This window comes from Streptodolium elevatio (assembly GCF_053592165.1).
In genome coordinates this window covers 115,343-173,013 of record NZ_JBSFVE010000018.1, presented here as the reverse complement: position 1 = coordinate 173,013, position 57,671 = coordinate 115,343, and the positions used below count along the sequence as shown (strand labels likewise).

Sequence of the window (57,671 nt, the reverse complement as noted above, 5' to 3'; positions counted from 1 at the left end):
CCGTCCGAGGGCAGGTCGGGCGTGTACGTCCACGCGTGCCCCACCCACGGGTCCGCGATGTGGTCCTCGGGAATCGGCGTCAGCCGCAGCATCGCCCGCCACAGCGGGTCGAGCAGCGGGCCGAAGGACTGCGCGTCCGCACGGCTCCCGACCACCATCACGTGCACGCCCACCCGCGGCCCCTCCTCGACGAGGTGCCGCAGCTGCGTCATCGTGCGGTCGTCGAAGGCGTACGGGAAGCCGTGCACGACCAGCAGTTGGCGGCTGAAGTCGATGTGCTCCGGCAGCGAGTCGGTCGCGCCGCTCTCCAGTGCCATGCGCGCCAGCTCGACCCGGTCCATCAGCCGCGACATCATCGCCGACACCTCGGGCGCGGTGGTCGCCGCGGGACCGACGAGCAGCCCGCTGGCGGCCAGCGGCGCGAACGGGCCCGCCGCCGCGCCCTTGCCCTCCGGATCCACGACATGCAGCTTCAGGTCGCCGACCGGGAACGCCGCGAGCATGCGCGCGGACAGCGTCACCGCGAGCTCGGTCGCCCGCGCCCGCACCGCCTCGTCCGCGACACCGGCCACGTCGCCGTCGACACCGGACGCGCCGCTGTCGATCCACAGGCCGCGCTCCATCGGCAGCCGCAGCACCATGGGGATCCGCAGCTGCGGGTTCTCCGGCAGGTGCAGGTCGCCGAGGCGCATCGCCAGCGCGGTGTCCTCGGGAGCCCGCCACCCGGCCCACACCGGGGAGTCCCAGCGCGCCATCTCCGGCGGCAGCTTCGGCTCCAACTGCGCGACCTCGGCCGCGAGTTGGGCGGAGTCCTTGTCGAGCCCGGCACGCGCGCGCTCGATCAGCTCGCGGTGCTTGGCACGCGCCGCGTCCTGCTGCGCGAGCCCGGCGGGCGAGGTACGCGCCGCCGGGTCGTTCAGCACGTCCTCCAGGTCCTTGTCGAGCCTGTTGTCCGCGTAGCCGACCGACGAGCGGTACGACGCGGCGGAGCGCGCGGCGTCCTCGAAGATGCCCCACACCTGCTCGTAGAGCCGCTCGACCTGGCGGCGCGCCTCCAGCGCGGCCGCCTCCCGCTGCGCGTCGCTCATGCCCGCGGTGGAGGGCGCCGGCGACGGGGCTGACGGGAATCCGGCGATTGGCGGTACCGGCTGCGCGTCCGGACGCCCGGACGACTGCGGGGCCGCCGGACCGGGGGTGCTCGCGGCGCTGTGCGCGGGCGCGGCCGGACCGGCCAGCAGCATGCGCACACGGTCCACGATCGGGGCGCGCAGTTCGACGCCCACGTCGCGCAGCAGCGCGTCGAGGCCGCCGTCGTACCCCTGCCCCACGGCGCGGACCTTCCACGCGCCCTGGCGGCGGTACAGCTCGACGGTCTGGATCGCGCGCTCGCTGCCCAGGTCGGTAATGGTGAACACGGCGATCGGCGCACCACCGGAGGTGACACTTGCGACCGGGGCGTCCACCGCACCGAAGCGGTCCACACCGCCGCCCTCGACGGTCGCCGCGACGATCACCCGGTCGACGTCCGCGGGGAGCGCCGACAGGTCCACGTCGACACCCTGTGCGCGCAGCGACAATCCGGCCACGGTACGGCCGTCGCGCTGCAGCACGTCGCCGTCGTCGCGGACCTTCAGGCTCGCGTCGAGCAGCACGGCGACGAGTTCGACCGGGCACTGGACGGTGAGGTCGACCGCGACGTGCGGCTCGGGCAGCGGCAGGTTCTGGCCCCGCACGAGTTCGGCGCTCATGCCGCACCCCGCCGACCGCCGGCGCCGCACGCGCGAAACGCCCGCCCCGTTTTGATTCGCCGGCTTCGCTCGCTTCGCTCACTCATGCCGCACCTCGCCGGCGCTCGGCGCCGCATTCGCGAAACGCACCCCCGTCTTGGATTCGCTCGCTTCGCTCACTCATCGGTGGCGCGTTCCCCTCCCCGCCCCCGAGGGACGGAACCGCACGAGCCGGAGCCACTGTCTCGACCGTGGCCCCGGCCCGTTCCGGACTACCAGTTCTCGCTTACAGGTGCGCGGCCAGAGCCGGCATCAGCTCGGTGAAGGTACGGCCGTTGGCCGGCTCACCGATGGCGGTCATCTTCCACCCGTCACCGTGGCGGTAGAGCTTCGCCATGATCTGGGCGTTGTTCGGGCCACCGCCGGAGAGCGTGTAACGGGCCAGCTCCTGCCCGTTGGTCTCGTCGACGATGCGGCAGAACGCGTTCTCGACCTCCTGGAAGGTCTGACCCTGGAACGAGTTCACCGTGAAGATGATCTGCGTCACGTGCACCGGGACGCGGGTCAGGTCGACGATGATCGACTCGTCGTCGCCGTCACCGGCGCCGGTCAGGTTGTCGCCGGTGTGGCGAATCGAGCCGTCGTCGCTGACCAGGTGGCCGAAGTAGACGGCGTCGACCGGCTGCTGGTCCGCGAACAGGACGCACGAGGCGTCCAGGTCGATGTCGCGCTCCCGGCTGCCGAACAGACCCTTCTTCTTGATCGCGTCCCAGCCCAGGCCCATCCGGACCAGGGTCAGCTGGCCGCCACCCTGCTTTTCGAGCGACAGGCGCTGACCCTTGACCATGTTGACGGACACTGTGATGTCTCCCCTCACAAAGCTTGTCCCGCGGCACGCGGCCTCGCGCCCGCAGCGTAGTCCCCTGCCGAACCTCCCGTCAGGGAAGTCGACCAGGGGGCCCATCCGTGACGAACCTATCGTTCATGACGTTTCGATTCGACGGGTCGTTCCCTCTGTTGTGGACCAGTTCGCCTGGTAGACGGTTCCCGGCCCCCGGAAACGGGCAATCTTACGGACTCGGCACGTACACACGGGCGGCGCCCCGCAACGCGCCACCGTCTGCCGTCCCGTGCCGCTTCACGCCATTCCGGCGGCCTTCATGCCGCGCAGTTCCTTCTTCAGCTCGCCGACCTCGTCGCGGAGCCGGGCCGCCAGCTCGAACTGCAACTCGGACGCGGCCGCGTGCATCTGCTCGGTCAGCTGGCCGATCAGGTCCGTGAGGTCCGCGGCCGGCATGTCCTTGGCGTCCGGCAGCTTGCGCCCGGCGGTGGGCACAGGTGCCTTGGTACGCCCCTTGCCGCCCGCCATCAGCTCGTGGGTGTCCGCGTCCTCGCGCGCGATCATGTCGAGGATGTCGACGATCTTCTTGCGCAGCGGCTGCGGGTCGATGCCGCGCTCCTCGTTGTAGGCGATCTGCTTGTCGCGGCGGCGGTTCGTCTCGTCGATCGCCTTTTCCATCGACGGAGTGATGCGGTCCGCGTACATGTGCACCTGTCCGGACACGTTGCGGGCCGCGCGGCCGATGGTCTGGATCAGCGACGTGCCGGAGCGCAGGAAGCCCTCCTTGTCGGCGTCCAGGATGGCCACGAGCGACACCTCTGGCAGGTCCAGGCCCTCACGCAGCAGGTTGATGCCGACCAGCACGTCGAACTCGCCGAGCCGCAGCTCGCGCAGCAGCTCGATGCGGCGCAGCGTGTCGATGTCGCTGTGCAGGTAGCGCACCCGGATGCCCAGTTCGAGGAGGTAGTCGGTCAGGTCCTCGGACATCTTCTTGGTGAGCGTGGTCACCAGCACGCGCTCGTCGCGCTCGGCGCGCTTGCGGATCTCCTCGACGAGGTCGTCGATCTGGCCCTCGGTCGGCTTGACCACGACCTCAGGGTCGATCAGCCCGGTCGGGCGGATGACCTGCTCGACGACGCCGTTGCCGCGCGACAGCTCGTACGGCCCGGGCGTCGCGGACAGGTACACCGTCTGCCCGATGCGCTCGAGGAACTCCTCCCACTTCAGCGGGCGGTTGTCGATCGCGGACGGCAGCCGGAAGCCGTGGTCGACCAGGTTCCGCTTGCGCGACGCGTCGCCCTCGTACATCGCGCCGATCTGCGGCACCGTCTGGTGCGACTCGTCGATGACCAGCAGGAAGTCCTCGGGGAAGTAGTCGAGCAGCGTGTTGGGCGCGCTGCCGGCCTCGCGGCCGTCGATGTGCCGCGAGTAGTTCTCGATGCCCGAGCAGGTGCCGATCTGCCGCATCATCTCGATGTCGTACGTCGTGCGCATGCGCAGCCGCTGGGCCTCCAGCAGCTTGCCCTGCTTCTCGAACAGCGCCAGCTGGTCGGCGAGCTCCTTCTCGATGCCGGTGATCGCGCGCTCCATGCGCTCGGCGCCGGCCACGTAGTGGGTGGCCGGGAAGACGTACAGCTGCTCGTCGTTGGTGACGACCTCGCCGGTCAGCGGGTGCAGCGTCATCAGCGACTCGATCTCGTCGCCGAACATCTCGATGCGGACCGCGAGCTCCTCGTAGACCGGGAAGATCTCGATCGTGTCGCCGCGGACCCGGAAGGTGCCACGCGTGAACGCGACGTCGTTCCGCGCGTACTGGATGTCCACGAAGCGGCGCAGCAGCGCGTCGCGGTCGATCTCCTGGCCGACCTTGAGCGACACCATGCGGTCGACGTACTCCTGCGGCGTGCCGAGACCGTAGATGCAGGACACGGACGCGACCACGATGACGTCGCGGCGGGTCAGCAGCGAGTTGGTGGTCGAGTGCCGCAGCCGCTCGACCTCCTCGTTGATCGAGGAGTCCTTCTCGATGTAGGTGTCCGTCTGCGCGATGTACGCCTCGGGCTGGTAGTAGTCGTAGTACGAGACGAAGTACTCGACCGCGTTGTTCGGCAGGAGCTCGCGGAACTCGTTGGCGAGCTGCGCGGCCAGCGTCTTGTTGGGCGCCATGACCAGGGTCGGCCGCTGGAGCCGCTCGATCATCCAGGCGGTCGTCGCCGACTTGCCCGTGCCGGTGGCGCCGAGCAGCACGACGTCCTTCTCCGCGGCGCGGACGCGTCGCTCGAGGTCGTCGATGGCCGCCGGCTGGTCGCCGCTTGGCTGGTAGGGGCTGACGACCTGGAAGGGCGCCACTTTGCGTTCGAGGTCCGTGATGGGTCGCACTCGTCAACCGTACGGCCTGGGTCCGACAAGCGGGGCGGCTACTTCTTGGGCGGCGCCCAGACCGCCACGAAGGAGCCGCACGAGAACACCTCGCCCTTCAGCTCCCGCTTGACCTTGGCCTCGATGTTGCGGTCGGTCCAGTGCACGATGGGCTGGTTCGGCGGCACGTACTTGGGCACGTAGCCGGGCACCGCCACGAACCGCACGTCGATGGTCTGGAACAGCACGAGGTAGTCCCCCGAGGCGTTCAGCTCCTTGGCCCGCTTGAGCATGAGCTTCTCGGCCTCGCGGTTCTTGACCTCCATGTAGTACAGCCAGTCCATCGGGAACGGGTTGTCGAGCCCGAACACCGGATACGCCACCGAGGTGTCGGGCAGCACCGCGACCCACTTGGCCGGCCGCGCCTTGACGCAGTCGCGGACCTGGGTCATGTAGCGGCGGTCGCCGGGGCTGGTCCGGATGCCACGCATCTCGGGCGACACCGTGCCCATGTCCTGGGTCAGGACGGGGCGGCCTCCGTCGATGTAGCCGTAGCCGTCGCGTACGTCGAGCAGCTTGACCGCCCCGGCGCCGAGCACCAGCGCACCCGCCGCGGCGAGCGCCAGCGCGCGTACCGCCGTCGCCCGGCGGGCCGGCGACGCGGCGGCGACCACCAGCGGGGCCGGGGTGGCCGCACCGCGCCACAGCACGACCATGGTGGTCAGCGCGATGGAGCCGCCGATCAGCGCCGGCACGTCGTAGCCGTACGAGAGGCTGACCATCCAGCCCAGCGCGAGCACCGGCAGCGCTCCGGTCAGCAGGCGTCGGCGCACTATGGCGTCGACGACGACCGCGCCGGCCAGCATCCACCACAGGATGCAGGAGTACGCGACCTCCGCGAAGATCATCTTCGCCTGGGTCAGCTCCGCGACGATCGCCGCGGTGGCCACCAGGCACGCCGCCGGGTCGGCCCAGCTCGCGACCCGGCGCGCCGCCCCGTCGCCGGGACGGCGGGCCACCAGGCGGGCCACCACGATCGCGGCGAGCGCGACCGCGAACAGCAGCAGCCAGCGCCGCTCCTGCGGGGCTCCGCGCAGCATCTCCGGCATCAGGGTCAGCACGCGCCTGCCCCACACGCCGTCGGTGCCCAGGAGCTGGTCGGGCAGCTCGGCCGTGCCGCCGCCCAGGACCACCCACACGACGTACCCGAAGCCCGCGCCGCCCAGCGCCGCGAGGTCCCCCGCGACACGGCGCGGCGTCAGGCTGCCGCGCCTGCGCGGATGGAGGAACAGCATCGCGAGGGCGACCAGCAGGACGGGCGCGAAGCTCTGCTTGCAGATGACCGCGTACCCGGCCAGGAAGAGGCCCCAGCGGCGCAGTGCGGCGCTGTCGCGGCGCAGCCCCCGGTCCAGGAGGCACCAGCCCAGCGACGCGAAGAAGATGCCGTCGGTGGTGTGCCACGTCATCGCGGCCCACATGTGCAGGTTGACCATCGCGGCGGCGGCGGTCAGGCCGACCAGCAGCGGGCCGAAGCGCGTCCACGGGCGGCCGGTCACCAGCACGGTGAGCGCGATCGCCGAGACGACGAACTGGAGTGTCGCGACCCACGCCTGCACCAGCATCAGAGGGCCGGGGATCACGAAGTCGACGATGTGGAACACCGCCGAACCGGCCGGCCGCGGCGAGAAGAAGTCCGCGTGGGGCACCTGGCCGTCGAGGATCCGCCACGTGAGCGCCTGGGTGAAGCCCTGGTCCATGGGGGCGAAGCCGTAGCGGCCGACGGAGTACGTGAGCCACGTGGCCAGCATCAGCGGCCACGCCACGTGCACGCCGATCCGGGCCGCCCTGCGGCGGTCCCACGTGTGGGGCGCGGTCGGCAGAAGCCTGCGGAGCCGGGTGCGCGTACCGGTCGCCGCGGCGGCGGGCCCGGCGTCTCCGACGGTCCTGGCGGCCGCGGGGGCCGCGGGGGCCGCGCCGACGTGCGCGTCCGCGTCAGACCCGGGCTCGGCGCCCGGGGCGCTGCGGGTGCTCCGGTCCGTCATCGTGCGGGCGTCCTCGTCCCGAGGGTGGCCATCGTGTCCTCACTGGTGGCGCCCGCCGCGTGTGCGGGGACGGAAGGGCCGGGCAGGGCGGCGCCGGGGCTCCCGGCGGTCAGTGCGGCGTGCTTTCGATCATGCGATGCCGGCGGGCGGCTCGCCCGTCAGGCGCTCCCACAGCGCGCGAAGCTGGGGCTCCAGGGCCTCGATCGGCCCGTCGTTGTCGACGACGACGTCGGCGATGGCGATGCGGTCCGCGCGGGTGGCCTGGGCGGCCATGCGGTTGCGGGCGTCCTGCTCGGTCATGCCGCGCAGGCGTACGAGGCGGTCGAGTTGCGTCTCGGGGGACGCGTCGACGACCACGACCAGGTCGTACAGCTTCTCCAGCCGGTTCTCCGCGAGCAGCGGCACGTCGTTGACCAGCACCGCGTCCTCGGCCGCCGCGGCCCGCAACTCGTCGGCGCGGGCGCCCACGAGCGGGTGCACGATCGCGTTGAGCGCCGCGAGGCGGTCCTTGTCGGCGAAGACCAGCGAGCCGAGCTTCGGCCGGTCGAGGGTGCCGTCGGCGGCGAGGATGTCCGCCCCGAACTCGGCGACCAACGCGGCCAGCCCCGGGGTGCCGGGCTCGACGACCTCGCGCGCGATCAGGTCGGAGTCGACGACCACGGCGCCGTACGCCGCGAGCCGACGCGACACCTCGCTCTTGCCCGAACCGATGCCGCCGGTAAGCCCCACGTTGACCATGACAGGTCAGCGTAATGCGCCCCTGGCGCGCGCTTCCCCCGGGTCACCGGTATCGAGGATTCCGGTCCGGGCGAATTCGGCGGCCATTCCGCAACCGTTCGGCCACCGCACGCGTATCCATGGCGACATGCCGGAGTTGTACCGACAACCCGAATCCGGGTTTTGCGGTTGTAGATTCGTGGATCATCCGATCCCCAGGGTCTGTCAATCCTTGCCGGATACCACCGGATTCCGCCCGGTGGTCCCGGCGAGTTCCGCCCGCACCCTTCCGGAACCCTGCCGATCGAGGAGTCCATGCCCCGCATCCGCGCCGCGACGCTGACGATCGCCCTGCTCCTCGGCGCCCTGGCGGCATGCGACACCGGCGGCGATCCGCCAGGGGCCCGGCCGCACACGGCGGGCAAGGCCTCCACCGACCCGAACACCGCCGAACGCGTCATCCCGCCGGGGACCATGCCGGAGGACCGCACCACGGCGGTGTCGACGCCCTGCGCCCGCGTGGCGCGGCCAGCCGGCTGGGTCGCCGAGGAGAACAAGCAGGCGGGGACCGGCGATTGGCGGGTCCCCGAGCGCTGGGGCGCGGAACTCATGGGCTTCCTCGACACCGACAGCGTCGCGTGCGGCGAGAGCGTGGAGCTGCGGCTCACCGGGCCCGGGCCGGCCCGCCTGACGGCGTACCGCATGGGCTGGTACGGCGGGACGGGCGGCCGCGAGGTGTGGTCGTCGGCGGAGGTCCCCAGCGTGCCGCGCCCGAAGCCGGCCGCCGCCGCACCGACCTACACCGTCGAGACGAACTGGCCGATGTCCCTGGAGTTCACGGTCGACGAACGCTGGCCGCCCGGCTACTACATGCTCGTGCTGCGGAACCGGTCCGGCAGCTCCTACGGGATGCAGCTGACCGTGCGGGACGAGGCCGGCGACGCACCGCTGCTGTTCCAGGCGGCCAACCTGACCGCCCAGGCGTACAACACCTACGGCGGATACGGGCTCTACAGCGGCCCCCGCGACACCTCCGGCGCCCGCTCCGACCGCGCCCGCGTGGCCAGCTTCGAACGCCCCTACACCGGCAGCGGATACCTCGTGCCCTACTGGTACGACGTGCCGATGGTGCAGGCCCTCGAACGCACCGGGATCGACGTCGACTACGTCACCGACATCGACGTCGACCGCCGCCCCTCGCAACTGCTGCGCCACAAGGGCCTGATCATCGGCGGACACAACGAGTACTGGACGCGCCGCATGTACGACGGCGTCGAGGCCGCGCGCGACCGCGGCGTCAACATTGCCTTCTTCGGCGCCAACACCGTCTACTGGCACTCGCGCCTGGAGCCCTCCCCCGCGGGCGCCGACCGCCGGGTGGCGGTCTACCGCAAGGCGGCCGAGGACCCGCTCGCGGCCGACGACCCCCGCCAGGCCACCGTCACGTGGCGCGAGGCGCCGCTCAACCGCGGCGAGCACAGCCTCGTCGGCGCCACGTGGGGCGGGCTGGGCGTGGTCGGGTCGTTCCGGGTGCTGGACGCCGGTTCGTGGATCTACGCGGGCACCGGCGTACGCGACGGCCAGGTGCTCGCGAACTCACTCGGCGGCGAGTACGACACGGCCCTCCCGAACGACCCCGCGACGCCCCCGACCCTCTCGGTCATCGCCGCGGCCCCGCTCCGCGTCGGACCGCGCGCCACGATGGGCACGATCACGTACTACACGACCCCCTCCGGAGCGGGCGTCTTCTCCGCAGGCACCACCTACTGGCCCTGCCAACTGCGCGGCGCGTGCCACGAGATGCCCGTGGACGCCACCAGCCGCGCGGTCCTGGAGCGCATGACCGACAACATCGTGCGGGCCTTCGCCGAGGGCCCCGCGGGCACCCGCCACCCGTCCGCTCCGCTGCCGCCGCCGTCCCCGGAGAACCTGGTGGCCACCGCCGCGCGGCCGGAGGACGTGGGCGTACGCCCCTGACACCGCGCCGTGTGAACGCCGTGTGGCGGCCACCCCCGGTCGGGGCGGCCGCCACACGGCGTTCGGCTCGGTGCGTCAGATGGGGAGCTTGCGGAAGATCGGGCGCGGAACGTGCCGCAGCACCGAGAACACGTACCGCAGCTGACCCGGCACCCACACCGTCGTGGAGCCCTTGCGCAGCCCCTTGATGATGCCGTCGGCGACGACGTCCGGCGTGGTGGCCATGGGGCCGTCGGGCATGCCCTCGGTCATGCGCGTCTTCACGAAGCCCGGGCGGACCACCATGACGTGGATGCCCGTGCCGTGCACCTTGTCGGCCAGGCCCTGCGCGAACGCGTCCAGGCCGGCCTTCGAGGAGCCGTAGATGAAGTTGGCCTTGCGGGCGCGCTCGGCGGCGACCGACGAGATCACCGCGAGCGAGCCGTGGCCCTGGCGGCGCAGCGCCTTCACCGACGCGAGCCCCGCCGACACCCCGCCGACGTAGTTGACCTGCGCGACCTTCGCCGCCGCGACCGGGTCCTGCTCGTCGGACTCCTGGTCGCCCAGGACCCCGAACGCGAGCAGCACGACGTCGATGTCGCCGTCCGCGAACACCCCGTCGATGGTCTTCTCGTGGGTGTCCGGCTCGGCCGCGTCGAACGCGACGACCTCGACGGCCGCGCCGCGGCCGCGCAGGTCGGTCGCCGCCGCGTCGAGGGCGTCGGAGGGACGCCCGGCCAGCACCACGCGGCGTACGCGCTCGGCGACCATCTTGCGGGCGGTGTGGAGCGCGATCTCGGACGTGCCGCCGAGGATGAGGAGAGACTGCGGTGCGCCCAAAGCGTCTTTCACCGTGTTTCCTTCTGAGTGGATGGCTTGCCGGTCCCGCCTTCGCAGCGCCCCGGCCGGTCGCCGGGGCCGCCGGTCAGGCGAGGCCGAGACGGCGGGCCTGGTCGGAGACGAAGACGCCGTCCGGGTCCACCTTGGCACGGACCGTGCGGAACTCTTCCAGGCGCGGGTACATCCGGGCCATGTCCGCGGGGTCCATCCGCGAGTCCTTCGCCAGGTACATGCGGCCGTCGTTGGACAGCACCAGCTCGTCGAGCTCGTGCAGCAGACGGGACAGCCCGGGCGTGTTGGTCGGGAAGTCCAGCGTCAGCGTCCAGCCCGGCTTGGGGAACGACAGGTATCCGCGGTTGCCCGGGCCGAAGCGCTTGAGCACCGTCAGCGAGGACGGCGCGCCCGCCGCGCTGATCTTCTCGACCACCTGGCGCAGCGCGGCCTCGCGCTCGAACGGCACCACGAACTGGTACTGCAGGAACCCGGTCTTGCCGTACGCCCGGTTCCACTCCTGGACCGCGTCCAGCGGGTGGAAGAACGCCGAGATGCTCTGCAGCTGCCCGACCTTGTGCTGCGGCGCCTTGCGGTACCACATCTCGTTGAACAGGCCCATGGTGAACTTGTTCGGCAGCCGGCCCGGCACGATGTCCGGCACCGTCACCAGCGTCCCGCTCTTGAACTTCAGCGGATTGGCGCGCTTCTTGGCCGGCAGGTCCTCCAGCCGGGCGAACTCGCCGCAGGTGAGCACCGACCGGCCGAGGTTGCGGCCCTTGGCGAGGCAGTCGAGCCACGCGACGGTGTACGCGTACTTCTCGTCGGTCTCGGCCATCAGCGCCATGATCTCGTCGAGGTCGCGCGTGCGGTCGGTGTCGACCGACACCAGCGACGTCTCGATCGGCGTCATGCGGACGACCGCCGACAGCACGATGCCGGTCAGGCCCATGCCGCCCGCGGTGGCCCAGAACAGCTCCGGGTCGCCCTCGGGCGTCACGGTGCGCACGGTGCCGTCGGCCAGCAGCAGGTCCATCGACAGCACGTGGTCGCAGAAGCTGCCGTGCGCGTGGTGGTTCTTGCCGTGCACGTCCGCGCCGATGGCGCCGCCCACGGTCACTTGCCGCGTGCCGGGGGTCACCGGCACGAAGAAGCCGAACGGCACGAACAGTTCGATGAGCCGGTCCAGGCTCACGCCGGCCTCGACGGTGACGACGCCGTTCTCGAGGTCGGCGTCCAGCACGCGGTTCATCGACGTCATGTCGAGGACGAGCCCGCCGCCGTTCTGCGCGGGGTCGCCGTAACTGCGCCCGAGGCCGCGGGCGATGACGCCGCGGTCGGTGCGCCTGCGTAGTGCGTCCGCGACCTGCTCGCGCGTCATCGGGGTGACGACGTCGGCGGTGGTCGGGGCGGTGCGGCCCCACCCGTTCAGCGACTTGCGCTGCGCGGCGGGGAAGAAGTCGGCCACGGGGCCGTCAGACATGGAAAACTCCCAGGACGAACATGAGCAGCCACGCGAACCCGAGTCCGACGATGACCTTGTCCTTGAGGACAACGTCCTCCGGCGCACCCGCGGTTCCCGCGTCGACGTAGACGGCGTACCGCAGCAGCACGAAGCCGAACGGCACCAGGGACAACTGCTGCCAGGCCAGCGTGGCGTCGCCCTGCGGAATGTCGAACGCCCACAGGCTGTACGTCAGAACGGTGACGGCCACCGACATCTGCCACACGAAGCGCAGGTAGGTGATCGAGTAGTTGGCCAGCGAGGCACGGGTCTTGGCCGCCTCCTCGCCCATCAGGACCATCTCCGAGTACCGCTTGCCCGCGACCATGAACAGCGAGCCGAAGCCCGCGGTCAGCAGGAACCAGCGGGACAGCGGGATGTCCGCCGCGACACCGCCGACCATCGCCCGGAAGAGGAAGCCGGAGGCGACCATCATCAGGTCGAGGACCTGCACGTGCTTGAACGCGAAGCTGTAGAGCATGTGCATGGCGATGTACAGGCCGACGATCAGTGCGGTGCCCCGGTTGCACAGGATCACCGACAGCACGATCGACGCCACGGCCAGGACCGGCCCGAGCACCCACGCCAGCTTGACCGGCACCACGCCCGAGGCGATGGGCCGGTACCGCTTCTTCGGGTGCTGGCGGTCCGACTCGACGTCGAACGCGTCGTTGACGTAGTAGATCGACGACGCCGCGATGCAGAAGATCGCGAAGATGTAGAGGCACTGGCGCATCACGTCCCACTCGTCGATGCGGCCGGCCGCCAGCGGCGCCGCGAAGACGAGGACGTTCTTGACCCACTGCTTGGGTCGCGCGAGCTTGATGAGCCCGCCCAGGAGTCCACCCCTGGGAGGCCGCGGCGGCTCGGCCGTGTCGGCCTGGGCCTGCGGCGACGCTTCGATCTCGGACGTGCTCACGTCTTCAGATCCCCTTCGGTACGGAACTGGCGCGCTTGGACCAGGACCGACCCAGATGCGCGGCGGCGGCCCCCATGGCCGCGCCGCCGATCACGTCGGTCGGGTAGTGGACGCCTACGACGAGCCGCGAGAAGCCCATCGCGACCGCGGCCGGCACGGTGACCCGGGCGGGCACCAGGCCGCGGAACGCGACCACGGACGCGGCGGCGGACACGGAATGAGAGGACGGGAAGCTGTGCCGTCCCGCGGTGCGGACGATCGGCAGCATGTCCTCGAACGCGGGACGCGGCCGCCGCACGACGCGCTTGAGCGCCATGCTGGCCGCATGCGCGGTGGCGATGGTGGCGGTGGCACGCAGCCACTGCGCCCGCCGGCCCTTGTCGACGGCAGCGCCGACCAGGCCGGTCGCCAGGAACACGCCGCCGTGCTCACCGGCGAAGGAAAGGGCCTTGCTCGCCCGCTGGATCACCGGATGACCGGTCCGCCCGCGTACACCTCGGTACAGGGCCACGTCGGTTCCCGTGACGATGCTGAATACCTGCCCGGTGGCCGGAAACCCACCAGAGGCCATACGAACCCTCATTCCCACACGTCGCGTCGGCACCGGAATCCACGTCCCCGAACGCGTCATCCGTCGGTTGTCGGTCCCGGCCCGGTCACCGCATGCGCGCTCTCGTTCCCGGTACGGGAGGGGAACGCGGCAGCAGGCGCCAAAGGCCCTAGCGTACGCGAAGGGCCGCCGTCGGCTCCTCCCGAGGACGTGCCGCACCCCCGCACGGCCCCTGCCGCCGCAGCCCCCGGCCGGGTGCTGTCCTCGCAGGTCAGAGCCTGTCCGAACAGATTCAGAACGACTGATCACTCTGTGCTTTCGTGACAGAACTGTGGCATTACCCGGCCGAAAGACGATCCACTGTTCACCCTTCCTTTTACCTTCGCGTCCGCCCGTGCGCTCAGCCCAGCGGCACGGGCGAAAACGCGCCCGCGACCAGCCGCACCGGAGCGCCGCCGCCGTCGGCCGGCACCGACCACACGTCCGACGCCGAACCCGTCCCGGCCGGCAGGTCGTAGGCCACCGTGCGGTCGTCCAGCCAGACCGCCTGGTCGTCCACGCTGCGGGCCTCGGCGAGCGCGGTCTCGGCACCGGTGGCCAGGTCCAGGACGTACAGCCGCCACGGCTTGCGGGCGTCGTCGGACACCTTCTTCTTGAACACCAGCCGTGTGCCGTCCGGGGACAACGACGGGCACTCCACGTTCTCCCGCACCACCGTCATCGTGCGCGCCCGGAAGTCGCCGCGGACCAGGTACGTGCGGTTGGGACTGAACGTCGACATCGTCGCGTAGAAGACGTTGTCGTCGGCGGTGAACGTGACGCCCCAGAAGTTGCGGTCGGGGGTGCGCACGTCCTTGCCGTCGCGCGTGACCGCGAAGTCCTCCAGGGACTCGACGACGGCGCCGGTGTGCGTGTCGAGGACCGAGGTGCGGGTCGAGAAGGACGAGCCGGCGTACGAGTCGCCGTACACGAACACCGTCCACGACGCCATCCGCCCCGACGCCGACAGGCGCGCCCGGTTCGGCGTACCCGACAACTCCACGCGACGCGTCTCCCGCAGTTGGTCGTCCAGGACGAGCGCGTAGTTGCGGGAGATGACCCCGCGGTCGACGACCAGGCACAGCGCGGTGCCGGCCGCGGCGTAGACGCGCTCGCACGTACGGTCGCCCACCAGGCGCGGGCCACCGGGGTCGGCGGCGGAGACGGTCGCCAGGTGGCCGTACCCCGGGCCGGACTCGGTGCTGCGGAACAGCAGGCGCGGCGGGCCGGCGAGGGTTATCGGCGTGGCACCGGGGGCGGTGCCGGAGCCGCCGTACTTCTTGTCGTCCTCGCGCTCGACGGCGTGCAGCGTGTACGCGACCCCCACCCCGGCGAGCACCACCAGCGCGAGCACGAAGGCGAGCACTCTGCGGCGCGTGAAGACGGCGGCCACCGGCCCGTCGTGCTCACGACCCGCCTCCCGGTCCGATACGTCGGCCTGCCCGCGGTCCTGTCCCCGGTCCTGTTCGCGATCTTGCTCGCGGTCCCGGTCCTGTTCAACGTCCACGTACGCGCGCCCCTCCCAGCACCACCGCGCTGACCCCCAGCGCGACGACCAGCACCGCACCCGACCACACCACCGCCCGCTCGGGCCCCCACTGCGTCCACGCCCACCCGAACGCCACGGACGACACGAAGCGCCCCGCCGCCTGCCCGGTCTGCAGCACCGCGAGCCCGCTCGTGCGCAGCTCGGCCGGCAGCCCCGCGCCGGCGGCCGCCATCAGGATGCCGTCGGTCATCGCGTAGAACACCCCGTGCAGGGCCAGCGTGCCGACCAGCAGCGCCACGCCGCCGAACGGCCCGGCCAGCAGCACGTACACCGCGCCCAGCGCGAGGTGCCCGGCGAGGAACACCCGGCGCCGCCCCACCCGGTCGGCGAGCCGCCCGACGGGGATCGCCAGCAGCAGGTACACCCCGGCGGTACCGAGCGGCAGCAGTGGGAACCAGTGGGCCTTGATGTCCAGTTCGCGCTGCAGCACGAGGTAGATGAACGCGTCGCTCACCGTCGCCACGCCGAGCAGCGCCGCGCACAGGCACAGCCGCCGGAACGGCACGTCGCGCAGCAGCCCCACCCCCGCCCGCCACGACGCCGCGCGCGGCTTGCCGGTTCCGGCGGGCGGCCCGGGGCGGTCCCGGACGAACAGCAGCAGCATCAGCAGGCCGACCATGCCGATGCAGAAGCTCACGACGAACACCGCGTCGTACGCGGTCGCCACCGCGGACAGGATCATGAACGCGAGTAGCGGGCCGAGGAACGCCCCCGCGGTGTCCAGCGCCCGGTGCACCCCGAACGCCCGGCCCTGCGCCTCGGGTGTGCTGGACAGCGAGATCAACGCGTCGCGCGGAGCGGTACGCAGGCCCTTGCCCGCCCGGTCCACCGCCAGCAGCGTCCCGATGCCGGACACCGAGGCACCGACCGCCGGGAAGCCGAGCTTGCTGACCGCGGACAGCCCGTAGCCCGCCGCGGCGACCTTCTTGCGCGCCGAGAAGCGGTCGGCGATGTGCCCGCCCGCCAGCCGCAGGAAGACCGTCACGCCGGAGTAGAGGCCGTCCAGGAATCCGAACTGCAGTATGGACAGCCCGAGTCCGGCCACCAGGTAGACGGGCATGACCGCCGTGACCATCTCCGACGATATGTCGGTGACAAGGCTGACCATGCCGAGTGCCACGACATTCGCCGTGACCGCGCCGCGTGCCACCCGGGAGCGACCGCCCCCCACCCCGGTGACGGTGTCCTGGCTGCGGCTGGAAGACAGGTACACGCCGCAGGGCCCCTCTCACCCGGCCGTGTTCCGGCCCGAAGCCCGAACCTCAGCAAACCCTAGCCGTGGCAGGCCCCTTCCCGAGCAAAACCGTCCGTTCCCCACCCGAGCGGACCACCGACCCGCCGACCGGCCTGCCGATTTGCCGACCGACCCCGCGACCGACCCCGCGACCGACCCCGCGACCGACCCCGCGACCGACCCCGCCGCGCTGCCTCGGCAACTGCCCTGCCGCCCTTGATAGCTCGAAAGGGTGGCATCCGCGCGCATTTGGTGTAGCGGCCGTGTCCCACGGGGCACAACCCCTGCGGGGAACAGCAGAAGGCCCCGCCTCGGGGGCGGGGCCTTCTGGTTGCCGCTGGTGTTACAGCGTCAGGTACTGCGCTGCGTCAGAGCCTCAGCTCTGGCCGCCCGCCAGCTTCTCGCGGAGCGCGGCGAGCGCCTCGTCCGAAGCGAGCGCGCCGCCGCCGGCCGGGGCCTCGGCCGGCGCCGAGGAGTACGAGCCGCCGCCGCCACCACTGGCGCCGCCGGTCTCGACAGCCGCCTCGGCCTCGGCCTCGCGGGCCTTGACGACCTGCTGCTGGTGCGACTCGAAGCGCGTCTGGGCCTCGGCGTACTGCCGCTCCCACTCCTCGCGCTGCTTGTCGTAGCCCTCGAGCCAGTCGTTGGTCTCCGGGTCGAAGCCCTCGGGGTAGATGTAGTTGCCCGCGTCGTCGTAGGTCGCGGCCATGCCGTAGAGGGTCGGGTCGAACTCGGCCTCGGCCGGGTCCGCACCGAAGGCCTCGTTGGCCTGCTTCAGCGAGAGGCTGATGCGACGGCGCTCCAGGTCGATGTCGATGACCTTGACGAAGATCTCGTCGCCGACCTGGACGACCTGCTCCGGGATCTCCACGTGGCGCTCGGCCAGCTCGGAGATGTGCACCAGGCCCTCGATGCCCTCGTCGACGCGCACGAACGCGCCGAACGGAACGAGCTTGGTGACCTTGCCCGGAACGACCTGGCCGATCTGGTGGGTGCGGGCGAACTGCTGCCACGGGTCTTCCTGGGTCGCCTTCAGCGACAGGGAGACGCGCTCGCGGTCCATGTCGACGTCCAGGACCTCGACCGTGACCTCCTGGCCGACCTCGACGACCTCGGAGGGGTGGTCGATGTGCTTCCAGGACAGTTCGGAGACGTGCACCAGGCCGTCGACGCCGCCCAGGTCCACGAACGCACCGAAGTTGACGATCGAGGAGACGACGCCGGTGCGGACCTGGCCCTTCTGCAGGGTCGTGAGGAACGTCTGGCGGACCTCGGACTGGGTCTGCTCCAGCCACGCGCGGCGGGACAGGACCACGTTGTTGCGGTTCTTGTCCAGCTCGATGATCTTCGCCTCGAGCTCCTTGCCGACGTACGGCTGGAGGTCGCGGACCCGGCGCATCTCGACGAGCGAAGCGGGGAGGAAGCCGCGGAGGCCGATGTCGAGGATGAGACCACCCTTGACGACCTCGATGACGGTACCGGTGACGATGCCGTCCTCTTCCTTGATCTTCTCGATCGTGCCCCAAGCGCGCTCGTACTGCGCGCGCTTCTTCGAGAGGATCAGGCGGCCTTCCTTGTCCTCCTTCTGGAGAACCAGGGCCTCGATGTTGTCGCCGACCGCGACGACCTCGTGCGGGTCCACGTCGTGCTTGATGGACAGCTCGCGGGAGGGGATGACGCCTTCGGTCTTGTAACCGATGTCGAGCAGGACCTCGTCCCGGTCGACCTTGACGATCACGCCATCCACGATGTCGCCGTCGTTGAAGTACTTGATCGTCTCATCGATCGCGGCGAGGAATTCTTCCTCGGAACCGATGTCGTTGACCGCCACCTGCGGGGTGGTTCGAGTGGCCTCGGTGCTGCTCGTCATGTGGGAAAGGGCTCCGGTACGGACAGAAGTCGTCGGTAAAACCACGCTCCAGGACCCGGTTTCGCCCCGTCGGACTCTGACAGCCAAGGAAAATGACCGAAATGGAACGACAAAGGTGAGCGCGACCTGCTCCGTCTGAGTTCACGCAGGCCCGCGGCGCAACTTGCAGCATACGGGGCCGTTCAGGCGCGGTCAACGCGCAGGGGTCACGGGCGGGCAGGCGCCACCACGCGCCCGTACGGCGGCCCGGTGTCCACCGTGACTCATTCCCGCACGCGCGCACGATAACGTACGCCGATCCCGAACAACAGCGCGTGAGGCAAGTCATATGAACGTTGCCGGGAAGCACCCCACGGCGCAACAAGCAGGCGAGTCCGCCGAGTCGCACCCGGCGGATGTCGGACGACGCGACGTCGGCTCCGCGGAGAGTGTGCGCGCGGGCCGCTCGTGGTGGGACGCCAACGCCGACGAGTACCAGGCGGAGCACGGCGACTTCCTCGGCGACGCCCGCTTCGTCTGGGGGCCCGAGGGGCTCGACGAGGAACAGGCGGGCCTGCTCGGCGAGGTCGCCGGGAAGAGCGTCCTGGAGATCGGCTCGGGGGCGGGGCAGTGCGCGCGCAGCCTCCTCGCGCGCGGGGCACGCCCGGTCGCGCTGGACCTGTCGTACCGCCAACTCCAGCACTCGCGGCGGATCGACGCGGCACACGGCGTGCACGTGCCGGTCGTGCAGGCGGACGCCGCCGCCCTGCCGTTCGCGGACGGCGCGTTCGACCTGGCGTTCACGGCGTACGGCGCGCTCGCCTTCAGCCCCGACGGCGGCGCCATCATGCGCGAGGTCCACCGCGTCCTGAAGCCGGGCGGGCGCTGGGTGTTCTCGCTCCCGCATCCGATCCGCTGGGCCTTCCCCGACGACCCCGGCGAGGAGGGCCTGACGGCCACGCACTCCTACTTCGACACCACGCCATACGTCGAGCAGGACGAGGACGGCCGGGCCACGTACGTCGAACACCACCGGACCCTCGGCATGCGCGTACGCGAAGTCGCCGCCGCCGGGTTCCGCATCGTCGACCTGGTCGAGCCCGAGTGGCCGGAAGACCTCGCGCAGGTGTGGGGCGGCTGGAGTCCGACCCGCGGACGCCGCATCCCCGGGACCGCTATCTTCGTCTGCGACCGCGACTGACACCCGCCGAACTCTCACCCGGGCCGGCTGCCACCCTCGGTCGGCTTCCGCCCGGACCGCACGACGAGGGCCCGCCTCCGGTCGACCGGAGGCGGGCCCTCACGCTGCGTCTGTGCGGACCGGGTCAGCCCGTCGGCGGCGGCGCCGACGGGCGCTCCGGGTAGGCGGTCGCCGGCGTCTTGCCGTTGCTCGCCGGCACCGGCGCCTCGGCCACGATCTCGGCCGATCCGGACACCGGGATCCGCGGCAGGACGGCCGTCTCCGTGGCCGCCGGCACCGGAGCCGCGGCGACCGGCACAGGCGGTGCGGGCTGCGCTGCTGCCGCCGGAGACCCGGCCGCGCCCGCCGCGGCCGCGGGTTCACCCGGACCGCCGGCCGCATCGGGACCGCGGCGCCGCTTACCGGACGGCGTCTTCGGCTCGCGGTTGCCCAGGTACTGCAACAGCAGCGAGGCGAGCAGCAGCAGGACGCCGACGACCACCAGGCCGAGCGGGATGCGGTCGTGGATCAGCAGCATCTGCGAACGCTGCTCCTTGGCGTCCGCGATCAGCTTGTTCGACCACTCGGCCTTCATCTTCACGTGGCCGTCGAAGACGACGATCTTGCCCGGGTTGGCCGGGTCGTCGGGGTTGGGCGTGCGCATCTCCTCTTTGTGGATCTCCTCCGCGTACACCGGCGCCCCGGTGACCGGTTCGACCCAGAACTTGCGCACGGTGGTGTACCACCGCTCCATCCCGGTTGCCTCGACGTCCTTCGGGTTCAGGCCGCCGGGCAACTGGCTGGGGATCGGCACCTTGCTCCACGGCACCGTCTGCTCGAAGAGGTAGACCTCAAGACCGTTGAAGTTCTCGGTGCGCTTGTAGTCGATCGTCGCGGCCGTCTGCGCCTGCGCGTCGTAGTAGTTGTAGCCGCGCTTCTCGGTGAAGAAGGGCCACTTGTACGCGATGCCGGTGTGCGCGACCGGCTTGCTGTCGATGTGCTCGCCGCAGCAGTTCTGGGGCGTCTGGCTGACCGCGTCGAAGGCGTAGCGCTCCGGGATCTGGGTGACGACCTTGCCCTCGCTGTCGACCATGGCGAGGTTCATGTCCCAGACGACCGTCTGTCCGTCGGACTCGTCCGGGTTCGGCCGGACCGTCTGGATGATCGTGGCGGTGGCCTTGCCCTCGCCCTTCGGATCGCCGAAGAGCGTCGCGTTCTGGGCTTCGAGGACCATCACCTTGTACGCCTTGTCGCTCTTCAGCGCCTTCGCGACCAGGCGCGGGAAGGCGTACTCGCGGAGCAGCGGGGCGAGTGCCACGCAAAACACCGCCAGTGCCAGAAGGACCAGGCTGGACCTACGACGCATCGAGAATGTCCCCTTGCCGATGGAGCGAGTTACAGATTGCGTTCATGCGGGTTGTGCGGGACGTACGGGTTCTTCGGAATGTTCGGGAGGTACCGGCCCTGCGGGTGAAGCCGTGCGTCCGGCAACTCCGCGTCCGGCAGTCCTCAGGGCTTCGCGGGGACCTGGGTCACCTCGAGCGGCTTGTCGATGGCCTTGGGCTCCGGGACCGCGAAGGCGGCCAGCGAGTAGGCCGCTCCCACGGCGAGCAGCAGGCCGATGACGACCGCGGCGAAGGCACGCATCAAAAACTCTCCTTTGCGCTCACGGAGACCGCACGCTAGCAAGGAAGCCCCGGAATGAGAACACGTTTCAGATTTCTCGCGCACATTCACTGTTGCGACCGCACGTTTGGCACAACATGCCGTCACCATCTGCGCATTCGCCGATACCGAAACTCCCCCTCCGCGGTACGCGCGAAGGGGGAGTAACGAGAACACGTTTCTGTTATTGCGATCCGGGGTGCTCAGGAGCTCGGTGCGCGCGACGTCTTCGGCGCCGACTTCGTGGTCGTGGCGGGCGCCTTCGAGGTGGACTTGGACGACGAGGGCGACGTCGGGGCCTGCTGCGTCGGCGGCTTCGAACTGGTCGCGGGCGGCGCGGGCGGCACGACGACGGGCCGCACCCCCTGCCGGTAGAAGACCGTCCACGCCTTGACCGAACGCACGTACTCGGGCGACTGGTTGTAGCTGAAGATCGCCTTGTCCAGCCCCGCTTCCGTCGACAGGTCCCGGTCCCCCGCACACAGGTAGCGCGCGGCGGTCAGGGTCGCGTCGTAGACGTTCTGCGGGTCCTTCTTACCGTCCTTGTTGCCGTCCATCGCGTACGCCTTCCACGACGTCGGGATGAACTGCATCGGCCCGACCGCGCGGTCGAACTCGGTGTCGAAGTCCAACGTGCCCTTGTCGGTGTCGCGGATCGCCTTCGTCGACCGCGTACCGTCCAGGCGCGGCCCCAGGATCGGCGTCAGCGCGGTCCCGGTGGTGCTCACCTGCCCGCCGTTCGCATGCCCGGACTCCACGCGCCCGACGGCCGCCAGGAGTTCCCACGGGAGCCGGCACTTGGGGTCGGCCTTCGCGGTGTACTCGGCGGCCTGCTTGTACGCCGACAACACCAGCTGCGGGATGCCGTTCGAGCCGGTGACCGTCGACGCGGGCGTCTGGGACTGCACCGGCGGCAGCGTGAAGGGCTGCCCCGACGTCGCCGGTCCGGACGGTGACGCGGACGGCGCCACGCTCGCCCCCGGCGCGGCCGCCGGGAGCACCGGCGGCAGTTCGAGGTTCACCGGCAGCCCGCCGTTGACCGGCCCGTTGTCCTGGTCCGGCTCGGGGTCGGACATCCGGGGCACGTCCGAGACCGGTACGCGTTCCGCGGTGGCCATCGTGAACGGGTTCTCCACGGCCGCCGCTCCGGCGAGCAGGAGCGCGACCACCGCGGCGCCGCCCAGCCACGGGTTGATGAACCGGCGGCGCGCGGGGACGGTCTCCTTGGCCTCGTTGCCGGCGTCCCCGGCCTCGGACTTGGCCTCGGCCGGGGTGTCCGCGGAGGCCGCGCCGGGCTTGTCCGCCAACTCCTTGGGCCGGGCGCCGAGCGAGGCCACCCACGAGTCGAGGTCCGCGCCCTTGGCGCCGGACTGCCCGACGGGGCTGAGAAGGGCCGTGTCGGGCCCTCCTGCGGGCTCGACGGGACTGAGGAGGGCGGTGTCGGGGTCCTCGGCCGCCGGGCCGTCCCCGGCTCCGTCGGCGCCTTCGCCCGACTCCGGGTCGGCCGTACCGTCAACGTCCGCTTCGGGGATGTCAGTTGGCGATGCCGTAGCAGCCTCGACCGCGGCGGGCGCCGCAACGGCCTCGGCCTCGGTTTCGGTCTCGCTCTCGCTCTCGCTCTCGCTCTCGCTCTCGGCCAGGCTTGCGACCGAGGTGTCGTGCGGAGTCTCGTCCCGGGTCTCGTCCGGGGCCTCGTCCGTAGGCTGCGCGGAAGTCCCGTCGGGGGTCTCGGTGTCCGAGACCGCCACCCATGCCGCCACCAACGACTTCAGGCGCGTGTCCGCCGCATCCTCGACCGGCGGCTCGGGTGCGGGCGTCGGACCGGGCACGAAAGGCTTCTCGGCGGCGGGTACGGCGCCCTCCGTCGGCGCGGCGTCGTCACCGCGGCGCCGAGGCAACACGAGCGGCACCTCGTCGCCGGCGGAGTCCGCATCGGAGGACTCCGCATCAGCCGCGGTTCCCGCGGCGTCGGCATCCGTGGAGTCGGCATCCGCGGCGCCGGCATCGGCAGAGTCGGCCGCTGGTCCGCCGCCCGGCCGCGGCTTGGGCGCCACGACCGCGATCGTCGTCAGATTGCGGGTCCAGTCCCCGTCGGAGGCCGCCGGGGCCGACCGGTCCTCGGTGTCCGCGGACGGCGCCGTCGTCGGCGCCTCACTCATGACCTCTGGCTCTTGCGGTATCTCCGGATCCCGCGGACCGGGCCCCCGTTCGGCCTCGTCCACGAACCGCCCCCTTCGCCTGGCTGCATGTCGGCGCGCCGGCCCATGTGCACCGGATCGGGCCGAACCGGCGGGGCGACGAGCGGACATGAACCTACGTCAGGTTCCGCCGCCGCTCTACCCCCTCGGCGGCATATGTCATGGTTCCATGCGTTTATCAGTGCACCGCGACGAGGCCGACACGTGTCACCACGCCGGTACGCCGAAGGGCGGGAACCGCACCCGGTTCCCGCCCCCACATCACGGCACCTCGCCCCGCACCATCCCCCACCCCGGCACACAAAGCGACGAGTCAAGACGGCACGAGACGGGCCTAGTGCCCCGCGTCCTCCCATGTCGCGCCGAAGCCCACCGACACGTCGAGCGGCGCACGCAGCGGGTAAGCGTCCGCCATCTCCCGCCGGACCAGCTCCTCGACCGCGGCCCGCTCCCCCGGCGCGATCTCCATCACCAGTTCGTCGTGCACCTGCAGCAGTATCCGCGACACGAAATCGCCGTCCCGCAGCGCCTTGTCGACGCCCAGCATCGCCACCTTGACGATGTCCGCCGCCGACCCCTGGATCGGCGCGTTCAACGCCATGCGCTCCGCCATCTCGCGGCGCTGCCGGTTGTCGCTCGTCAGGTCCGGCAGGTAGCGGCGGCGTCCGAACACCGTCTCGGTGTAGCCGGTCTGCCGCGCCTCGTCGACGACCGCGCGCAGGTAGTCCCGTACGCCGCCGAAGCGCTCGAAGTACGTCGCCATCAGCTTGCGGGCCTCCTCCGGCGTGATGTCGAGCTGCTGCGACAGCCCGAACGCCGAGAGCCCGTAGGCCAGTCCGTACGACATCGCCTTGATCTTGCGGCGCATCTCCGCGTCGACCCCGCTGGTCGGCACCCCGAACACCGCCGACGCCACGGTGTTGTGCAGGTCCTCGCCGGACGTGAACGCCTCGATCAGCGCCTCGTCACCCGACAGGTGCGCCATGATGCGCAGCTCGATCTGGCTGTAGTCGGCGGTCAGCAGCCCCTCGAAGCCCTCGCCGACCACGAACGAGCGCCGGATCAGCCGCCCTTCGTCGGTGCGGATCGGGATGTTCTGCAGGTTCGGGTCCGACGACGACAGCCGCCCGGTCGCCGCGACCGTCTGGTGGAACGTCGTGTGGATGCGCCCGTCGTCGGTGACCGTCTTGACCAGTCCCTCGACGGTCACCTTCAGCTTGGTCTGGTCGCGGTGCCGCAACAGCGCGGTCAGCAGATCCTGCGCGGGCGCCGGGATGCCCGGCTGGGTGGCGAGCCACACCAGCGCGTCCGCGTCCGTCGTGTAACCCGTCTTGATCTTCTTGGTCTTCGGGAGGTTCATCTCCCCGAACAGGATCTCCTGGAGCTGCTTGGGCGACCCGAGGTTGAACTCGCGGCCCACCGCCTCGTGGGCGAGCTCGGTGGCCTGCTTGACCGCCGCCCCGAACTGCGCCTCCAGCTTGTCCAGGTAGTCCCGGTCCGCCGCGATCCCCACGCGCTCCATGCGCGCCAGCACCGTCATCAGCGGCAACTCCATGTCGCGCAGCAGCTTCAGCGCGCCCCGGCTCTCCAACTGCTCGTCGAGCGCGTCCGCGACCTCGACCACCGCGTGCGCGGCGAGCATCAGCGCCTCGCCCTTCGCGGTGTCCTCCTCGTCCTCACCCGACATGTCGAGCGCCAACTGCCCGCTGTCGGTGGCCTCGTCGACCTTCAGCTCCCGGCCGAGGAACCGGTGCGTCAGCGTCTCCAGCGCGAACGACCGCTGCCCGGGCAGCACGAGGTACGCGCCGAGTGCGGTGTCCGAGGTGACCCCCGCCAGCTCCCAGCCCTGCGCCTTCAGCGCCAGCATCGGCCCCTTGGCGTCGTGCACCGCCTTCGTCCGGTCCGGGTCCGCGAGCCACGCCGCGAGCGCCGCGTCGTCCGCCTCGTCCAACACCAGCGGGTCGAGGTACGCCGCCGCGCCGTCCGCGCCGGCGAGCGCCAGCCCGGTCACCGAGCCGGTCCCGCGGCCCCACGTACCCTCCACGGCGAGACCCGTGCGGCCGGCCCCCGAGGCGTGCTCCGCAAGCCAGTCCGCGACCGCGCCGGTCTCCAGGACCGAGGTCTCCAGCGTGAAGCCGTCCTCGACGGGCACCTCCTCGCCGCCCTGCGCGGCCGCCGCGCCCGGGTCGACCGCCCACAGCCGGTCGCGGAAGTTGTCGTTGCGGAACTCCAGGGAGTCCAGCACCCGTTCCACCGCCGACCGGTCGAACGCCTTGCGCTCCAGATCGTCCGGCACGACCTCGAGCGGCACGTCGCGCACCAGCTCGGTCAGTTCGCGGTTGAGCCGCACCGCCTCCAGGTGGTCGCGCAGGTTCTGCCCGGCCTTGCCCTTGACCTCGTCGGCCCGCTCGACCAGCTCCTGGAAGGAGCCGAACTCGCGGATCCACTTGGCCGCCGTCTTCTCGCCGACCCCGGGGATGCCCGGCAGGTTGTCGGACGGGTCGCCGCGCAGGGCCGCGAAGTCCGGGTACTGCTGCGGCGTCAGCTGGTACTTCTCCGCCACCGCGTCCGGCGTGAACCGGTGCAGCTTGCTGACGCCCATCATCGGATAGAGCACCGTGATGTCCGGCGTCACCAACTGCAGCGAATCGCGGTCCCCGGTGAGGATCAGCACCTCGTAGCCCTCGTCGGCGGCGCGCGTGGACACCGTCGCGATGACGTCGTCCGCCTCGAAGCCCTCCACCCGCATGGTGCGGATGCCCATGGCCTCCAGCACCTCGACGATCAGCTCGACCTGCCCCTTGAACTCGTCGGGCGTCGCGGAACGGTTCGCCTTGTAGTCCGGGAACCGCTCGGTCCTGAAGGACTGCCGCGACACGTCGAACGCCACACCGAGATGCGTGGGCGCCTCGTCGCGCAGCACGTTCGCCAGCATCGACGTGAACCCGTACACCGCCTGGGTCGGCTGCCCGGTGGCCGTCGACATCGCGGCCTCCTTGAGCGCATAGAACGCGCGGTAGGCCAACGAGTGCCCGTCGAGGAGCAGCAGCCGCGGCCGGGAGGCGGAGGCGGAACGGACAGGAGCCTGGGGTGTGTCGGTGGAAGCCACGAACAGATCCTAGGCTGGGACGCCGACACATCCGGTCATGTCACTCCACCCGAGTGGCCGAACCGTGGCCGCACGACCGCCCCACCCGCCCCACCAGGAGCAGCACATGACCGCCACCCCCGACCCCACGCACGCCACCGGCTCCGAGCCCGGCCCCGACGCCCCCGACCTCGCCTTCCCGATGCCCGTCGACGACCTCACCAAGGTCTTCGGGAACCCGCGGGCGACCGAGACGCTCGGCGGCCGCATGGGCATCGTCATCCACGAGGCGTCCGCGCAACGGCTGGTCGGAACCATGCCCGTCGAGGGCAACATGCAGCCGTACGGCCTGCTGCACGGCGGCGCCTCCTGCGTGCTCGCCGAGACACTCGGCTCCATCGGCGCCGCGATCCACGCCGGTCCCGACGCGATCACCGTCGGTATCGAGATCAACGCCACGCACCACCGCTCCGCGACGTCCGGCCTCGTGACCGGCGTCGCCACACCGCTGCACCTCGGCCGCACCCTCGCGACGTACGAGATCGCCATCACCGACGAGAACGGCAAGCGCATCTGCACCGCCCGGCTGAGCTGCATGATCCGCCGCGAGCGCTGACCCCGCGAACGCGCTGACACCGGCACGCGCGGCCCGTAGCGTACTGCCGACGCAGCCGGCCGACGGCGTGCGCACGGGGAGGTGTCGCATGGGCGAGGAGACCGACGACATAGCGGCCGAGGCCGCGCAGGCACCGGACACACCGGCAGCACAGGCCGCGCAGGCCCCACCGGACGTACCTGCCGCACAAGCCCCACCACGCCGCCCGCGCCGACGGCTCCTCGCCGCCGCGGCCGCGCTCGGCCTCCTCGCCGGCGCCGGCACCGCCGCCGGCGTCGCGGCCGCGACCTGGCCGGACGACAAACCCGAGGTCCCCTATGTCTACGAGGGCGACGTCGTCGTCGACTCCGCGCCCGTGCGCAGCGACCGCCTCGAAGTGCGCGTCACCGCCTTCCACTGCGGCATGGCGTTCACCACCGGCACCCACGCGGAGTACTACGCGCGCGGCCAGATCTGCCGGGTCGGCGTACGCCTCGACAACCAGCAGCTCGTCACCGCGAACATCGACAGCCGCATCCAGAAGATCGTGCTCGACGACGGCTCCGAGCTCATACCCGACGACATCGTCATGCAGATCAAGCGACAGCAGCAGGTGCAGCAGATGGGCGCCCGCAACATCGTGGTGCTGAGCTACTGGTTCGACATCCCGGCCGACCGCCGGCCGGTCGCGATCCGGGTGCGCGCGACAGACGAGTCCCTCCCCGCCGAGGTCGCGCTGCCCGCGCACACCTGGGAACGGCAGTAACGGGACCGCCCACGGCAAAGGGTGCCCCGGAAACGAACTCCGAGGCACCCCAAGCCGTTTCGGTCAGCGCATCCGATCAGCCGGCGCCCTCGCCGAGGTACGCCTCGCGCACCCGCGGGTCCGCGAGCAGATCCTGCGCCGAACCGCTCAGCTGGACGTTGCCGGTCTCCAGGACGTACGCCCGGTCCGACAGCGCCAGCGCCTGCGCCGCGTTCTGCTCCACCAGCAGCACCGTCGTGCCCTGCGCGTTGATCTCCTGGATGATCGCGAAGATCTGCGCGACGATCAGCGGCGCGAGACCCATCGACGGCTCGTCCAGCAGCAGCAACCGCGGACGGCCCATCAGCGCGCGGCCGATCGCGAGCATCTGCTGCTCACCGCCCGACAGCGTGCCCGCGTACTGCGAACGCCGCTCACGCAGACGCGGAAACAGGTCGAAGACCCGCTCCATGTCCTCCTGGGGCACGGACTTGAAGCGGTACGCGCCCATCTCCAGGTTCTCCACGACCGTCATGGTCGGGAACACCCGGCGCCCCTCCGGCGACTGCCCGATGCCCAGGCCCACCACATGGTGCGCCGGGACGCCGTCGATGCGCTCACCCTCGAAGAGGATCTCGCCGGCCTTCGGCCTGAGCAGCCCCGAAATCGTGCGCAGCGTCGTCGTCTTGCCCGCGCCGTTGGCACCCAGCAGCGTGACGATCTCGCCCTCGCGCACCATCACGTCGATGCCCTTGATCGCCTCGATGGCGCCGTAGGACACCTTCAGATGGCGCAGTTCGAGAAGCGCCGCGGTCTCCTGGCCCTTCGCCAGGGTCGGTTTCCCGGTCACGTCGGGAGCCTCTGTCGTGCTCATCGCTCCTCCTCGCCGCCGACCGCGCCGGCCGCCTTGCCCTCGTCCGCGCCGCCCGCGACCCCCGCGCCGGCCGCGACGCCGGTGTCGGACGGGCCCGCGTCCAGCACCTCGGCGGCCATCTCGGCACCGAGGTACGCCTCCACCACAGCCCGGTTCCGCTGCACCTCGGAAGGCGTACCGGAAGCGATGACCTTGCCGAAGTTGAGCACCGTGACACGGTCCGCCACGGACATCACCAGGCGCATGTCGTGCTCGATCAGCAGGACGCTGATGCCCAGCTCGCGGTTGATGTGCTTGATCAGGTCGGCGAGTTCGAGCTTCTCGGTCGGGTTGGTGCCGGCCGCCGGCTCGTCCAGCAGCAGCACCTGCGGGTCGGTCGCCAGCGCCCGGGCGATCTCCAGCCTGCGCTGGTCGCCGTAACTCAGCGACGAGGCCAGCTCGTTGATCTTGCCCCCGAGGCCCACGAACTCCATGAGCTCGTGTGCGCGCCGATCGCTCTCGCGCTCGTTGCGGCGGGCGTGCGGCAGGCCCAGCATGATGCCGACCGGACCCGACTTCTGCCGCGTCTCCGCCGCGATCTTGACGTTCTCCAGCGCGGTGAGCGCGGCGAACAGCCGGATGTTCTGGAACGTCCGGGCCAGGCCGAGCCGGTTGACCACGTGCGTCTTCCGGCCCAGCAGCGAATGCGTGTTCCCGTCGACCGAGTTCAGCGTGATCGAACCCTCCTGCGGGACGTACACGCCGGTCAGCGAGTTGAACAGCGACGTCTTGCCGGCCCCGTTCGGGCCGATCACCGCGAGGATCTCCCCGCGGCGCAGCGTCAGTTCGACCTCGGAGAGGCAGACCAGGCCGCCGAAACGCAGCGTCAGCCCGCTGACCGCGATCACCGCGTCGGACACCGCCCCGCCGACACCCGCCGTCTTCGTCACGGTCGTGCTCATCCCATCCTCCCGCCGACCGGTTCGGTCATCGCGTCCGCGTCCCCGATGCCCTGCTTGGCCAGTGTCAGCTCACGCTTGCGCCGCCGGGAAGGGATGAGGCCCTGCGGCCGGTAGATCATCATGACCACCAGCAGCGCGCCCAGGTACATGTAGCGGTCCTTGGGGTCCACGAACTCCTTGAGGCGCTGCGGCAGCCAGGCCAGGAACGCGGTGCCGACGATGACACCCCACAGCGAGCCCATGCCGCCGAAGATCACGTACGCGATCACCAGCACCGAGCTGAGCAGGATGAACGACTCCGGCGAGATGAACTGCTGCTTCGACGCGTAGATCACGCCCGCGATACCGGACGTCGACGCACCGATCGCGAAGGCCATCAGCTTGAACTTGACCGTGTCGACGCCGTTCGCGGCCGCCGCGACCTCGTCCTCGCGGATCGCCGTCCACGCGCGGCCGACCCGCGAGTGCTCCAGCCGCCGGAAGACGAAGACCAGCACCGCCGCGAACGCCAGGATCAGCCACCAGTACTGCTTGGGGTCCAGCCCCCACTTGTAGTCCCAGAAACCCAGGTCCAGTTCGAAACCCGGAATTCCGGTGGCGCCGCGAGGACCGTTGGTGAAGTCCTCCTTGTTCTTCGCGATCAGGTAGATGATCTCGTGGAAGCCGAGCGTCACGATCGCCAGGTAGTCGCCGCGCAGCCGCAGCGTCGGCGCGCCGAGCAGCAGGCCCGCGATCAGACACGTGAGCACCGCGACCGGGATCACCAGGAACGGCGTGAGCTCGACCGGCGGTTCGACCGGCAGCGCGCCGGTCCAGTACGCCGCGCTGTACGCGCCGATCGCGAAGAACGCGATGAAGCCCAGGTCCAGCAGACCGGCCCAGCCGACCACCACGTTGAGGCCGATCGCGAGCAGGACGTAGACCGCCACCTCGCCGACCAGCACCTGGTTCCAGTACGTGCTGAGCATCTCCGGCAGCGCGATAAGCAGCACCGCGACACCGATGCCGAGCGGCCACTTCACCCGCCGGTCGGCCGTCACCTGCCGTACGCTCGAACCCGCTTCGGTGGCCTTGGCCTTGGTCCAGTCGAAGTACGGCTTGACGTACCCCCAGCCGAACTCGGCGAACGCCCACACACCCACCATGACCGCGATCCACACGATCAGCGACGTGGGCTCCTTGTAGACCGCCTCCAGCGCGAAGAACACATCGCTGGAACTGCCCTGCGGGCCGGCCATCACGTCGAGCACCACGGCGGCGAACACCAGGCCCATCAGCCTGGCCCAGCGCTGCTGCTGGTACCACTTGCCCTTGCGCAGCGCCGCGATCCGGCGTGCGGTCTCGGTGACCGGCTGCCGGTCGAGAGTCTTGACGGCACTCATGCCGACCTCCCCAGACGTTCACCCATGATGCCCGTCGGGCGGAACATGAGCACCAGGATCAGCACCGCGAACGCGCTGACGTAGCGCCATTCCTCTCCGAACCACCAGCCGGAGAAGTTCTCCACGATGCCCAGCAGCATGCCGCCGAGCATGGCGCCGCGGATGTTGCCGACGCCGCCCACGACCGCCGCGGCGAACGCCGTGATGCCGGGCAGGAAGCCCATCGTGAACGACACCTGCGAGTTGAGCCCGAACAGGAAGCCCGCCGCGCCGCCCATGAGGCCGCCGACGAGGAAGGTGCGCGAGATGACCTTGTCGATGTCGACGCCCATCAGGCTGGCCGTCTCCGCGTCCTGGGCGACCGCGCGGATGCCGGCCCCCATCTTGGTGCGGTTCACCAGCAGGTCGAGGCCGACCATCATGGCGATCGCGGAACCCACGATCAGCAGCTGGAGCACGGTGACCTGGGTGCCGAAGACCGAGAAGACCTTCTTGTTCGTGAAGATCTCGGGGATCGCCTTCGGGTCGCGCCCGAAGAGCTTCCCGGCGAGGTTCTGCAGGAAGAACGACGCACCGATCGCACTGATGAGGAACGCGAGACGAGGTGCGTTTCGCTTTCTCAACGGCCGGTAGGCCGCTTTCTCGAGGGCGAACGCGGTTCCCGCGCCGGCAAGTCCTGCGGCGAGCAGGCCGACGGCGACGAGGAGGACGGACATGAGGCCCGTCGGGTTGGACGCTTCGATGCCGGTGAGCACCAACAGCGCCGCGAACCCGCCCATCATGAAGACTTCGCTGTGCGCGAAGTTGATGAGCTGGAGCACGCCGTACACCAGCGTGTATCCGATCGCGATCACGGCGTACAGCGCGCCGAGCGCGATCCCCGGGATGAGGTAGTCCCAGAACTCGTTGAGGTTCATTGGCAAGGCTTCCTGAGGCGAGTGAGAGCGCAGGCAGGGGGCGTTGGCGCACGGCTCACCGCACGGGCGCGGGGTCCGGGTCGAAGGAGCGGACCCGGACCCCGCGGACCGTCACGGTGCGTCGGCGATGCCGCGCCTCGTCAGCTCTTGGCCAGCTCTTCGATGTTGCCGAGGTAGCCGATCTTTCCGGCCTTGACCTCGTACAGGTAGATGCCCTTGCCCGCGAACTCGCCCTTCTCGTCGAAGCTGAAGGTCTTCGTCAGGCCCTTGTACGACGCCTTCTTCAGGGTGGTCAGCATCAGCTCACGGGTGATCTTGGTACCCGCCTCGTCGAGCTTCTTGATCTCCTGGATGACCATGTTCGTCAGGTCGAAGGACTCGGCCGAGTACGTGCTCGGCGCCTCCTTGAACTGCGCGGTGTACGCGGTGGTGAAGTCCTTGGTGGCCGGCTCGACCTTGGCGTCGGTGCACGGGCACGTCAGGTACCAGTTGTCGGCCGCGTCGCCGGCCAGCTCGATGAACTTCGGGTCGTTGGTGCCGTCACCGGAGATCATCGGGATCTTGACGCCCTGCTCCTTCAGCTTCTTCGCGAAGGGCGCGGCGTCCTGGTAGTAGCCGGCGTAGATCATGCCGTCCGCACCGGAGTTCTTCACCGTGGTCGCGGCCGAGGTGTAGTCCGGGGTGCCCTTCGGCACCGACTCGCTGACGACCTGGACGCCGGCCTTGGTCAGCTCGGCCTTCGCCACGTCCGACAGGCCCACGCCGTACTCGGACTTGTCGTCGACTATGAGGACCTTCTTCAGCTTCAGCTTCTGCGCGTAGTACGTCGCCATGCCGCTGCCCTGCGCGAAGTCGTTGGGCACGCCGCGGAGCAGCGAAGTGAAACCGTTGCTCGGGTCGGTCAGCGTCGGGTTGGTCGCCGACGGCGAGACCGTCGCCAGCTTGGCCTGCGCGTACAGCGCGCCGGAGGCCTTGGTCGGACCCGAGAACGCGGGGCCGATGACGGCGATGACCTTGCTGTCGTCGATCAGCTTCTGGGCCGCGGAGGCGGCCTTCGTCTCGGAGGCCTCGTCGTCCGACTTGGTGAGCTTGATCTTGAACGGCACGTTCGGCTGGTTGTTCCACTGCACGACCGCGAGTTCGGCGCCGTTGGCCTCGTTGATGCCCAGCTGCGCGTTCTCGCCGGAGAGTCCGGCCTGGAACCCGATGGTGTAGGTCTTGCCGCCGTCACCCGAGTCGTCGTCACTGCCGCAGGCGCTCAGCACCAGTGCCGATGCCGCCACTGGCAGCGCGATTTTGATCATGCTTCGCTTCAGCACAGCCCAACCCCTTGAGTGTTCTGACGGGAACCGAAATAACCCGAAACGATCGGGCGACCGCGGCGTTTGTGCGCGGTGCGCCGAAATGTAGCTCTCGGAAAGCCGGGCGCGGGAGTCCACGGGATGAGATGTGATGCGGCCGTAATCAAACGTCACCGCAGGGAAACCGGAACCTCAGAGGAAGCTCAGATGCTCGCCAAACCGGTGCCGCTTCTGCTAAAGAAGAACAAAGTCGCCCCAATCAGGACAGATCGGGGCGACTTTTAGGGTCTACGCGCGAAAAACGGGGCCTACTCCCCCACTTCGCCTCCGGACACCACGACCTCCGCGACGGCCCGCATCGAGAGCCGCCGGTCCATCGAGGTTTTCTGGATCCAGCGGAAGGCCTCAGGTTCGGACAGCCCGTACCGCTCCTGGAGCACCGACTTCGCCCGATCGACGAGTTTGCGGGTCTCCAGGCGCTGCGTCAGGTCCTCGACCTCGCGTTCCAGGGCAGAGAGTTCGGTAAACCTCGAAACCGCCATCTCGATTGCCGGAACAAGGTCGCCCTTGGTGAACGGCTTCACCAGGTACGCCATGGCACCCGCGTCGCGGGCCCGTTCCACCAGCTCGCGCTGCGAGAACGCGGTCAGCATCAGCACCGGCGCCATGCGCGCCGCGGCGATCTGCTCGGCCGCGGAGATGCCGTCCAGGATCGGCATCTTGACGTCCAGGATCACCAGGTCCGGCCGGTGCTCCTCGACCAGCCGCACCGCCGCGGCCCCGTCCCCGGCCTCGCCGACGACGCGGTACCCCTCCTCCTCCAACATCTCCTTGAGATCCAGGCGGATGAGTGCCTCGTCCTCGGCGATGACCACACGGATGACGGAGTCGCCGGTCTTCGGTTCCTGCTGGCTGGCGGCTGACGTCACGGCACTCCTCGGTTGGGGCGATACCTGCAGGCAGAAGGGTACCGAGACGCGGTACGCTGGGCACCGCGGAGGGTACTTCCGCTCACAACAAAAAGGATGAACCGGACATATCCTAAAATAAGCCCCGATATCCCAATTGGCAGAGGACGATGGCTCAAACCCGTCGTGTTGTCGGTTCGAGTCCGACTCGGGGTACCTGACAAAGAGGGTCACTCGGCCATTCGGGTGACCCTCTCGCATTTCCCGGACGCGCGTTCGATGGCAATTCAGGCTTGAACGCATGTACGACACCGCCACGCGAGAACTCGCGTTCAAGCTCCTCGCCCAGGGCCGCACCATGGCCTCCGTCAGCCGCGAACTCGGCGTCGCCCATGCGACGATCCGCTACTGGCGCGCCCACCCCCAGCCCAAGAAGCCCAGCAGCTGCATCCGTTGCTGCGGCGTGCCCCGGCCGCCGGCCCCGCCCGGCAGCTACGCGTACCTGCTCGGCCTCTACCTCGGCGACGGCTGCATCAGCAGCTACCGCAGAGGAGTTCACGGCCTCCGCATCGCCTGTTCGAACGGCTGGCCGGGGCTCATGGACGAATGCGCGGCCGCCATGCTCGCCGTGCGGCCGGACAGCAGGGTGTTCCGCGTTCCCGGCCAGGGGTGCCACATGGTCACGTCCCTGTGGAAGCACTGGCCTTGCCTGTTCCCGCAGCACGGGCCCGGCCCTAAGCACAAGCGCGTCATCGAACTCGCCGACTGGCAAAAGGAGATCGTGTCCGCGCATCCCTGGCCGCTGGTCCGGGGACTGATCCACTCCGACGGCACGCGCTTCACCAACTGGACCACCCGAATCGTCGGCGGACAGTCCAAGCGCTACGAGTACCCGCGCTACATGTTCACCAACATGTCCGCGGACATCATGCGTCTGATGACCGACACGCTCGACTCACTCGGTGTCGCGTGGAAGCGGACCAACCACAAGAACATCTCGATAGCCCGGCGGGAATCCGTTGCGCTCATGGACCTCCACGTCGGCCCGAAATACTGAGACGGCCGGTGGCCGGGACTGTTCGGTCCCGGCCACCGGCCGTACTGCGCTGGGGAGTTCGCCGCCTACTTGGCGAGCATTTCTCCTATGTGGTGCACGCGGATCATGTTGGTCGACCCGGGGACACCCGGCGGCGAGCCGGCCGTGATGATGACCACGTCGCCCGGCTTGCAACGGCCGATGTTCAGCAGCGACGCGTCCACCTGCTGCACCATCTCGTCGGTGTGCTCGCACAGTTCGCCGAGGAACGTCTCCACGCCCCAGGTCAGCGACAGCTGACTGCGTACGCCGGGCTCCGGCGTGAAGGCCAGCGTCGGGATCATCGGCCGGTAGCGCGACAGGCGCCGGGCCGTGTCACCGCTCTGGGTGAACGCGACGAGGTACTTCGCGCCCAGGCGTTCGCCGATCTCCGCGGCCGCCGCGGCGATGACGCCGCCCTGCGTGCGCGGGTCCGGCAGGCTGCGCAGTTCCTCCTGGAGCGCGGAGGACTCCTCCGCGGCGCAGATGATGCGGGCCATCGTCTTGACGGTCTCGATCGGGTACTTGCCGACCGAGGTCTCGCCCGAGAGCATCACCGCGTCGGTGCCGTCCAGGACCGCGTTGGCGACGTCCGAGGCCTCGGCGCGCGTCGGGCGCGAGGCGCTGATCATGGAATCCAGCATCTGCGTCGCGACGATGACCGGCTTGGCGTTCGCCCGCGCGAGCGTGATGCAGCGCTTCTGGACCAGCGGCACCTGTTCGAGCGGCATCTCGACGCCGAGGTCGCCGCGGGCCACCATGACCGCGTCGAACGCCTCGACGATCCCCTCAAGGTTGGCGACCGCCTGGGGCTTCTCGATCTTGGCGATGACCGGGACGCGGTAGCCGGCCTCGTCCATGATGCGGTGGACGTCCTCGATGTCCTTCGCGCTGCGGACGAAGGAGAGGGCGATCAGGTCGCAGCGCATGCGCAGCGCCCAGCGCAGGTCCTCGATGTCCTTCTCGGACAGCGCGGGCACACTCACCGCGACGCCGGGGAGGTTGAGGCCCTTGTGGTCGGAGACCATGCCGCCCTCGATGACCATCGTGTGGACCCGGGGGCCCTCCACGTCGGTCACCTCGAGCGTCACGCGGCCGTCGTCGACGAGGATGCGCTCGCCCTTGCCGACGTCGCCGGGGAGGCCCTTGTAGGTCGTGGAGACCTCGTGGCGGTCGCCCGGGACCTCGTCGGTGGTGATGGTGAACTCGTCCCCGCGTTCGAGCAGGACGGGGCCCTCCGCGAAGTTGCCGAGGCGGATCTTCGGGCCCTGCAGGTCCATCAGGATGCCGACGCTGCGGCCGGACTCGTCGGACGCCTTGCGCACGCGGTGGTAGCGCTCCTCATGCTCGGCGTAGGTGCCGTGGCTGAGGTTGAAGCGGGCTACGTCCATGCCTGCGTCCACGAGCGTGCGGATCTGCTCGTAGCTGTTGGTGGCTGGGCCCAGGGTGCAGACAATCTTCGCTCGACGCATGAATCAACCCTAGTTCCTACCGTGAAGTAGTGAGTGAGCGGTGTCCGATTTGCCGGTTAACAACGCTCAACATTTTGTTGTTTCGGAACCCGGCCGCCGCATCGGACGGCGGCCGCCACGAAGAAGCCCCCGTGTCGTCTACAACAACGACACGGGGGCCCTGGATGGTTCTGCCGGACGGCGATCTGCCGCGGGAAGCTGTGCGGACGGAAACCGTACGGAGCCCGCCGGCGGACGGGCCGTCGGGCGCGGGGCCGTCAGACCAGGAGCTGGCGGTCGGTCGGCTTGATGGGCCGCGGCAGGTTGGTGCCGCCGGTGAGCCACTGGTCGACCTCGGCCGCGCAGGAGCGGCCTTCGGCGATGGCCCAGACGATGAGGGACTGGCCGCGCCCGGCGTCGCCGGCCACGAAGACGCCGTCGACGTTGGTCGCGTACGCGCCGTCCCGCGCGATGTTGCCGCGCTCGTCCATCGCCAGGCCCATCTGCTCGATCAGGCCGTTGGCCCGGTCGGTGCCGGTGAAGCCCATCGCCAGGAACACATAGTCCGCGGGGATCTCGCGCTCGGAGCCCTCGACCGGCTGGAACCGGCCGTCGACCATGGTCACCTCGACCAGCCGCAGCGCCTTGACCCGGCCGTCCTCGCCGCCCACGAACTCCTGGGTGTTGACGGCGTAGACGCGCTCGCCGCCCTCCTCGTGGGCGCTCGCGACGCGGTAGGTCATCGGGTACGTCGGCCACGGCTGCGAGGCCGGGCGCTCCTCCGGCGGGCGCGGCATGATCTCCAGCTGGGTGACCGAGGCCGCCCCCTGGCGGTGCGCGGTGCCGAGGCAGTCCGCACCGGTGTCGCCGCCGCCGATGATGACGACGTGCTTGCCGGCCACGTCGATGGGCGAGGCGACGAGGTCGCCCTCCTGCACCTTGTTGGCGTACGGGAGGTACTCCATCGCCTGGTGGATGCCGCCCAGCTCGCGCCCGGGGGCGGGCAGTTCGCGCCAGGCGGTGGCCCCGGCGGCGATCACGACCGCGTCGTACCGGCGGCGCAGCTTGCCGGCGTCGACGTCGGTACCGATCTGCATGCCGGTGTAGAACTTGGTGCCCTCCGCGCGCATCTGCTCGATGCGGCGGTTGATGTGGCGCTTCTCCATCTTGAACTCGGGGATGCCGTAGCGCAGCAGGCCGCCGATGCGGTCGGCGCGCTCGTAGACCGCGACGGTGTGGCCGGCCCGGGTGAGCTGCTGGGCGGCGGCCAGGCCGGCGGGGCCGGAGCCGATGACGGCGACGGTCTTGCCGGAGAGGCGCTCGGGCGGCTGGGCGGCGACGTTGCCGTCGTCCCAGGCCCGGTCGATGATCGACACCTCGACGTTCTTGATGGTGACGGCCGGCTGGTTGATGCCGAGCACGCACGCGGCTTCGCAGGGTGCCGGGCACAGGCGCCCGGTGAACTCGGGGAAGTTGTTGGTGGCGTGGAGGCGCTCGGCGGCGCCCTCCCAGTCCTCGCGCCAGACCAGGTCGTTCCACTCGGGGATGAGGTTCCCGAGCGGGCAGCCGTTGTGGCAGAAGGGGATGCCGCAGTCCATGCAGCGTCCGGCCTGCTCGGTGATGATGGGGAGCAGGGTGCGCTCCTCGTACACCTCCTTCCAGTCCCGGATGCGCACGTCGACGGGACGGCGCGTGCCGTGCTGCTGGGGGGTGGTGAGGAATCCCTTCGGGTCAGCCATGTGCCGCCTCCATCATCTTCTGGACGGTCTCGGACTCCGTGAGTCCGGCCTGCTCGGCGGCGTCCTTGGCGGCGAGCACTGCCTTGTAGTCCCTCGGCATGATCTTGCCGAAGCGCCGGGACGCGGTGTCCCAGTCGACGAGGAGGGATTCCGCGACCGCGGAGCCCGTCTCCTCGAAATGGCGCCGCACAACGCCGTGCAGCTCCAGGAGGTCGGCCTCGGAGGGGGTCTCGATGCCGGCCAGCTCGGTGTTGACGTTGGCCGGGTCGAGGTCGAGGAGGTACGCGACGCCGCCGGACATGCCGGCCGCGAAGTTGCGGCCGGTGGGGCCGAGCACGACGGCGCGGCCGCCGGTCATGTACTCGCAGCCGTGGTCGCCCACGCCTTCCGCGACGACGGTGGCGCCGGAGTTGCGGACGCAGAAGCGCTCGCCGACCCGGCCGCGCAGCAGGATCTCGCCGCCGGTCGCGCCGTACGCGATGGTGTTGCCGGCGATGACGTTGTCCTCGGCGGCGAACGGCGCGGTGCGGGCGGGCCGCACGATGATGCGGCCGCCGGACAGGCCCTTGCCGACGTAGTCGTTGCCGTCGCCTTCGAGGCGCAGCGTGATGCCGCGCGGGACGAAGGCGCCGAACGACTGGCCCGCGGAGCCGGTCAGGGTGATGTCGATGGTGTCGTCGGGGAGGCCGTCGCCGCGGTACCGCTTGGTGACCTCGTGGCCGAGCATCGTGCCGACCGTGCGGTTGATGTTCTGCACGGGGAGCTGGATGCGGACCGGCTCGGCCTTCTCCAGGGCGTCGGCGGCCAGTGCGATGAGCTGGTTGTCGAGTGCCTTGGTGAGGCCGTGGTCCTGTGCGGTGGTGCAGGTGAGTGCGGCACCCTCGGGCAGGGCGGGCACGTGGAAGAGCGGCGCCAGGTCGAGGCCGGCGGCCTTCCAGTGGTCGACGGCGGCGGTGGTGTCGAGGAGTTCGGCGTGGCCGATCGCCTCGTCCAGGCTGCGGAAGCCCAGGGCCGCGAGGTGTTCGCGGACTTCCTCGGCGATGAACTCGAAGAAGTTGACGACGTATTCGGCCTTGCCGGAGAACCGCGAACGCAGTTCGGGGTTCTGGGTGGCGACGCCGACCGGGCAGGTGTCGAGGTGGCAGACGCGCATCATGATGCAGCCGGACACGACGAGCGGCGCGGTGGCGAAGCCGTACTCCTCGGCGCCCAGGAGCGCGGCGATGACGACGTCGCGGCCGGTCTTGAGCTGGCCGTCGGTCTGGACGACGATGCGGTCGCGCAGGCCGTTGAGGAGCAGCGTCTGCTGGGTCTCGGCGAGGCCGAGCTCCCAGGGGCCGCCGGCGTGCTTGAGGGAGGTCAGCGGCGAGGCGCCGGTGCCGCCGTCGTGGCCGGAGATGAGGACGACGTCCGCGTGGGCCTTGCTGACGCCGGCCGCGACCGTTCCGACGCCGACCTCGGCGACGAGCTTCACGTGGATGCGCGCCTGCGGGTTGGCGTTCTTCAGGTCGTGGATGAGCTGGGCGAGGTCCTCGATGGAGTAGATGTCGTGGTGCGGCGGGGGCGAGATGAGGCCGACGCCGGGGGTGGAGTGCCGGGTCTTGGCGACCCACGGGTAGACCTTGTGGCCGGGCAGCTGGCCGCCCTCGCCGGGCTTGGCGCCCTGGGCCATCTTGATCTGGATGTCGTCGGCGTTGACGAGGTACTCGGAGGTGACGCCGAAGCGGCCGGAGGCGACCTGCTTGATCGCCGAGCGGCGCTCGGGGTCGTACAGGCGCTCGGCGTCCTCGCCGCCTTCGCCGGTGTTGGACTTGCCGCCGAGGCGGTTCATCGCGATGGCGAGGGTCTGGTGCGCCTCCATGGAGATGGAGCCGTACGACATGGCGCCGGTGGAGAACCGCTTGACGATCTCGGCGACGGGCTCGACCTCGTCGACGGAGATCGGGGCGCGCCCGCCGTCCTTGAAGCGGAACAGGCCGCGCAGCGTCATGAGGCGCTCGGACTGCTCGTCGACGCGGGACGTGTACTTCTTGAAGATGTCGTACCGGCGCTCGCGGGTGGAGTGCTGGAGGCGGAAGACGGTCTCCGGGTCGAACAGGTGGGGCTCGCCCTCGCGGCGCCACTGGTACTCGCCGCCGATCTCCAGGCGGCGGTGCGAGGGGGCGATGCCGCTGGGCGGGTACGCCTTGGCGTGCCGCTCGGCGACCTCGCGGGCGAGCACCTCGACGTCGACGCCGCCGAGCTTGCTGGTGGTGCCGGTGAAGTACTCGGCGACGACGCCGTCGGCGAGGCCGATGGCCTCGAAGACCTGGGCGCCGCGGTACGACGACACGGTGGAGATGCCCATCTTGGACATGACCTTCAGGACGCCCTTGCCGAGCGCCTTGATGAGGTTGCGGATCGCCTGCTCGGCCTCGATGTCCTTGAGGAACACGCCTTCGCGGACGAGGTCCTCGACGGTCTCCATGGCGAGGTAGGGGTTGACTGCGGCGGCGCCGTAGCCGATGAGGAGCGCCACGTGGTGCACCTCGCGCACGTCGCCGGCCTCGACGATGAGGCCGACCTGGGTGCGGGTCTTGGTGCGGATCAGGTGGTGGTGCACGGCGCTGGTGAGCAGCAGCGAGGGAATCGGCGCGTTCTCGGCGTCCGAGTGGCGGTCGGACAGCACGATGATGCGGGCGCCGTCCGCTATGGCGGTGGTCGCCTCGGTGCGGATCTCCTCCAGGCGGCGGCGCAGGGCCTCGCCGCCTCCGTCGACCTGGTAGAGGCCGGAGATGGTGGCGGCCTTGAGGCCGGGCATGTCGCCGTCGGCGTTGATGTGGATGAGCTTGGCGAGCTCGTCGTTGTCGATGACCGGGAAGGGCAGCACGACGTTGCGGCACGCGGCCGGGGTGGGGTCGAGCAGGTTGGCCTCGGGGCCGACGAAGCTGCCGAGGGAGGTGACCAGTTCCTCGCGGATGGCGTCCAGCGGCGGGTTGGTGACCTGGGCGAACAGCTGCACGAAGTAGTCGAACAGCAGGCGCGGCTTCTCGGAGAGCGCGGCGATGGGGCTGTCGGTGCCCATGGAGCCGAGCGGTTCGCCGCCGGTGCGGGCCATCGGGGCGAGGATGACGCGGAGTTCTTCCTCGGTGTACCCGAAGGTCTGCTGGCGGCGCGAGACGGAGGCGTGCGTGTGTACGACGTGCTCGCGCTCGGGCAGGTCCTCGAGGTTGATGAGGCCGGCGTGCAGCCAGTCGGCGTACGGGTGTTCGGCGGCCAGCGCGGACTTGATCTCGTCGTCCTCGACGATGCGGTGCGTCGCGGTGTCGACGAGGAACATGCGGCCGGGCTGGAGGCGGCCCTTGCGGACCACCTTGGCGGGGTCGATGTCGAGGACGCCGACCTCGGAGGAGAGCACGACGAGGCCGTCGTCGGTGACCCAGTACCGGGACGGGCGCAGGCCGTTGCGGTCCAGCACGGCGCCGATCTGGGTGCCGTCGGTGAAGGTGACGCACGCGGGGCCGTCCCAGGGCTCCATGACGGTGCCGTGGAAGCGGTAGAAGGCGCGGCGGGCCTCGTCCATGGAGGTGTGGTTCTCCCACGCCTCCGGGATCATCATGAGGACCGCGTGGGGCAGCGTGCGGCCGCCGAGGTGCAGCAGTTCGAGGACCTCGTCGAAGGACGCCGAGTCGGATGCGCCCGGGGTGCAGATCGGGTACAGCCGCGACAGGTCGCCGGGGATGAGGTCGGTCTCGAGCATGGACTCGCGGGCGGCCATCCAGTTGCGGTTGCCCATGACCGTGTTGATCTCGCCGTTGTGCGCGATGAAGCGGTACGGGTGGGCGAGCGGCCACGCCGGGAAGGTGTTGGTGGAGAACCGCGAGTGGATCAGGCCCACGGCGGAGGTGAAGCGTCGGTCGGAGAGGTCCGGGAAGAACGGCTCCAGCTGACCGGTCGTCAGCATGCCCTTGTAGATGAGGGTGCGCGCGGACAGCGAGGCGAAGTAGACCTCGACTTCGCGTTCGGCCCGCTTGCGCAGGCAGAAGGCGAGGCGGTCCAGGGCGATGCCGTCGCGTTCGCCGGTGGCGTCGGCGACGAAGATCTGCGCGAAGCGCGGCATGGTGGCGCGGGCGGTGGCGCCGACCAGCTCGGGGGTGGTCGGCACGTCGCGCCAGCCCAGGACCTTGAGGCCTTCCTCGGCGGCGATGCGCTCGATGGAGGACTTGGCCCGGCCCGCGTGCACGTCGTCGTCGGGGAGGAACGCCATGCCCGCGGCGTAGGCGCCGGCGGCGGGGAGGTCGAAGCCGACCACGGAGCGGAAGAACTCGTCCGGGACCTGGGTGAGGATGCCGGCGCCGTCGCCGGTGTCCGGCTCGGCGCCGGTGGCGCCGCGGTGCTCCATGTTGCGCAGCACGGTCAGGGCCTGCTGGACGATGTCGTGGCTCGGCTCACCGGTGAGCGTGGCGACGAAACCGACACCGCAGGCGTCGTGCTCGTTGCGGGGGTCGTACAGGCCCTGGGCAGCGGGAACCGCGGAAAAAAGGGGGCCCTGAGTGGATGCAGCAGGAGGCATCGGCGCTCCCGTCGTCGTCGTGGCGTGTGGTGCGCAACAGGGACGACGTTGGCCCTCTGCGATTTCGTGCAGGTTACACGATCAGTTGTGGCATCCGGAACACAAGACACCTTTGTCTCGTCATCCGGACACTGTCGGAAAAACCGGGGGCTGTGTCCGGCCCGTCGCCACTGCCGCCTCCGCGCGCTGGGCTCATTCCCGGCCACCCTGTCACCGAAACGGTCGAACAGACGTACGCAAGGTGATCGTTTTGTGCATGCCTTGTGCGCACGCACTTTGATGTCGTGTGCGTTTCGGACCCTTCACGCGCTGTCAGCTGATTGTCAGCCGATGCCGTGGCCGATTGCCATCCCCAGGAGGTACGTCAGGCCGCCGGCCGCGCCGCCGAGCAGCAGTTGGCGGGATCCGCCGAACCACCACGGGCGTCCTGTGACGCGGGAGACGACCGCGCCGGCGGCGAAGAGGCCGACCATCGTCAGGACGAGCGCGGGCCACAGCTCGACGGCGCCCAGCAGGTAGGGCAGGAGCGGCAGCACCGCGCCGATCGCGAAGGCCAGGAACGACGATCCGGCGGCCAGCCAGGGCGACGGCAGGTCGTGCGGGTCGACGCCGAGCTCCTCGCGGGCGTGTATCTCGAGGGCCTGGTCCGGGTCGCGGGAGAGCTGGGTGGCCACCTCGTACGCGAGTTCCTCGTCGAGCCCGCGGGCGATGTACAGCTCGGCCAGCTCGCGCAGTTCGGCTTCCGGCGCGCGGACCAGCTCGCGCCGTTCGACCTCGACCTCGGCCTGGGCCAGTTCGGCCTGCGAGGCGACCGAGGTGTACTCCCCCGCCGCCATCGAGAAGGCGCCGCCGGCCAGGCCCGCGAGGCCGGTGATGGCGATGGTCCTGGCGGACGCGTTGCTGCCCGCCACGCCGGCGATCAGCGCGAAGTTGGAGACCAGGCCGTCCATCGCGCCGAATACCGCGGGGCGTAGCCAGCCGCCCGCGATGTCGCGGTGGCTGTGGTCGATCTCCGGTTCGCCGGCGGCCTTGGCGGCGCCGGGTGCCTTGGCGGCCGTGGCCTTGGCTTCCTCCGACGCGGAGCCGGTCCGTGCGGCGTGCGCCTTCGGGGTAGGAGCGGCCGCCTCGACCTCGCCTATCTCGCCGATGCTGCTCACGTCAGGCCCTCCTCAGGGGTTCCGTCCCCTCGAAGCTACCGCGTGGCACACGGGCCCCACCAGCAAGGCAAGGCTGACCAAACCCGCAGGTCAGAGGGTCGACCGGGTGGCTCAGGAACGCTTCGAGCCGTCCTTGGAACGTTTCCCGGCGGCGGCTTCTTCCCCGTTCGCGGAGGTGTCTTCCTCGGGTGTGCCGGACGTCTCGCCGTCGGCGGGGTCGGAGGAGTCGTCCCGGGGGGAGTCGTCCTCGTCGGCGGCTTCGAAGGAGTCGGCCGTGGGCGATTCGGCCTTGGACGAGTCGCTCTTGGAGATGTCGGCCTTGGAGGAGTCGGCCTTGGCAGAGTCCGCCTTGGTGAAGTCGACCTTCGAGGAGTCCTCGTCGGGCTCGGCGGCCTCGGAGTCGCTGTCGTCGTCGAAGGGCCGGGTGCCCTTGAGGGTCGCGGGATCCTCGCGGCCGGGGTGCTTGCGGGCCGAGATGACCATGTAGGCGACGGCGCCCGCGAAGACCAGGATCGACGTCCAGTTGTTGAGCCGCATGCCGAGGACGTGCTCCGCCTCGTCGATGCGCATGTACTCGATCCAGAACCGGCCGACCGTGTAGCCGGCGACGTACAGCGCGAACGCGCGGCCGTGGCCCAGCGTGAAGCGGCGGTCCGCCCAGAGCACCAGAAGCGCGACGCCGATGCACCACAGGAACTCGTACAGGAACGTCGGGTGGTACGTGCCCGCGACGCCGTCCGGGCTGTGGTCGGCGTCGATCTTCAGCGCCCACGGGACGTCGGTGGCCTTGCCGTACAGCTCCTGGTTGAACCAGTTGCCCCAGCGGCCGACCGCCTGCGCGAGCACGATGCCGGGGGCCAGCGCGTCGGCCAGGGCCGGCAGCGGGATGCCCCGGCGGCGGCAGCCGATCCACGCGCCGACGCCGCCGAGGAAGATGGCGCCCCAGATGCCCAGGCCGCCCTTCCAGATGGCGAACGCCTGCATCGGGTCGCCGTCCGAACCGAAGTACGGCCCGGGTGTGGTGATCACGTGGTAGATGCGGCCGCCGATGAGGCCGAACGGCACCATCCACACCGCGATGTCCATCACGGTGCCGGGCCGGCCGCCGCGGGCGATCCAGCGGCGTTCACCGAGCCAGATGGCCAGGATCACGCCGAGGATGATGCAGAGCGCGTACCCGCGCAGCGGCAGCGGGCCGAGGTCGACGACGCCCTTGGACGGGCTGGGAATGTATGCGAGATCCATGGCAGGGATGACGCTACCCTGCCGCCCGCGCCACGGCTGCACCTGTGCCCTTGTGAACACGGATGCGCGGGGCCGCGGCGCGGGCGGCCGGGGTCGCGGCTACTTCGGCATCGTGGCGATGATCTGCTCGATCTGCGCCTTGAACGCCTCCGGGCTCATGATCGCGTTGCCCTCGGTGTACTTCAGCTTCTGGTTGTTCATGGCCAGCGTGGGCGTACCGGTGACCTGTTCGGTCCCGACCTTGGCGTTGTTGAAGTCCTCCTGGGACTGCTTCACCCAGGGCGCGTACGCGAGGTCGTTGACGCACTGGTCGAACGCCGGACTGCGCAGGCCGTCCACCTTGCTCGCGAGGTCGAGCAGGTAGGAGTTCTTGCCGAACTTGTCGCTGCTCTCGTCGGGCTGGTTCGCGTACAGGACGTCGTGGTACGCCTTGAACTTGCCGGCGTCCTGCGCGCACGCGGCGGCGTTGGCCGCGTACTTGGACCCGTTGCCGCCGAGGTTGCGGTCCAGGAACGACGCGATGTGGAACTCCAGGCGGATGGTTCCGGCGTCGGCGAGCTGCTGGATGGTCGCGCCGAGTTTGGTCTCGACCTGCTCGCAGATCGGGCAGCGGAAGTCCTCGTAGATGGTGAGGACCGGGGCATTGGGGTTGCTGCCGTACGGCACGACGGTGCCGGTGACGCCCGCGGGCTGCTTGAGCGGCTGGTCCGCGACCGAGGCCCAGTTGGACTCGTTCTTGTCCGACTTGTTGTTGCCGACGATGATCCCGATGCCGGCCGCGACGGCGAGGACCGCGACGACCGACCCGCCGATGATGAGGGCACGCTTGCGCTTGTCCGCCTGTTGCTGGCGGGCCCGCTCCGCCTGCATACGCTCGCGGGCGGTGCGCTTGCCGTCGTCGTTCTTCTTGCTCATGTCCTCAGGTCACCGTCTATCTGTCGGTCGGATCTCGGTCTTAGGCATGAAATGTCGGGCGGTCGATGGGCCGGCGGGTCCCTTGTCCAGTTGGTCGGACGCGGGTGCCGGGGAGTTCCCGCGGATTCGGCGGGACCCCGGGTGCCGGGTCAGTCCTCGTCGGTGTCGGTGTCGTCGTCGGCCGGGTCGTCTATGGCCAGCCACGAGTCCGCCGAGAGGCGCGTGCGCGGGAACAGCAGGAGCCACACGGCCGGGACCATGAAGGCCAGGTCGCGCAGGATCTCCTGGAGGTACTTGGTCTGGTCGGGCGCGATCGGTCCGCCGCCGCCGAAGCAGCCGCAGTCGATGGCCAGGCCGCGGGCCCACGCCTGGGCGATGCCGGCGATGAACACCAGCAGCAGGACCGCTGAGATGCCCGCCACGATGCGGGTGCCGAGGCCGATGACCAGGAGGGCGGCGAGGCCCAGTTCCAGGTAGGGCAGGGCGTACCCGATCGGCTCGACGAGGCTCTCGGGGAGCACGTCGAAGGCCCGGACCGCCTGGGCGGCCTGGGCGGGGTTGACGGCCTTCTCCCAGCCGGCCCACGCCCAAACGACGGCCAGGCCGAGGCGGGCGGCGACGCCGATCCACGGGAAGGCGCGCCTGAGGCTTGAGGGACCGCGGGTGGGGCGGTCCACGGCGACGGCCGCGTTCATGGGTCTGACCTCCATCACGGATGGGTGGGGTGCCCTTGTTTAACCGTTTTGGAGGGCCCGAGGTTCCTCGTTCGGAGTAACTCGTTGAGGTCAAACGGCGACGGGCGGCTATCACTCGAAAGCAACAGCCGCCCGCCATGATGCCATCTAGATGGCTATGTCCAAATTTCTGCGGTCCGGATTCCGGGACCGCCGACGTCGGTCAGCGCCCGGCCCGCACACCCTCCGCGAGCTCCGCGGCGAGCGCGCGGACCGCCTCGACCCCGGCTTCGGGTGTCGCGGCGTCCAGGAGCGCGCGGACGAAGGCGGAGCCGACGATCACACCGTCCGCGTACGCCGCGATCTCGGCGGCCTGGGCCGCGTTCGAGACACCGAGGCCGACGCAGATCGGCAGTTCGGTGACCTCGCGGGTGCGCGCGACCAGTTCGGCGGCGCGGTTGCCGACGCTGGTTCGGGTGCCGGTGATGCCCATCGTGGACGCCGCGTAGACGAAGCCGCCGCACACGTCGGTGGTGAGCTTGAGGCGCGCGTCGGTGGACGACGGGGCGACCAGGAAGATCCGGTCGAGCCCGTGCTTGTCGGTGGCGGCGATCCAGTCGGCGGCCTCGTCGGGGATGAGGTCGGGGGTGATCACCCCGGCTCCCCCGGCGGCGGCCAGTTCCTCGGCGAAGCGGTCGACGCCGTACCGCTCGACGGGGTTCCAGTACGTCATGACCAGTGCCGCGGCCCCGGTCTCGGCGACGGCGCGCGCGTTGTCGATGACGTGGTGGGTGTTGACGCCGTTCGCGAGCGCGTGCTCGACGGCGCGCTGGATGACCGGGCCGTCCATCTGCGGGTCGCTGTAGGGCAGGCCGATCTCGATGACGTCGCAGCCGCCGTCGACCATCGCGCGGGCGGCCTCGGCCGAGCCCTCGGCGCTCGGGTATCCGGCGGGCAGGTAGCCGACGAGTGCGGCGCGGTTCTCCGCCCGGGCCGCGGCCAGGACTTCGGTAAGGCGGGTCACTGCTGGTCCTCCTCGCGGACACCGGCGTCGAACAGGTCGAAGTAGCGCGCGGCGGTGTGCATGTCCTTGTCGCCGCGCCCGGACAGGCTGACCAGGATGGTCGCGTCCGGGCCGAGTTCCTTGCCGATCTCGATGGCGCCCGCGAGCGCGTGGGCCGACTCGATGGCCGGGATGATGCCCTCGGTGCGGCACAGCAGGCGGAAGGCCGCCATGGCCGCGTCGTCGTTGACCGGGCGGTACTCGGCGCGGCCGGTGTCGTGCAGCCACGCGTGTTCGGGGCCGACGGCGGGGTAGTCGAGGCCGGCGGAGATGGAGTGGCTCTCGACGGTCTGGCCGTACTCGTCCTGGAGCAGGTACGTGCGGGCACCGTGCAGCACGCCGATGGCACCGCCGGTGATGGACGCCGCGTGGCGGCCGGTCTCGACGCCTTCGCCGCCCGCCTCGAAGCCGTACAGGCGTACGCCTTCGTCGGCGATGAAGGGGTGGAAGATGCCGATCGCGTTGGAGCCGCCGCCGACGCACGCGGCCACCGCGTCGGGGAGCTTGCCGGTGAGGTCGAGGACCTGCTGACGGGCCTCGACGCCGACGATGCGCACGAAGTCGCGGACCATCGCGGGGAACGGGTGCGCGCCGGCGGCGGTGCCGAGCAGGTAGTGCGTCGTGTCGACGTTGGTGACCCAGTCGCGGAGCGCCTCGTTGATGGCGTCCTTGAGGGTGCGGGACCCGATCGTCACGGGGATGACCTCGGCGCCGAGCACGCGCATGCGGGCCACGTTGAGGGCTTGGCGCTGGGTGTCGGCCTCGCCCATGTAGACGACGCATTCGAGGCCGAGGAGCGCGCACGCGGTGGCGGTCGCGACGCCGTGCTGGCCGGCGCCGGTCTCGGCGATGACGCGCGTCTTGCCCATGCGCTTGGTGAGCAGGGCCTGCCCCAGCACGTTGTTGATCTTGTGGGAGCCGGTGTGGTTGAGGTCCTCGCGCTTGAGGATGATGCGGGCGCCGCCGGCGTGCTCGGCGAAGCGCGGGGCCTCGGTGATGATGCTCGGGCGGCCGGCGTAGTCCTTGAGGAGGCCGGTGAACTCGGCCTGGAACTCCGGGTCGGTCTTGGCCTTCTCGTACGCGGCGGTGAGCTGGTCGAGTGCGGCGATCAGCGCCTCGGGCAGGAAGCGGCCGCCGAACACGCCGAAGTGGCCGGACGGATCCGGCTGTGCGGTCTCGTGGGACGTCTCGGTAGACATGGTGGTGATCCTCTTGGGGAGGGATGGCTCGGACGCCGCCGGACACTCGGCGCACCCGGGTGGTGTGCGGCGCGGTCGGGGGGCGGGGCGGTCACCGGTACGGGTGACGGCCGCGGTGGACGGCACTGCTGACGGGGTCAGCGGTGACGCCATCGCCTCCCCTGGACTTGGCCGGGCTCGCAGCCGATCACGAACCGGACCCGCCGGCCGAGCACGCGGCGCGCGGGCGCGCGGCACCCGCGCGGCTTCGCGCCGCGGGCGAGGCGCCCGGCGAGGTCACGGCAGTTCATAGTGGCAGCGTCCTTCGGTTCAGCCGCGTCCGTGGCGCAGCGCGGGGTGCGCGCCGGCGGCGACGAGGTCGGCGACGCTGCTGCGCGGGTCGCGGCCGGTGACCAGGGACTCGCCGACCAGGACCGCGTCGGCGCCGGAGTTGGCGTACGCGATCAGGTCGTGCGGGCCGCGGACGCCGGACTCGGCGATGCGCACGACGGTGTCCGGGATCATCGGGGCGATCCGCGCGAAATTGGCGCGGTCGACCTCGAGGGTCTTGAGGTTGCGCGCGTTGACGCCGATGATCTGGGCGCCGGCCTCGAGCGCGCGCTCGGTCTCCTCCTCGTCGTGCACCTCGACCAGCGGCGTGAGGCCGATGGACTTGGCCCGCTCGATGAGGGAGACCAGGGCGTTCTGGTCGAGCGCGGCGACGATCAGGAGCGCCAGGTCGGCGCCGTGCGCGCGGGCTTCCCAGAGCTGGTAGCTGGTGACGATGAAGTCCTTGCGCAGCACCGGGATGTCGACGCGGGCGCGGACCGCGTCGAGGTCGTCGAGCGAGCCGCCGAAGCGGCGCTGCTCGGTCAGGACGCTGATGACGGCCGCGCCACCCGACTCGTAGTCGGCGGCCAGGCCGGCCGGGTCGGCGATGGCGGCGAGTGCGCCCTTGGACGGGCTGGACCGCTTGACCTCCGCGATGACCGCGACGCCGCCGGCGCGCAGGGCGCCGAGCGCGTCCTTGGCGGGAGGTGCCGCCGCCGCCAGGTCCTTGATTTCATCAAGGGATACGCGGGCCTGTCGCTCGGCGAGGTCGGCGCTCACACCGTCGATGATCTCGTCGAGCACGCTCACGCTTTGCTTCCCCTCGTCACAGGTGACGGACTGGAGTGGTCCGACCGGGTCGCCCCGGGCCGGGCGGCGGACAACGCGTGGCGGTGTCCGATCGTTCCCGGCCCTTCGATGGTATCGGCCTGCCGAAGGGCTCGGCTTCCCGCGTACCTTCGAAGAGGTGGGGGCAGCATACGGCGTCGCACGGAACCCACGTCCCGCAGGTCCACAAGGCGGGCAATCCGGAGCAGATGTGCGGCGCGGGAGCGTGTCCCGGGGGCGTACCGGAGCCGCGGGCCGGGTGGGGCTCAGGGGGCGAGTGCCGCGCCGAAGGGCAGATTGCGCACGACGGTGAAGACCACGATGGCCGCGACGAGCAGGCGTACGAGCCGGGGGTCCGCCGCCGACATGCGCGCCCGGCCGCGCGCCGAACGGACCGTCCAGCGCAGCCAGATGAGGACCAGCAGCGGCACCGTCGCGACGGCGAAGGCGTTGTACGCGAGCGCCTCCGGCACGTCGAGCCGGACCAGCGCGTTGGCGCACCGCAGTCCGCCGCAGCCGGGGCAGTAGGCCCCGGTGAACTTCAGGAACGGGCAGACCGGGTAGTGGCCGGGCTCGTTCGGGTCGACGGCCGCGACGTACGCGCCGACCGCGGCCGCCGCGGCGGCCACCGCTACCGGGCCGGTCATGCGCCGCACGAGGCCGCGCGGCGGCGGGGGCGGGGCGGGATACGCGCCCCATCCGGGGGCGGTGTCGGGCGGCGGGGCGGCGGTCACGCCCTCATCCTGCACCGGCGTGGCGTCGGGCGGGCAGAGGACGGCTCACAGGTCGCCCAGCGTGTCCTTCCACCCGAGGACGAAGACCCCGACCATCCAGGTCGTCCAGAAGACCATGCCGAGCAGGACCGCACCGATCGTCCAGTTGCGGGCCCGCAGCGACGCCTCGCGCGCACCGGCCTGGTCGCCGCGCATCCAGCGCTCGTTGACCGACGTCGCGGCCAGCAGCGCGGGGATCCCGGCCAGGAAGCAGCAGAAGACGGTGGCTATGACGGCCCAGGCCAGGTAGTTGTCCGGCGGCGGGGTGGGGACCGGGCCCTGCGGCGGCATGCCGAATCCGGGCGGCTGCGTCGGGCCCGGGTAGCCGTACGGCGTGGTGGGCGGCAGCGGGGCGGATCCGCCGAACGGCGGCGGCGCCCCCCAGCCGGGGGGCTGCCCGCCGGGAGGCGGCGGGGGCGGATAGCCCTGACTCATGTGCGTGCGATCCCCTTCGCGCCCGCCCGGCCGCCGAACGGCGAAGGCCCCCGGCGCGGATGTCCCGCCGACTCGGCTCCCATATGCGGAGTGCCGACCGGCAGGCCCACAGTATCGACCACATCCAGCCCGCGCGGGGCTCCGGCCACCGCGAAAACGCGCCCGGCCTCCCCTGCGACACCGGGAAGGCGGGGCGCGACGCCCGGAGCCGGGTCAGCGACGCGCGGTCGCGGTACCCATTCCGGCCATGCGCATGGCCTGGCCCGCGATGCAGCCGACGGCGACGACGGCGATGCCGACCCAGAACAGGACGGCGCTGGTGGCGATCAGCGCGACACCCGAGATGGTCGACCCGATCAGCGCGAGGATCGTGAGGGTCCAGGCGGCGGGGGTGTTCCCGTGGTCAACGCCCTGCGACATCGTTGCTCCTTGATCTGTGGTGACGGGCGGCGGGCCCGTGGCGTCCATTGTCCCCATGGCACCGGCCCCTCTTTGACGCGGGGTCGGGCACGACGTGCAACGAGCCCACCCACCCCCAGATGCGGCCCCGCACAGGCGGACCGACGGAGGGACGAGCCGCAACGCGGAGACCTGCGGCAAAGCGACGACCGACCCGCGCGGTGGTCGGCAGGGGACGAGGGTCCCGAAACGGACCCAGGTCCCAACACGGAGCGCCCGCCGAGCCCCGGCCGCGACGCGAAAGCCCGGGTGGAGCGGCGACGATCCGCGCAGGGTCGGCAAGCGACGGCAGGGCGACGGTACGCCGAGGCGGGATCGGTCGGGCGTAGGGGTGACTACAAGTCCCGTCGGCCCGTTGCCGGCGGGATGGGCCGGGTTTGGCGGCGCGGTCTGTGACGCGGCGAGTGGACGTTCCACAGTTCGCTTGATCGCGGTGCCTGGCGTTGGGTGGTTGCCGTCGGCTGCCGGGCGGGCACGCGGTGCCGGGGTGCTTGCGCGTCCTGGCTTGGCGGGGGTTGGTGGGGTCAGTGGGTGGGGTCTTCGCCTCGGTCTAGGGCGTTCCACATTTCGGCGGAGGTAGTCGGGCGCTTGGGGGTGCGTGGGCCGGGGGTCTCGTAGCGGCTGCCCATGCCGGGCCAGGTGCGGCCTCGGGCGATGACGGCGAGGCCGGCGAGGAGGATCAGCACGCCGCCGACGAGGGTCACCCAGGGCCACGCGGTGTGGGTGACGTCGACGGCCCGCACGCCTTCGATCGCGGCCTTGGACGCCGCCTTGGAGTCGAGGGCGGAGCGGTCGCTCGCGCCGGAGGCGGCCGCCGCGGCGATGCCGGCGCCGGCAAGGGCCAGGAGCGCGCCGACGACGACGCGCCAGGCGCCGCGGGTGGCCAGGACGGCGACGGCGGCGGCGAGGGCCAGGAGGGCGAGGGCGGTGGGGAGCTTGGTGACGGCGGAGCCGGTCGCTTCGATCGGGAAGCGGGTGCCGTGCGCGACGGCGGCGCCTTCGGCCCACACGCGGCCGGAGAGCGACAGGACGAGTGCGGCGCCGGCGGCGACGAGCAGGAGTGCGGTGCCCAGTTCGCGGCGGGCCGCCTTGCGCGCGGGGTCGGCCGCGGTCTCGGCGACCTCGGGGGCGGGTGCCGTCGGGCCGTCGGCCGGCTCGGTGGTCGGCTGGGCTGCGGCCGACTGGGCTGCGGCCGGCTGGGCGGGGGGCATGGCGCGCTCCTCGGGAGCAGGGTCGGTCATCGGGCGGGGGCCAGGGCCGCGGCTGTGGCGACGGCCCGCAGGACGGCTGCCGCCTTGTTGCGGCACTCGGTGTCCTCGCCGACCGGGTCGGAGTCGGCGACGACGCCCGCGCCCGCCTGGACGTACGCGACGCCGTCCCGGATGAGCGCGGTGCGGATCGCGATCGCGGTGTCGAGGTCGCCGGCGAAGTCGACGTAGCCGACGCAGCCGCCGTACAGGCCGCGGCGGGTGGGCTCGAACTCCTCGATGATCTCCATGGCGCGCGGCTTGGGTGCGCCGGAGAGGGTGCCCGCGGGGAAGCACGCGGTCAGGACGTCGAGGGCGGTGCGGCCTTGGTCGAGTTCGCCGACGACCGTCGAGACGATGTGCATGACGTGGCTGTAGCGCTCGACGGACATGAAGTCGACGACTTCGACGCTGCCGGGCGCGCACACGCGGCCGAGGTCGTTGCGGCCGAGGTCGACGAGCATCAGGTGTTCGGCGCGTTCCTTGGGGTCGGCGAGGAGTTCGGCGGCGAGTTCGGCGTCCTCCTCGGGGCCCGCGCCGCGGGGGCGGGTGCCGGCGATCGGGTGCAGCATCGCGCGTCCGGAAGTGACCTTGACCAGCGCCTCGGGGCTGGAGCCGACGATGTCGAAGCCGCCTTCGGGGCCGCCGTCGGGGCCGGGCAGGCGGAACAGGTACATGTACGGGCTGGGGTTGCTGGTCCGCAGCACCCGGTAGATGTCGAGCGCGCTCGCCGCGGTCGGCATCTCGAAGCGCTGCGACAGCACGATCTGGAAGGCCTCGCCGGCGCGGATCTCCTCCTTGGCGGCGTCCACCGCCTTGCGGTATTCGGCGCCGCCCCAGGGGCTGGTCCATCTCGGGTCCACGCCGCCCTGGACGTACGACGCGGTCCCCTGCGCGGGCCGGGCGAGGTCGGCGGTCATGGCGTCGAGGCGGGCGACCGCGTCGCGGTAGGCCTCGTCGACGCCCGACTCCAGGCCGTTCCAGTTGATCGCGTTGGCGATGAGCAGGACCGTGCCGTCCGCGTGGTCGAACACCGCGAGGTCGGTGGCCAGCATCATCATCAGCTCGGGTACGCGCAGGTCGTCGCGCGTCAGGGAGGGCAGCCGCTCCAGCCGCCGGACGATGTCGTAGCCGAGGTAGCCGACCATGCCGCCGTGCAGCGGCGGCAGGTCCGGCAGGCCGGGGATGTCGTGCGGCGTGTGCAGCGCCTCGACGGTCGCGCGCAGCACGTCCAGCGGGTCGCCGTCGCGCGGGATGCCGACCGGCGGGTCGCCGAGCCAGCGGGCGGCGCCGGCGGATTCGGTGAGCGTGGCCGCGCTGCGTACGCCGACGAACGAATACCGCGACCAGGTACGCCCGTTCTCCGCGGATTCGAGGAGGAATGTCCCGGGTCGTTCCGCGGCGAGCTTGCGGTAAAGACCCACCGGGGTGTCACCGTCCGCGAGGAAGCGCCGCGTTACGGGGATGACCCGGAGCTCCCGCGCGAGGTCGCGGAAGGCGTCGAGGTCGGGGGTGACGGTGCCGGTGGTCATGGTGCGGGCTCTCCCGGGACGCAGGTGGCGCTCGTACGTGCGGCGGCTGGTGCGGTGAACTGGGCCCGGCAAGGGGCAGAAGCGTGCGCTACGCGGGAGCCGTGACCGGCAGCGCGCCGGCGTCGAAGCAGGTGCGGTCGCCGGTGTGGCAGGCCGCGCCCGCCTGGTCGACCTTGACCAGGACGACGTCGCCGTCGCAGTCCAGCGCCGCGGAGACGACCCGCTGGGTGTGGCCCGACGTGTCGCCCTTGACCCAGTACTCCTTGCGGCTGCGGCTCCAGTAGGTGCAGCGGCCGGTGGTGAGCGTGCGGTGCAGTGCCTCGTCGTCCATCCAGCCGACCATGAGCACTTCGCCGGTGTCGTACTGCTGCGCGACCGCGGCGACGAGGCCGTTGTCGTCGCGCTTAAGCCGGGCCGCGACCGCGGGGTCGAGGTCCGAGGGACGCACCGGGGGCACGGCCGAGGCGGATCCGGACGGTTCGGACGGCGGGTCGGAGGGTGTGGAGGCACCGGTCATCCCGGCATTCTCGCAGACCTGCCGGGCCGATCCCGAGCCGCTACCCGAGCGCTACCCGGGGGGCGTCCCGGCTGCCGTGCGGTGCCCGGCGGTCTCGGATCGGTGTGCGTTGCGGTACCGGCTCGTCACGGGGCTATCACGGCGGGGTGATTAAGGGAACCACCCGTGCGGGAGGTTCACCCGATCAGGCAAGCTTTGCGCATGACGATGCCGCCGCCGCCGGGGCAGGGAGGCTTCCCGCCCGGCTATGGACAACAACCCGATCCGGGTTACCAGAACAATCCCTCCTACCCGGGCAGCTACTCCGGGGGCTCCTACCCCGGGGGTCCCCAGTACCCGAGCGGTCCGCCCACCGGCGGTCCGCAGTACCCCAACGGTCCGACGTACCCCGGGGGCGGGTACGGCGCCGGGGGTCCCGGTGGCCCGGGTGGCTACCCGGGCCCGCCCGGCCCGCCGCCCGGCGGCGGCCGCGGACCGCTGATCCTGACCGTCGTCGGTGCCCTCGTGGTCGTCGGCGGTGTGATCGCCGCACTCGTGTTCCTCCTGGGCGGCGACGACAAGAAGAACAAGACGGCCGCGACGACGTCGCCGCCCGCGCCGTCGACGTCGCAGAGCTCCTCGAAGTCGCCGACGCCGACGGAGACCGAGACGAAGACGTCGCGGCCGCCCACGCCGACGAACACCCGTACCAGCAGCCGTCCGACGGCGAGCCCGACGGGCACCGACGGGGGGACCGTCGAGGACGTTCCGCTCAGCGTCGGCGAGTGCATCAACGTCGATGTCGGGGGCACCGGGGAGATCGACAAGGTCTCCTGCACGACGCCGCACGACATGCAGGTGCTCAAGAACTTCAACCTCACCGGCAGCACCTACCCGACGGACGCGGAGCTCCGCAGCCAGGTCGCGGCGGCCTGCGAGTCGGCGTTCAACTCGGCGGTCTCGAAGGAGCCGAACCCGAACAAGTACACGCTCCAGTACAGCTATCCGCAGGAAGCGAGCTGGGACCGCGGCGACCGCGAGGTCACCTGCCTGGTCCAGGACGTGAACGAGGCCAAGATCACCAAGAAGCTGGGCTGACCCCGCACGGCGGCCGAGCCATGAGTGGACGAAGCGAGGTGGGGGCGTGAGTACTCCGCAGAACCCCGGTTCCGGGTGGCCCCCGGGGCCGCCGCAGGGCGGCGGTTACGGCGGAGCGCCGTACGGCGGGGGTGGCACGGCCGGACCGTACGGGAGCGGAGGCCCGTACGGCGGGGGTTATCCCGGCGGCCCGAGCGGCGGTTACCCCGGCGGCCCGAGCGGCGGCTATCCGGGCGGTCCCGAAGGCCCCTCCGGACCGGGCGGCTTCGGCGGCCCGCCCGGTTACCCGCCCGGTCCGCCGGGCGGCAGCGGAGGCAACAGCGGCAGGATCGTGGCCTGGATCGTGGCGGGCGCGGTCGTGGTGGCCGGCATCGCCATCGCCCTCGTGTTCAGCCTGGGCGGCGACGACAAGGACGACTCCGCGGGCGGCGCGTCCGGCTCCCCGACGAAGTCGTCGGCCTCCGGATCCGCGTCGAAGAGTGCGTCGAAGAGTCCCTCGAAGGACCCTTCCGACGACCCGTCGACCGAGACCCCGAGCGAGACGCCCACCACCCGTACGACGTCCGCCCGGCCGACGACTTCGTCGCCCGCGCCGAACCCCACGGACGACAACACGGTCGACAAGATCACGCTGGTGCCGGGCGACTGCGTGACCTTCCCGGCCGGGACGGGCGAGGTCAAGAAGGTCGACTGCACCACGCCGCACGACGCCGAGCACGTGCGCAACGTGTTCATGCAGGACGGCCCGTGGCCCGGCGACGACGAGGCCGAGCGTCAGGCGGGCGACCTGTGCGACACGGCCATCGCCGGCGTCGTGGCCAAGCAGTCGAACGCGTCCAGCCTCACGTCGGACTTCATTTTCCCGTCCGAGGCAAGCTGGGACGAGGGCGACCGCGAGGTGCAGTGCATGGTGCAACTACGCGGCAGCGGGCAGCTGACCGCACCGCTCACGAAGTGACCGCCGCGGCATCGACAGAACCGGCAAAACCTGTGGGGCCCGGCCGATTCGGCCGGGCCCCACACACGTTCCGGGCGGCGCCCCGGCGGGGAGGCGCCGTCAGGACCCGGCGGGCCGCTGCTGCGCGGTCCACGAGGCGTGCAAGCGGCTGTAGACCCCTCCCGCGCCCGCCAGTTCGTCGTGTCCGCCCCGCTCCACCAGCACGCCCTGGTCGAACACCAGGACCTCGTCGGCCGATTCGGCGGTCGACATGCGGTGCGCGATGAACACCGCGGTACGCCCGCGCGTGAGGCCGTCCAGGGCCCGCTGGATCCGCACCTCGGTCGCCGGGTCCACCGCCGAGGTCGCCTCGTCCAGCACCAGCAGGTCCGGATCGGCGACGTACGCCCGGGCCAGCGCGACCAGTTGGCGCTCCCCCGCGGACAACGACTCGCCGCGCTGCCCGACCGGCGTGTCCAGGCCGAGCGGCAGCCCGCCCAGCCAGTCGCCCAGCCCGAGGTCGCCGAACGCGCCCAGCACCGCCGCGTCGTCGGCGTCGGGCCGCCCGTAGCGCACG

General features: G+C 70.9%; 47 protein-coding genes and 1 tRNA gene (2 of these 48 running past the window's edge). 8 read left to right on the top strand and 40 right to left on the bottom strand.

Features of this window, described 5'->3' with window-relative positions; all coding sequences use genetic code 11:
• From ACWD12_RS29380 to coaE, 5 genes are all read right to left on the bottom strand, one after another.
• A protein-coding gene (locus ACWD12_RS29380) for a TerD family protein (protein ID WP_450102092.1) crosses the window boundary here: on the bottom strand, positions 1-1,748 show its 5' portion. 61 nt of this gene lie to the left of the window's left edge; only the first 1,748 of its 1,809 coding nucleotides appear in the window; it begins with the start codon at positions 1,746-1,748; its stop codon lies beyond the left edge, outside the window.
• A gap of 265 nt (positions 1,749-2,013) precedes the next feature.
• Positions 2,014-2,586, bottom strand: a complete 573-nt coding sequence (locus ACWD12_RS29375) for a TerD family protein (protein WP_358363785.1) — start codon at positions 2,584-2,586, stop codon at positions 2,014-2,016.
• Between the two features lie 279 nt (positions 2,587-2,865).
• Positions 2,866-4,947, bottom strand: a complete 2,082-nt coding sequence (gene uvrB / locus ACWD12_RS29370; protein ID WP_358363783.1) for an excinuclease ABC subunit UvrB — start codon at positions 4,945-4,947, stop codon at positions 2,866-2,868.
• Positions 4,948-4,985: 38 nt separating this feature from the next.
• The gene (locus ACWD12_RS29365) at positions 4,986-6,968 is read right to left on the bottom strand and encodes a hypothetical protein (RefSeq protein ID WP_450102091.1); all 1,983 of its coding nucleotides are present in this window, start codon (positions 6,966-6,968) and stop codon (positions 4,986-4,988) included.
• A 129-nt stretch (positions 6,969-7,097) separates the two neighbouring features.
• Positions 7,098-7,706: a dephospho-CoA kinase gene (gene coaE, locus ACWD12_RS29360; RefSeq protein WP_450102090.1), complete on the bottom strand. Its 609-nt coding sequence runs from the start codon at positions 7,704-7,706 to the stop codon at positions 7,098-7,100.
• 294 nt (positions 7,707-8,000) lie between these two features.
• Here coaE and ACWD12_RS29355 point away from each other — a divergent pair, with 294 nt between their 5' ends.
• Positions 8,001-9,662 (top strand): N,N-dimethylformamidase beta subunit family domain-containing protein, encoded by a 1,662-nt coding sequence (locus ACWD12_RS29355; RefSeq protein WP_358363780.1) that lies wholly within the window; start codon positions 8,001-8,003, stop codon positions 9,660-9,662.
• Between the two features lie 75 nt (positions 9,663-9,737).
• Here the strand turns inward: ACWD12_RS29355 and ACWD12_RS29350 are convergent, their stop codons facing one another.
• The 7 genes from ACWD12_RS29350 to rpsA all read right to left on the bottom strand — a co-directional run bounded on the left by ACWD12_RS29350 (position 9,738) and on the right by rpsA (position 18,137).
• Entirely contained in the window at positions 9,738-10,493 is a 756-nt protein-coding gene (locus ACWD12_RS29350; RefSeq protein WP_358363778.1) for a decaprenylphospho-beta-D-erythro-pentofuranosid-2-ulose 2-reductase, read from the bottom strand.
• 73 nt (positions 10,494-10,566) lie between these two features.
• Positions 10,567-11,955, bottom strand: a complete 1,389-nt coding sequence (locus ACWD12_RS29345) for an FAD-binding oxidoreductase (protein ID WP_358363777.1) — start codon at positions 11,953-11,955, stop codon at positions 10,567-10,569.
• Positions 11,948-12,895 (bottom strand): decaprenyl-phosphate phosphoribosyltransferase, encoded by a 948-nt coding sequence (locus ACWD12_RS29340; RefSeq protein ID WP_358363775.1) that lies wholly within the window; start codon positions 12,893-12,895, stop codon positions 11,948-11,950. Before ACWD12_RS29340 ends, ACWD12_RS29345 begins: the two co-directional genes overlap by 8 nt.
• A 4-nt stretch (positions 12,896-12,899) precedes the next feature.
• Positions 12,900-13,406, bottom strand: coding sequence for a phosphatase PAP2 family protein (locus ACWD12_RS29335; RefSeq protein WP_358363773.1), 507 nt, complete (start codon positions 13,404-13,406; stop codon positions 12,900-12,902).
• Positions 13,407-13,845: 439 nt separating this feature from the next.
• Positions 13,846-14,991 carry a TolB family protein gene (locus ACWD12_RS29330; protein WP_450102089.1) on the bottom strand — a complete coding sequence of 382 codons (1,146 nt, stop codon included), beginning with the start codon at positions 14,989-14,991 and terminating at the stop codon, positions 13,846-13,848.
• Positions 14,981-16,246, bottom strand: coding sequence for an MFS transporter (locus ACWD12_RS29325; RefSeq protein ID WP_450102088.1), 1,266 nt, complete (start codon positions 16,244-16,246; stop codon positions 14,981-14,983). The genes ACWD12_RS29330 and ACWD12_RS29325 overlap by 11 nt, the downstream gene beginning before the upstream one ends.
• Positions 16,247-16,643: 397 nt before the next feature.
• A complete protein-coding gene (gene rpsA / locus ACWD12_RS29320) occupies positions 16,644-18,137 on the bottom strand; it encodes a 30S ribosomal protein S1 (RefSeq protein WP_358365177.1) in 1,494 nt (497 codons plus the stop codon).
• A gap of 328 nt (positions 18,138-18,465) precedes the next feature.
• On the opposite strand from rpsA, the gene ACWD12_RS29315 reads away from it, so the two are divergent.
• Entirely contained in the window at positions 18,466-19,317 is an 852-nt protein-coding gene (locus ACWD12_RS29315; protein ID WP_450102087.1) for a class I SAM-dependent methyltransferase, read from the top strand.
• Between the two features lie 124 nt (positions 19,318-19,441).
• Here ACWD12_RS29315 and ACWD12_RS29310 read toward each other — a convergent pair whose 3' ends face one another.
• The 4 genes from ACWD12_RS29310 to polA all read right to left on the bottom strand — a co-directional run bounded on the left by ACWD12_RS29310 (position 19,442) and on the right by polA (position 26,268).
• Positions 19,442-20,662 (bottom strand): DUF3068 domain-containing protein, encoded by a 1,221-nt coding sequence (locus tag ACWD12_RS29310; RefSeq protein WP_450102086.1) that lies wholly within the window; start codon positions 20,660-20,662, stop codon positions 19,442-19,444.
• Between the two features lie 143 nt (positions 20,663-20,805).
• A complete protein-coding gene (locus ACWD12_RS29305; protein WP_450102085.1) occupies positions 20,806-20,943 on the bottom strand; it encodes a hypothetical protein in 138 nt (45 codons plus the stop codon).
• Between the two features lie 221 nt (positions 20,944-21,164).
• Positions 21,165-23,120, bottom strand: coding sequence for a lytic transglycosylase domain-containing protein (locus ACWD12_RS29300; protein ID WP_450102084.1), 1,956 nt, complete (start codon positions 23,118-23,120; stop codon positions 21,165-21,167).
• Between the two features lie 373 nt (positions 23,121-23,493).
• Positions 23,494-26,268 carry a DNA polymerase I gene (gene polA / locus ACWD12_RS29295; RefSeq protein WP_450102083.1) on the bottom strand — a complete coding sequence of 925 codons (2,775 nt, stop codon included), beginning with the start codon at positions 26,266-26,268 and terminating at the stop codon, positions 23,494-23,496.
• A 181-nt stretch (positions 26,269-26,449) separates the two neighbouring features.
• On the opposite strand from polA, the gene ACWD12_RS29290 reads away from it, so the two are divergent.
• Both ACWD12_RS29290 and ACWD12_RS29285 read left to right on the top strand, forming a co-directional pair.
• Positions 26,450-26,863: a hotdog fold thioesterase gene (locus ACWD12_RS29290; RefSeq protein WP_450102106.1), complete on the top strand. Its 414-nt coding sequence runs from the start codon at positions 26,450-26,452 to the stop codon at positions 26,861-26,863.
• An 88-nt stretch (positions 26,864-26,951) separates the two neighbouring features.
• On the top strand, positions 26,952-27,608 hold the full coding sequence (locus ACWD12_RS29285; RefSeq protein WP_450102082.1) for a hypothetical protein: 657 nt from the start codon (positions 26,952-26,954) through the stop codon (positions 27,606-27,608).
• 76 nt (positions 27,609-27,684) lie between these two features.
• Here the strand turns inward: ACWD12_RS29285 and ACWD12_RS29280 are convergent, their stop codons facing one another.
• From ACWD12_RS29280 to ACWD12_RS29255, 6 genes are all read right to left on the bottom strand, one after another.
• The gene (locus ACWD12_RS29280) at positions 27,685-28,461 is read right to left on the bottom strand and encodes an ABC transporter ATP-binding protein (RefSeq protein ID WP_358353216.1); all 777 of its coding nucleotides are present in this window, start codon (positions 28,459-28,461) and stop codon (positions 27,685-27,687) included.
• On the bottom strand, positions 28,458-29,402 hold the full coding sequence (locus tag ACWD12_RS29275) for an ABC transporter ATP-binding protein (RefSeq protein ID WP_358353214.1): 945 nt from the start codon (positions 29,400-29,402) through the stop codon (positions 28,458-28,460). Before ACWD12_RS29275 ends, ACWD12_RS29280 begins: the two co-directional genes overlap by 4 nt.
• A complete protein-coding gene (locus tag ACWD12_RS29270; RefSeq protein ID WP_450102081.1) occupies positions 29,399-30,784 on the bottom strand; it encodes a branched-chain amino acid ABC transporter permease in 1,386 nt (461 codons plus the stop codon). Before ACWD12_RS29270 ends, ACWD12_RS29275 begins: the two co-directional genes overlap by 4 nt.
• On the bottom strand, positions 30,781-31,701 hold the full coding sequence (locus ACWD12_RS29265; protein ID WP_358353210.1) for a branched-chain amino acid ABC transporter permease: 921 nt from the start codon (positions 31,699-31,701) through the stop codon (positions 30,781-30,783). Before ACWD12_RS29265 ends, ACWD12_RS29270 begins: the two co-directional genes overlap by 4 nt.
• A 140-nt stretch (positions 31,702-31,841) precedes the next feature.
• Entirely contained in the window at positions 31,842-33,005 is a 1,164-nt protein-coding gene (locus ACWD12_RS29260) for a branched-chain amino acid ABC transporter substrate-binding protein (RefSeq protein ID WP_450102080.1), read from the bottom strand.
• Between the two features lie 305 nt (positions 33,006-33,310).
• Positions 33,311-33,931, bottom strand: coding sequence for an ANTAR domain-containing response regulator (locus tag ACWD12_RS29255; protein ID WP_358353206.1), 621 nt, complete (start codon positions 33,929-33,931; stop codon positions 33,311-33,313).
• A 121-nt stretch (positions 33,932-34,052) separates the two neighbouring features.
• Here ACWD12_RS29255 and ACWD12_RS29250 point away from each other — a divergent pair.
• Both ACWD12_RS29250 and ACWD12_RS29245 read left to right on the top strand, forming a co-directional pair.
• A tRNA-Leu gene (locus ACWD12_RS29250) sits at positions 34,053-34,126 on the top strand.
• Between the two features lie 85 nt (positions 34,127-34,211).
• Positions 34,212-34,967: a transcriptional regulator gene (locus ACWD12_RS29245; RefSeq protein WP_450102079.1), complete on the top strand. Its 756-nt coding sequence runs from the start codon at positions 34,212-34,214 to the stop codon at positions 34,965-34,967.
• Between the two features lie 65 nt (positions 34,968-35,032).
• Here ACWD12_RS29245 and pyk read toward each other — a convergent pair whose 3' ends face one another.
• The 17 genes from pyk to hisI form a co-directional block, all read right to left on the bottom strand.
• Entirely contained in the window at positions 35,033-36,457 is a 1,425-nt protein-coding gene (gene pyk, locus ACWD12_RS29240; RefSeq protein ID WP_450102078.1) for a pyruvate kinase, read from the bottom strand.
• A gap of 257 nt (positions 36,458-36,714) precedes the next feature.
• Positions 36,715-38,175 carry a glutamate synthase subunit beta gene (locus tag ACWD12_RS29235; protein ID WP_450102077.1) on the bottom strand — a complete coding sequence of 487 codons (1,461 nt, stop codon included), beginning with the start codon at positions 38,173-38,175 and terminating at the stop codon, positions 36,715-36,717.
• Positions 38,168-42,727: a glutamate synthase large subunit gene (gene gltB, locus ACWD12_RS29230; protein WP_450102076.1), complete on the bottom strand. Its 4,560-nt coding sequence runs from the start codon at positions 42,725-42,727 to the stop codon at positions 38,168-38,170. The genes ACWD12_RS29235 and gltB overlap by 8 nt, the downstream gene beginning before the upstream one ends.
• 323 nt (positions 42,728-43,050) lie before the next feature.
• Positions 43,051-43,737 carry a VIT1/CCC1 transporter family protein gene (locus ACWD12_RS29225; protein ID WP_358353229.1) on the bottom strand — a complete coding sequence of 229 codons (687 nt, stop codon included), beginning with the start codon at positions 43,735-43,737 and terminating at the stop codon, positions 43,051-43,053.
• Positions 43,738-43,995: 258 nt separating this feature from the next.
• Complete coding sequence (lgt, locus tag ACWD12_RS29220; protein ID WP_450102075.1) at positions 43,996-45,129, bottom strand: prolipoprotein diacylglyceryl transferase; 1,134 nt, start codon at positions 45,127-45,129, stop codon at positions 43,996-43,998.
• 99 nt (positions 45,130-45,228) lie between these two features.
• Positions 45,229-46,044, bottom strand: coding sequence for a DsbA family protein (locus ACWD12_RS29215; protein WP_358353194.1), 816 nt, complete (start codon positions 46,042-46,044; stop codon positions 45,229-45,231).
• Between the two features lie 149 nt (positions 46,045-46,193).
• On the bottom strand, positions 46,194-46,739 hold the full coding sequence (locus tag ACWD12_RS29210) for a MauE/DoxX family redox-associated membrane protein (RefSeq protein WP_358353192.1): 546 nt from the start codon (positions 46,737-46,739) through the stop codon (positions 46,194-46,196).
• A 202-nt stretch (positions 46,740-46,941) separates the two neighbouring features.
• Positions 46,942-47,742: a tryptophan synthase subunit alpha gene (trpA, locus tag ACWD12_RS29205; RefSeq protein ID WP_450102074.1), complete on the bottom strand. Its 801-nt coding sequence runs from the start codon at positions 47,740-47,742 to the stop codon at positions 46,942-46,944.
• Positions 47,739-48,980 carry a tryptophan synthase subunit beta gene (gene trpB, locus ACWD12_RS29200; protein ID WP_358353188.1) on the bottom strand — a complete coding sequence of 414 codons (1,242 nt, stop codon included), beginning with the start codon at positions 48,978-48,980 and terminating at the stop codon, positions 47,739-47,741. The genes trpA and trpB overlap by 4 nt, the downstream gene beginning before the upstream one ends.
• A 137-nt stretch (positions 48,981-49,117) precedes the next feature.
• The gene (gene trpM / locus ACWD12_RS29195; RefSeq protein WP_435839036.1) at positions 49,118-49,270 is read right to left on the bottom strand and encodes a tryptophan biosynthesis modulator TrpM; all 153 of its coding nucleotides are present in this window, start codon (positions 49,268-49,270) and stop codon (positions 49,118-49,120) included.
• Positions 49,271-49,289: 19 nt separating this feature from the next.
• The gene (gene trpC, locus ACWD12_RS29190) at positions 49,290-50,099 is read right to left on the bottom strand and encodes an indole-3-glycerol phosphate synthase TrpC (protein ID WP_358353186.1); all 810 of its coding nucleotides are present in this window, start codon (positions 50,097-50,099) and stop codon (positions 49,290-49,292) included.
• Positions 50,100-50,383: 284 nt separating this feature from the next.
• A complete protein-coding gene (locus tag ACWD12_RS29185; RefSeq protein WP_450102073.1) occupies positions 50,384-50,851 on the bottom strand; it encodes a DUF2752 domain-containing protein in 468 nt (155 codons plus the stop codon).
• A gap of 45 nt (positions 50,852-50,896) precedes the next feature.
• Entirely contained in the window at positions 50,897-51,325 is a 429-nt protein-coding gene (locus ACWD12_RS29180; RefSeq protein ID WP_358353182.1) for a CD225/dispanin family protein, read from the bottom strand.
• 213 nt (positions 51,326-51,538) lie between these two features.
• The gene (locus tag ACWD12_RS29175; RefSeq protein ID WP_358353180.1) at positions 51,539-51,745 is read right to left on the bottom strand and encodes an HGxxPAAW family protein; all 207 of its coding nucleotides are present in this window, start codon (positions 51,743-51,745) and stop codon (positions 51,539-51,541) included.
• 563 nt (positions 51,746-52,308) lie between these two features.
• Positions 52,309-52,995: a TIGR02234 family membrane protein gene (locus ACWD12_RS29170; protein WP_358353179.1), complete on the bottom strand. Its 687-nt coding sequence runs from the start codon at positions 52,993-52,995 to the stop codon at positions 52,309-52,311.
• Positions 52,996-53,021: 26 nt separating this feature from the next.
• Entirely contained in the window at positions 53,022-54,563 is a 1,542-nt protein-coding gene (locus ACWD12_RS29165) for an anthranilate synthase component I (RefSeq protein WP_450102072.1), read from the bottom strand.
• Between the two features lie 88 nt (positions 54,564-54,651).
• Complete coding sequence (gene hisI, locus ACWD12_RS29160; RefSeq protein ID WP_450102071.1) at positions 54,652-55,080, bottom strand: phosphoribosyl-AMP cyclohydrolase; 429 nt, start codon at positions 55,078-55,080, stop codon at positions 54,652-54,654.
• 201 nt (positions 55,081-55,281) lie between these two features.
• Between hisI and ACWD12_RS29155 the strand changes: the two genes are divergently transcribed.
• Entirely contained in the window at positions 55,282-56,157 is an 876-nt protein-coding gene (locus ACWD12_RS29155) for a septum formation family protein (RefSeq protein ID WP_450102070.1), read from the top strand.
• Between the two features lie 46 nt (positions 56,158-56,203).
• Entirely contained in the window at positions 56,204-57,115 is a 912-nt protein-coding gene (locus tag ACWD12_RS29150; protein WP_450102069.1) for a septum formation family protein, read from the top strand.
• 99 nt (positions 57,116-57,214) lie between these two features.
• Here ACWD12_RS29150 and ACWD12_RS29145 read toward each other — a convergent pair whose 3' ends face one another.
• Positions 57,215-57,671 carry the end of an ABC transporter ATP-binding protein gene (locus ACWD12_RS29145; protein ID WP_450102068.1) on the bottom strand. The gene runs 1,364 nt beyond the window's last position, so only the last 457 of its 1,821 coding nucleotides appear in the window; its start codon lies off the right edge, out of view — the gene reads right to left on this strand; it ends in the stop codon at positions 57,215-57,217.

Coding starts and splice junctions, on each gene's coding strand:
- ACWD12_RS29365 (WP_450102091.1), bottom strand. CDS start 6,968: ATGACGGACCGGAGCACCCGCAGCGCCCCGGGCGCCGAGCCCGGGTCT.
- coaE (WP_450102090.1), bottom strand. CDS start 7,706: ATGGTCAACGTGGGGCTTACCGGCGGCATCGGTTCGGGCAAGAGCGAG.
- ACWD12_RS29355 (WP_358363780.1), top strand. CDS start 8,001: ATGCCCCGCATCCGCGCCGCGACGCTGACGATCGCCCTGCTCCTCGGC.
- ACWD12_RS29345 (WP_358363777.1), bottom strand. CDS start 11,955: ATGTCTGACGGCCCCGTGGCCGACTTCTTCCCCGCCGCGCAGCGCAAG.
- rpsA (WP_358365177.1), bottom strand. CDS start 18,137: ATGACGAGCAGCACCGAGGCCACTCGAACCACCCCGCAGGTGGCGGTC.
- ACWD12_RS29315 (WP_450102087.1), top strand. CDS start 18,466: ATGAACGTTGCCGGGAAGCACCCCACGGCGCAACAAGCAGGCGAGTCC.
- ACWD12_RS29310 (WP_450102086.1), bottom strand. CDS start 20,662: ATGCGTCGTAGGTCCAGCCTGGTCCTTCTGGCACTGGCGGTGTTTTGC.
- ACWD12_RS29305 (WP_450102085.1), bottom strand. CDS start 20,943: ATGCGTGCCTTCGCCGCGGTCGTCATCGGCCTGCTGCTCGCCGTGGGA.
- ACWD12_RS29300 (WP_450102084.1), bottom strand. CDS start 23,120: ATGAGTGAGGCGCCGACGACGGCGCCGTCCGCGGACACCGAGGACCGG.
- ACWD12_RS29290 (WP_450102106.1), top strand. CDS start 26,450: ATGCCCGTCGACGACCTCACCAAGGTCTTCGGGAACCCGCGGGCGACC.
- ACWD12_RS29285 (WP_450102082.1), top strand. CDS start 26,952: ATGGGCGAGGAGACCGACGACATAGCGGCCGAGGCCGCGCAGGCACCG.
- ACWD12_RS29280 (WP_358353216.1), bottom strand. CDS start 28,461: ATGAGCACGACAGAGGCTCCCGACGTGACCGGGAAACCGACCCTGGCG.
- ACWD12_RS29275 (WP_358353214.1), bottom strand. CDS start 29,402: ATGAGCACGACCGTGACGAAGACGGCGGGTGTCGGCGGGGCGGTGTCC.
- ACWD12_RS29270 (WP_450102081.1), bottom strand. CDS start 30,784: ATGAGTGCCGTCAAGACTCTCGACCGGCAGCCGGTCACCGAGACCGCA.
- ACWD12_RS29265 (WP_358353210.1), bottom strand. CDS start 31,701: ATGAACCTCAACGAGTTCTGGGACTACCTCATCCCGGGGATCGCGCTC.
- ACWD12_RS29260 (WP_450102080.1), bottom strand. CDS start 33,005: ATGATCAAAATCGCGCTGCCAGTGGCGGCATCGGCACTGGTGCTGAGC.
- ACWD12_RS29245 (WP_450102079.1), top strand. CDS start 34,212: ATGTACGACACCGCCACGCGAGAACTCGCGTTCAAGCTCCTCGCCCAG.
- pyk (WP_450102078.1), bottom strand. CDS start 36,457: ATGCGTCGAGCGAAGATTGTCTGCACCCTGGGCCCAGCCACCAACAGC.
- ACWD12_RS29235 (WP_450102077.1), bottom strand. CDS start 38,175: ATGGCTGACCCGAAGGGATTCCTCACCACCCCCCAGCAGCACGGCACG.
- gltB (WP_450102076.1), bottom strand. CDS start 42,727: ATGCCTCCTGCTGCATCCACTCAGGGCCCCCTTTTTTCCGCGGTTCCC.
- lgt (WP_450102075.1), bottom strand. CDS start 45,129: ATGGATCTCGCATACATTCCCAGCCCGTCCAAGGGCGTCGTCGACCTC.
- ACWD12_RS29215 (WP_358353194.1), bottom strand. CDS start 46,044: ATGAGCAAGAAGAACGACGACGGCAAGCGCACCGCCCGCGAGCGTATG.
- ACWD12_RS29210 (WP_358353192.1), bottom strand. CDS start 46,739: ATGAACGCGGCCGTCGCCGTGGACCGCCCCACCCGCGGTCCCTCAAGC.
- trpB (WP_358353188.1), bottom strand. CDS start 48,980: ATGTCTACCGAGACGTCCCACGAGACCGCACAGCCGGATCCGTCCGGC.
- trpM (WP_435839036.1), bottom strand. CDS start 49,270: ATGAACTGCCGTGACCTCGCCGGGCGCCTCGCCCGCGGCGCGAAGCCG.
- ACWD12_RS29180 (WP_358353182.1), bottom strand. CDS start 51,325: ATGAGTCAGGGCTATCCGCCCCCGCCGCCTCCCGGCGGGCAGCCCCCC.
- ACWD12_RS29175 (WP_358353180.1), bottom strand. CDS start 51,745: ATGTCGCAGGGCGTTGACCACGGGAACACCCCCGCCGCCTGGACCCTC.
- ACWD12_RS29170 (WP_358353179.1), bottom strand. CDS start 52,995: ATGCCCCCCGCCCAGCCGGCCGCAGCCCAGTCGGCCGCAGCCCAGCCG.
- ACWD12_RS29165 (WP_450102072.1), bottom strand. CDS start 54,563: ATGACCACCGGCACCGTCACCCCCGACCTCGACGCCTTCCGCGACCTC.
- hisI (WP_450102071.1), bottom strand. CDS start 55,080: ATGACCGGTGCCTCCACACCCTCCGACCCGCCGTCCGAACCGTCCGGA.
- ACWD12_RS29155 (WP_450102070.1), top strand. CDS start 55,282: ATGACGATGCCGCCGCCGCCGGGGCAGGGAGGCTTCCCGCCCGGCTAT.